Source organism: Kineococcus rugosus (genome assembly GCF_050871975.1).
GTDB lineage: Bacteria > Actinomycetota > Actinomycetes > Actinomycetales > Kineococcaceae > Kineococcus.
In genome coordinates this window covers 1-57,671 of sequence record NZ_JBJLSJ010000029.1, presented here as the reverse complement: position 1 = coordinate 57,671, position 57,671 = coordinate 1, and the positions used below count along the sequence as shown (strand labels likewise).

The window sequence follows — 57,671 nt, the reverse complement described above, 5'->3', positions numbered from 1 at the left end:
AGACGAGCGCGGAGGACTCCGCGGGGACCTCCCCGCAGACGTCGGCGGACGGGTCGGCGGACGGGTCGGACCCGCTGGCCCGCGCGCTGGCCGGGGGCGGGCTGGCCCTGGGGCTGGCCGCCCTGGCGGTCGTCCTGCGCCGCCGGCGCTGACCACCCGGCCCCCGGGCCCCGGCGGCCGAGGACCCCGCGTCCCCGGCCGCCGGGGGAGGGGGATGCGGGACGAGGTGCGCCTTTGTGTAGGCTAACCTCACCGGGAGCCGGGTCCTCGCCCGAAAACCCCCTGGAGCTGTGATGATCGTCGTGTCCCGCCGTGCCCTGGCCCCCCTCGGCGGGGTCGCCGCGCTCGCCCTCGCCGGGTGCGGGGCCTCCGAAGCCGTGGAACCGGAGAGCACCGCGACGGTCGGGGAGGGCGGCACGCAGTACCCGGTCGTCCTCGACAACGGCGGCCACGAGGTGCGGGTCGAGGCGCCGCCGCAGCGCGTCGTCTCCCTGGACCAGAACTCCACCGAGATCCTGCTGTCCCTCGGCCTGGCCGACCGGATCGTCGGCACCGCGTCCTGGACCGACCCGGTCCTGGAGTCCGTCGCGCAGGCCAACGCGTCCGTGCCGCGGCTGGCCGACAACGCCCCCAGCTACGAGGTCCTCATGGGCGCCGACCCCGACTTCGTCACCGCCTCCTTCGGCCGGCACTACGAGGAGCAGGGCGGCGTCGCCACCCGCGAGCGGCTGGCCGAGACGGGCGTCGGCACCTACCTGTCGCCCACCGACCTCGACGACGGCACCAACGTCAACGGCGGCAGCTTCCGCCGCACCACCCCCCTGACGATCGACGCCCTGCACACCGAGATCCGCGAACTGGCCCGCATCTTCGACGTCACCCAGCGCGGCGAGGACCTCATCGCCGAGCTGACCCGGCGCGCCACGGCCGCCGTCGAGGGCGTCGACCTGAGCGGGCGCACCGTGATGTTCTGGTTCGCCGCCCTCGACGCCCCCTACGTCGCCGGCGGTCGCGGCGCGGCCGCGCTGCTGGCCCGCACCGTCGGCGCCGAGAGCGCGTTCCCCGACGAGGACGAGGACTGGCCCGCCCTGACCTGGGAGGCCGTCGTGGCCGCCGACCCCGACGTCCTCGTGCTCGGCGACCTGCACCGCGACCGCTTCCCCGGCGACCGGCTCGCCGACAAGCAGGGCTTCCTGCGCACCGACCCCGTCGCCGGCACCCTCACCGCCGCCCGCGCCGAGCGGTGGATCCCGCTGCGCGGGGCGGAGATGAACCCCTCCATCCGCTACGTCGACGGCCTGGAGAAGGTGCGCGCCTGGTGGCTGGAGCACGGCCGTGACCTCTGAGGCGGCCTCTCGGCCGGCCCCCGCCACCCGGCCCGCGGCCGCGGCGGTCCCGGCCCCCCGCCGGCGCGGCGGCGTCGTCGCGTTCCACGTCCTGGCCGTCGCGGCGCTGCTGCTGTCCGTCGCGGCCGCCGCGACCCTCGGCGCCGCCGACGTGTCCCTCGTCAACGTCCGCGACGTCCTGCTGAACCACCTCGGGATCACCGACGTCCCCGTCCGCGTCTCCGAGGACGCCATCGTCTGGCAGGACCGGGTCCCGCGCTCCCTGGTCGCCGCGGCCTGCGGCGCCGGCCTGGGCCTGTGCGGGCTGGTCATGCAGTCGCTGCTGCGCAACCCGCTGGCCGACCCGTTCGTCCTGGGGATCTCCTCGGGGGCCTCCACCGGGGCGGTCGCCGTCGCCATCCTCGGCCTGGGCACCGGCCTGGGCCTGTCGGCGGGGGCGTTCGCCGGCGCCGTCGTCGCGTTCGCCTTCACCCTCGTGCTGTCCCGGCTGACGCGGTCGGGGTCCACCGGCACGCTGCTGGCCGGGGTCGCCGCCACCCACCTGTTCTCCGCCCTCACCTCCCTGGTGGTGTTCGCGTTCGCCGACGCCGACGAGACCCGCGGCGTCATGTTCTGGCTGCTGGGGTCGCTGGAGGGCATCCGCTGGCCCGACGTCGTGCTCACCGCCTCCGTCGTCGCCGTCGGCGCGGTCGTGGTCCTGGCCCACGCCCGCCGGCTGGACGCCTTCGCGTTCGGCGAGGAGGTCGCCGCCTCCCTGGGCGTCCCGGTCGCGCGGGTCCGGGCGGTCCTGCTGCTGCTGACGGCCCTGGTGACCGCGACGCTGGTCAGCGTCGCCGGGACCGTCGGGTTCGTGGGCCTGGTGCTGCCGCACGTCGCGCGGCTCGTCGTCGGGCCCGGGCACACCCGCACCGTGCCGGCCACGATCGTGCTCGGCGCCCTGTCGATGGTCTGGATCGACGCGCTGTCCCGGGTCGCGTTCGCCCCGACGCCGCTGCCCGTGGGCGTCGGGACCGCCCTGGTCGGGGTGCCCGTGTTCGTCGTCCTGCTCGTGCGCCGCCGGAGGGTCCCGTGAGCCTGCACGCCCGCGACGTCCGCTGGCGCCGCGGGTCCCGGCTCGTCCTGGACGGCGTCACCCTCGAACCCGCACCGGGGCAGACCGTCGGCCTGCTCGGCCCCAACGGGTCCGGCAAGTCCTCGCTGCTGCGGGTCCTGCACGGGGCGGCGTCCCCCTCGTCGGGGTCGGTCCTGCTCGACGGCCGCGACCTGCACCGCACCCCGCGCCGCGAGGTGGCGCGGCGGGTCGCGACCGTCACCCAGCACGCCGAGACCGACGTCGACCTCACCGTCCGCGACATCGTCCGGCTCGGCCGCACCCCGCACCGGCGGCCCTTCGGCGGGCCCGGCCCCCGCGACGAGTCCGTCGTGGAGGAGGCCATCGCGCTGGTCGACCTCGGCGCGAGGGCCGACGACTCCTGGCACACGCTGTCCGGTGGGGAACGCCAGCGCGCCCACATCGCCCGGGCGCTCGCGCAGGAACCGCGCGAGCTGCTGCTGGACGAACCCACCAACCACCTCGACGTGCGGCACCAGGTCGAGCTGCTGGCGCTGGTCGCGGCGCTGCCGGTGACCAGCGTCGTCGCGCTGCACGACCTGAACCTCGCCGCGGCGTACTGCGACGTCGTCGTGGTCCTGCGGGCCGGGTCGGTCGTCGCGGCCGGCACCCCGGAGGAGGTGCTCACGCCGGAGCTCGTCCACGACGTCTACGGCGTCCGCGCCCACGTCGCGCCCGGCCCGCACGGCAGGCTCACCGTCGTCTTCCTGCCCCCCGCGCCGCGCCCACCCGGGCCGTTCCACCCGCCGGTCGGGTGAACCCGGTACCGGTTCCCTCAACCGGCGCCCCCCACCGGTCGACCGCCTGTCCGTGGCGAGCGGACCGACGCAGAACTACGCCGAGGGCGCGACGACGTGGCGCCCCCGGCCGGTCCTGGCCGCCCTCGTGCGGGCCGGGGCCTCCGGCGGGCCCGTCCTGTTCGCCCTCGGCGCCGGGACCGCGGCCGCGCACTGGCTGCCCCCGTCCCGGGTCGGCCTGCCGCCGGCGGTGTGGCTGGTCCTCGTCGTGGCGCTGTCGTCGGTGCTGCTGCTCGTCCTCTCCCGCCGGTTGCGCCGGCTCGTGCCGCTGGCCGCGCTGCTCCGCCTCAGCCTGGTGCTGCCCGACCGGGTCCCCAGCCGGTTCGAGGTCGCCCGCCGCACCTGGTCGCCCACCGTCCTGGAGCCGGGTCACGGCACCGGCGCGGACACCGAGGGGGGCACCGGCGGGGGTACCGAGGGGGGCACCGACGGGGGGTCCGCGCAGCGGCTGCTGGCCCTGGTCGGGAACCTCGCCGCGCACGACGACCGCACCCGCGCCCACGGCGAGCGCGTCCAGGCGTACGCGGCGCTCATCGGCCGCGAGCTGGGGCTGCCCGACGAGGACGTCGACCGGCTCAGCTGGGCCGCCCTCCTGCACGACGTCGGCAAGGTCCACGTCCCCGTGGACGTCATCAACAAGAACGGCCGCCCCTCCGAGGAGGAGTGGGCCCTGCTCCAGCAGCACCCCTGCCACGGCGGCCGCCTCGTCGGGCCGCTGCGCCCCTGGCTGGGGTCCTGGCTCGACGGCGTCGAGCAGCACCACGAGCGCTGGGACGGCGGCGGCTACCCCCGCGGCCTGGCCGGCGCGGACGTCTCGCTCGCCGCGCGGATCATCGCGGTCGCCGACACCTACGACGTCATCACGTCGGCGCGCGCGTACAAGAAGCCGATGTCGGCCGAGCAGGCCCGCGCCGAGATCACCCGGTGCGCGGGGTCGCAGTTCGACCCGGACGTGGTCCGCGCCTTCCTGTCGGTCGGCATCGGCCGGTTGCGGCTCGTCGCGGGCCCGGCGACGCTGCTGGCCGCGCTGCCGGGGGTCGGGTCCGTCCCGGCGCAGGCGCTGTCGACCGTCTCGACCGCCGCGCAGACGGCCGGCGGGCAGGTGCTGGCGGCGGTGCTGTCGGCGACCGTCGGGGTCGGTGCGGGCCTGACCGCCGTGGCGGCCCCGGCGCCCGCCGCCGCGCGGGTCGCCGCCGCGGCCCCGGCGACCTCGTCCCCCGCCCCCGTCCGCACCCCGGTCGCGCCCCTCCCGGAGGCGACCGCCACCGCGACCGCCACCGCGACCCCCACCGCGACCGTGGTCGTGCCCGTCGGGCCGACGGTCGCCACGCCCGCCGCCCCGGTCACCGCCCCGGTGGTCGCTCCCGTCGCCGCCCCGACCGGTTCCCCGCGGGGGGACGGTGCCCGTGCGCCGCGCACCTCGTCGCACACCTCGTCCCGCACGACCGCGGCCGCGACCCCGACGGCGCGCTCCACCCCGAGCCCGACGCCGAGCCGGACGGCGACCCCCACGGGGACCCCCACGGGAACCCCCACCGTTGCCCCCACGGCAGCGCCCACGACAGCGCCCACGACAGCGCCCACGGCAGCGCCCACGGCAGCGCCCAGCACCACCCCGACCGCGGTCCCGTCCGGCCCGTCCTCGACGACGAGCCCCCCGACCGGCGCGCCGACGACCACCACCACCCCGACCACCCCGACCACCCCGACCATCCCGACCGCGACGGCCACCGCGACGGCCCGGCCCACCGCCTCTCCGACCGCGACGCCCACCGCGACGGTCAGGCCCACCGCGACGCCCACCGCGACGCGCACGCCCACCCCGACCCCCACGCCCACCCCCACGCGCGTCGGCAACTGCAGCGGCAACGGCCAGGGGAGCGGCAACGGGCACGGCAACGCCCCCTGCTGACCGATCAGCCGGCCAGGCCCCGCACGGCCTGGACGACGGCCTGGTGCAGGCCCGCGTCGCCCAGGGGGCGGAAGTGCCCCTCCAGGGGCAGCTCGACCTCGACCGCCCCGGCCAGCGGCGCGGCCCCGGCCTCCCGGGGCACGTGCGGGTCGTACCGGGGCCGCAGCGCGACGGTGCGGGCGTGCGACGACGTCTGCGCGGCCAGCCGCCGGATCGCGGGGTCGCGCGGGGACAGCCGCCGCACGGGGCGGGCCGGGAACCACGTGGCGTACCGGGACCCGGCGAACGGGGTGGCGACGGCGACGAGCCCGGCGACGCGGTCGGCGGCGTCCGGCAGCGCCATCGCCTGCTTGGCGATGAGCCCGCCCTTGGAGTGCCCCACGAGGACGGCACCGCGCAGGTCCAGCGCGAGCAGGCGGTCGCGCAGCACGCCGGCGGACACGTCGAGGTCGGCGGAGTTGAAGCCGAGGCCGGGCACGACGTGCACGGGGTGCCCGGCGCGGTGCAGCGCGTCGCCGAGGTCGCGCAGCACGTGCCAGGTCTCCCAGATGCCGGGGACGAGCAGCACGGGGGCCCCGGTGCCGCCGGACCAGTCGGGGCGGCCGGGCCGCAGCTGGGCGCGGACGAGCCAGGCGTAGTCGGCCAGCCGGGCGGACAGGCGCACCGGGCTCAGCGCTCCACGAGGTCGTGCCGGTGGCCGGCGACCTCCCGGGCGCGGCCGGCGCGCGGGGCCGATGCGGGGGCCGATGCGGGGGCCGACTCGGGGGCCGGCCGGGTGGGCGTCCCGGAGGGGGTGGGGCGGTGTGGCACGGGGCCATCGTCGCGCGCGACGCGACCCCGCTCGACGCGTCACGGTCGGCGACGCAGAGTAGCTGTGTACGTCCCGGTCATCACATCCGCGTGTCGTTCAAGGTTGCGGGCCAGGCGCCGATGGATAGGGAGCCGCTCGATCCGGAGCGGTCCCCACGGCGCCGGAACCCCGCGCCGGCGGCAAGGAAGGTCAGGTGCGACGTGGGCCCCATCAAGGTCCTCACGGTGGACGACTCCGTCGTCGTCCGTCGGATCGTGACCGACGTCCTCGCGTCCGATCCCGACATCGAGGTCGTCGGGACGGCGGCCAACGGCAAGATCGCCCTGGAGAAGATCGCCCAGCTCAAGCCCGACGCGGTGACCCTGGACATCGAGATGCCCGTCATGGACGGCCTCGAGACCATCAAGGAGATCCGCAAGATCGACCGGCGGCTGCCGGTCATCATGTTCTCCACGCTCACCGAGCGCGGCGCCACCGCCACCCTGGAGGCCCTGTCCTCCGGCGCCTCCGACTACGTCACGAAGCCGGCCAACGTCGGCAGCGTCAACGAGTCCATGGAGTCGGTGCGCCAGCAGCTCATCCCCAAGATCAAGGCGCTGGTCCCCGGGCTGCTCGCCGCGGCCCCCGCCCCGGTCGCCACGGCCCCCGCCCGGCCCGCGACCCCGGTGCCGACGCGCGAGCGCGCCACCGGCGCCAAGGCCCCCCGCGCCCTCGTCGTGGGGTCCTCCACCGGTGGCCCCGAGGCCCTGTCCGCCGTCCTGGCCAAGCTGCCCGCGAACCTCGGCGTCCCCGTGCTGGTCACCCAGCACATGCCGCCGGTGTTCACCCGGCTCTACGCCCAGCGCCTCGACAAGGCCAGCGCGCTGACCGTGGTCGAGGCCTCCGACGGCGACGTCGTCACGCCCGGGACCGTCTACGTGGCCCCCGGCGACTTCCACATGGAGGTCACCCGGCGCGGCCCGCAGATGGTGATCAAGTTGAACCAGGGACCTGCCGAGAACTTCTGCAGACCCGCCGTGGACGTCATGCTCCGGTCCGCGGTCGCCGCCTTCGGCGGTGAGCTCCTCGCCGTCATCCTGACCGGCATGGGGTCGGACGGGAAGCTCGGCTGCAAGGCGGTCGCGGCCGCCGGCGGTCAGGTCCTCGCCCAGGACGAGGCCACCTCGGTGGTCTGGGGCATGCCCGGCGCGGTGGCCCGCGAGGGCATCGCCGACGAGGTCCTGCCCCTGGGTTCCATCGCCGACGCGATCCAGCGCCGGCTCGGGCCGGCGGCGCGCACCGCGCTCCCCGGCCCGGCCCCCCGCACCACCCCCGCCACCACCGCGGGGACCCCCAGCACCGCGAGCAGCCGCTCCAGCACCAGCACGCCGGCCCGTCCGCCGGCGTTCCGTCCGGCCGCCCCCGCGGCCCGTCCCTCCCAAGGCAGGTGGTGACATGGCACTCACACCCACGGCCTTCGACTGGGTCTGCACCCTCGTGCGCAAGGAAAGTGCGATCGTCCTCGAGAAGGGCAAGGAGTACCTCGTCGAGTCCCGGCTCGTGCCCCTGGCACGCGCAGCGGGCGCGAGCGACGTCTCGGCCTACGTCGACGGCATCCGGTTGCGTCCCGACCGCCGTGCGCAGACCGCCATCGTCGAAGCGCTGACGACCAACGAGACCTCCTGGTTCCGTGACGGCGCACCCTTCCAGGCGTTCTCCACCTCGGTGCTGCCCGCCCTGAAGCAGGCCCGGTCCGCGACGCGCTCGCTGCGCGTCTGGTCGGCGGCGGCGTCCACCGGCCAGGAGGCCTACAGTCTCGCGATCAGCCTGCAGGACAGTCTGATCGCCGAGGGGTGGCGTGCCGAGATCATCGGCACGGACCTGTCGAACGAGGTGCTGGAGAAGGCCAAGTCGGGTCGTTACTCGCAGCTGGAGATGAACCGCGGCCTGCCGGCGCCCCTGCTGGTCCGGCACTTCACGCGGGTCGGGACCCAGTGGCAGGTGAACGACAACCTCAAGAAGATGGTGCGCTTCCAGCAGCTGAACCTCACCAGTTCGTACGCCGCGCTCGGCCAGTTCGACGTGGTGTTCCTGCGGAACGTGCTGATCTACTTCGACCTGGAGACCAAGCGGGACATCCTGTCCCGGGTCCGAAAGGTGCTCAAGCCCGGGGGGTACATGTTCCTCGGGGGTGCAGAAACGACGCTCGGCGTCGACGAGAACTGGGACCGGGAACTCATCGGACGGGTTTCGGTCCACCGTCCCAAGAACGGAGGTCAGGCATGAGGGCTCTTGTTGTCGACGACTCCCGCGCCATGCGGAAGATCATCGCCGGTGCACTGCGCAAGCTGGGGTACGAGACGGTGGAGGCGGCCGACGGCGCCGAGGCGCTGAAGGTCCTCGAGGCGGGCCCGCTGCCCGACCTCGCCACGGTCGACTGGAACATGCCCGTGATGGACGGGCTCACCTTCGTCACGCAGGTCCGGGCCAACCGCGACTACCGCGCGCTGACGCTGATGATGGTCACCACGGAGGCCGAGCACGGGCAGATCGTCCGCGCCCTCGCCGCCGGGGCCCACGAGTACCTCATCAAGCCGTTCACCGTGGAATCGCTCGAGGAGAAGCTCTCCCTCCTCGGCCTGCTCCCGGAGGGGGCCCAGGCATGACCGAACTGGTCGAGGAGTACTACGACGAACCCACCGACTACGTCGAGGACGAGGCCCTCGGGCAGATCGTCGACGCGATGTGGTCGTCCTACTTCGCCCACACCGAGTTCCTGCTCCCGTCCTTCGAGCAGCACGACATCGAGGGCGACATCCTCTGCGCGTCGGTGACGATCTCCGGCGCCAAGCCGGGCATCGTCACCGTCAGCGTCGAGCGCCCGCTCGCCGCCCCGCTGGCCGCCGCCCTCCTGCAGGAGGACGGCGAGCTGGAGGACGAGGACGTCTACGACTCCCTCGGTGAGGTCGCCAACATCGTCGGCGGCAACATCAAGGCCCTCGTCCCCGACGCCGGCTCGCTCGGGCTGCCCGTCGTGTCCACCGCCAAGCCGCTGCACGGCGCCTCCGACCGCCTCGCGGCGCGCCTGGACGCCAACTGGCAGGGGCAGTGGATGACGTTCGAGGTGTGGCTGTCCGGCGGCAACGAGACCGGGCAGGGGTGACGTCGTGAAGGCCCTCGTGGTCGACGACAGCCGCGTCATGCGGCAGATCGTCATCCGCACGCTGCGCCAGGCCGGGTACGACTGGGTCGAGGTCGTCCAGGCCGAGAACGGCAAGGAAGGCTTCGACGCCGTCCGCAAGGAGAACCCGGACATCGTCCTGTCCGACTGGAACATGCCCGAGGCCACCGGGTACGAGATGCTGCAGAACCTGCGCGGTTCGGGCCTCGACGTGCCGTTCGGGTTCGTGACGTCGGAGGGCTCGGAGGAGATGCGGGAGAAGGCCGCCGCGGCCGGCGCCCTGTTCCTCATCGCCAAGCCGTTCACGCCCGAGGCGTTCGCGGCCGCGCTCGCGCCCGTCCTCGGCGGCGACGCCGGGTCGGGTGCGACGGAGACCTCCGTCGCGCAGGGCGAGGTGAGGTTCGACGTCAACCCGTTGCCGTCCAACCTCGCCATCCGCAACCTCCTGTCCGACCTGCTCAACCGCGACGTCGAGCTCAAGGACGGCCCGGCCGTCGGCGTCGGCGGCGCCCCCGGCTCGCTCGTCGGGCTGTACGTGGACGACCACCTGAAGTCCAAGGCCGTCGTGGTCTTCGACTTCGCGCTCGCCGCGCACGCCGGCGCCGCGATCGGCCTGCTGCCCCCCGGGGCCAGCGAGGCCGCCATCGAGGACCGCGACCTGCCGGAGAACCTCGCGGTCAACGCCCGCGAGGTCCTCAACATCATGGCGTCGCTGTTCAACGTGGAGGGGGCGGCGCACCTGAAGCTGTACGCCTCCTACGTCCCGGGCGAGGTCCTGCGCCCGGACGTGGTGGACTGGGCGACCCGCACGGGCAGCCGCCTCGACCTCGCGGTCGAGGTGAGCCGCTACGGCAAGGGCGGCCTGAGCATCACCACGTTCTGACCGCCAGACCGGGAACCCCTCGTCCGACCGGACGGGGGGTTCTCGCGTCCGGTCCCCCGAACGGCGACCCGGCCCGAGCCGGAAGGCGCTCCCGCCGCCACCGCCCGCCGCGCCACCCTGACGGGGTGACCACCACCGAGGACGCCGTGCTGCTGCTGCTGGACGGCGGCCGCCGCACCCCGGCGCCCGACGTCCTGGCCGCGGCCGCCGGCGGTGCCCTGCTGCTGGAACTGCTCCACGGCGGCCACCTCCACCTCGAACCGTCCGGCGTGCTGCCCTACCGCCGCACCGTGCGGCCCACCGGCCCCGGTCCCGCCGACCCGCTGCTGCGCCGCGCCGCCGCCGTCGTGGGCGGGCCCGCCGGGACGGGGCTGCCCGCCGTCACCGCCGTCGAACGGCTCGCCGAGCAGCTCGTCCCCGCCGTCCTGGCCCGGCTCACCGCCGCCGGCGCCGTCCGGCCGCGCCGCGCCGGGTTCTGGACCGGCCGCGGCGGCTGGACCCTCACCACCGTCGGCGCCGCGCTCCGCGACAGCGCCCGCGACCGCCTCCGCGCCGCCCTCGCCGGGCCCCGCGAGGCCGCCACCGCCGCCGACGCCGTCGTCCTCGCCGTCCTCACCGAGAGCGGCCGGGGCCTGCCGCTGGCCGGGTTCGGCTGGGCGGCCCGGCGCGCCGCCGCGGCCCGGGCCCGCGAGCTCACCGCCGCCCTCACCGGCCGCGCCGCGCTGCGCTGCGCCGTCCTGGCCGCCGTCGACGGGCACGGCCCCGCCTACGCGCGGCCCGGGCACCCGGCGCCCGCGCCCGCCTCAGCGCAGCAGGATCGCGGTCGTGTCGTCCGGCCCCGCACCCCAGCGCGGGTCGGGGGTCGGCCGGCCCAGCAGGTACCCCTGGCCGCAGTCGACCCCCAGGTCGGTCAGGACGGCCAGCTCGTCCTGCCGCTCCACGCCCTCGGCGACCATCGTCGAACCCAGCTCGGAGGCGAACCCCACCAGGGCCCGGGCCACCGCGCGCCGCGCCGGGTCGGCGTCGATGCCCCGCACGAACGCGATGTCCAGCTTCACGATGTCCGGGGTCAGGTGCAGGACGTGCTGCAGGCTCGCGAAACCCGCCCCCGCGTCGTCGACGGCCACCCGCACCCCGTGCCCGCGCAGCCGCGACGTGGCCTCGGTCAGGGCGCCGTAGTCGGCGACCGGGTCGTGCTCGGTGATCTCCACGACGAGCCGGTCGGGGACGGCCGACAGCAGCAGCTCGTGCGTCCGGTCGTCCAGCAGCGCCTCCGCCGACGCGTTCACGCTGAGGTAGGCCCCCGGCGGCAGCGTCGGCAGCATCCGCAGCGCCGAGGTGATCGCCGCCTGCTCCAGCCGCACCCCGATCCCGGAGGACCGGGCGTCGCTGAACACCTGCTCGGGCCGGCGGGCGACACCGGAGGCGCTCGCGAACCGGCTCAGCGCCTCCGCCCCCACCACGCGCCCCGAGCGCAGGTCCACGATGGGCTGCACGACGGTCGTGCGGCCCGTCCCGGCGACCAGGGCGTCCAGGGAGGCCAGCCGGTCGTCCCGCTCGGCGCGCCGGCGCTCCCGGTGGTGCAGGACCCCCGCGACCAGCGCCGCGACGACGTGCAGGGCCTCCAGCTGGCGGGGGTCCAGCCGCGGCCGGTGCGGCGGGTCCCCGACCCCCACGAGCCGGCCGTCGGCCACCCCGTCGGGCCGCACCACGTCCACCGTGAGCGCCGCCGCGGCCAGGTCGGTGCCGGCCAGCAGCCGGACCGTGGAGTGCGGGTCCAGGGCGCTGCTCGTCTGCTCGACGTGGTGGGGAGTGGTCACGGTGGGGCGCGTCAACGCGGCGACGGGCGTGCCGAAGATGTCCCGGGCCAGGTCCAGGAGCTGGGCGACGGCATCGGCGTCGTCGTCGTGCGCGTGCCCCCGCACCCAGCCACCCCCCGCGCTCGTGACGTGCCGGCAGCGCGGCCGGGCCGCTGACCCACCGCGCGGGCACGCGGGAGCGCATCACGGCGCTGCTGACCCAGCGACCTTCCCAGAACTTCCCCCGGCAGGCAATCACCGGGGACCTCGCCCGGGGGGTCCCCGGCCGTCGCAGAGCCGAGCAGGTGCCGCCCACGACCGCGCGCACGACGCGCCACGACCGCGACGTCGCCCGCAGGGCGCCGTGAGCGCGAGGTCACGGTTCTCCGGCGAGGGTGGCGATCACCCGCACCACCGGCAGCAGCGAGGTCCCGAGGACCCCCGCCACGACGAGGGGGACCGAGCGGGCTGCAGCCCCCGGGGACGCGGCGCTCAGACCGAGGGCGAACGCTGCGGCACCGACGACCGGAGGCTCGAGCGGTCCCCTCCGATGAGCCCACGGGAAGCAGGCCGCGCACACCAGGGCCAGCACCGAGGCGGTGATCGAGAGCCGCGCAGCGGACGATCCGCTCAGCACCTCCTCAACCTGCCGCACGTGCTCATCCACCCGTGCAGGTAGCAGTGCCGCGTGATCGGCGCCCTGACCGCCACGGGGCCCGGAGGGCGGGACGACCGGACGGTAGTACCAGTAGTGCTACTCGGGTAGCATCGGCGCGTGAAGCTCAGCATCAGCCTCTCCGAGGCCGACGTCGCCGCCCTCGACGAGCACGTCCGCGCGGCCGGTCTGCCGTCCCGATCGGCGGCGGTCCAGCGGGCCATCCGGGCGCTGACCCACCAGCAGCTGGAACAGGACTACGCCGCCGCCTGGCAGGAGTGGGACGACTCCGGGGACCGTGAGGTGTGGGAAGGCGCCACCGCTGACGGGCTGCGCTGATGCGCCGCGGAGAAGTCCGCCTCGTCGACTTCGACCCCGTTCAGGGCGGTGGGGCGAACGAGCGCCGGCCCGCGATCGTGGTCAGCAACGACCGGGCCAACGCGGTCGCCGAACGCCTCGGACGGGGTGTGGTCACCGTGGTCCCGGTGACCAGCAACATCGCCAGGGTGTTTCCCTTCCAGGTCTTGCTCCCCGCTCAGGCCACCGGACTGCACGTCGACTCCAAGGCCCAGGCCGAGCAGGTTCGCGCCGTGTCGGTGGACCGGTTGGGGCCGGCGTTGGGGCGGTTGACGTTCGAGGCGTTGGACGCTCTCGACGATGCCTTGCGGCTGCACCTGGCCCTGTGAGGCCGGTCACGAGAGCGACCCCCATCGCGCCGTGACCGCGCGCAGCGGGACGAGCGCCATGGGCCAGCCGGCGCCCGGGGACTTCCCCTCACGACGGCGGTTCCCTGTCTCAGCGAGCCGGGAACGGTGCGATGTCGCTGTTCCACTGCTGCGCCGCCGTGAGCAGCTGGACCCGGTCGACCCGCAACGGGATGCAGTACCCGTAGATGCGGGGCCTGGAATCCGTCGTCCACCCGGGTTTGCCTGCCACCGCCTCCAGGGACAGGTGCACGCGCAGCACCGTCTGCTCACCCTCCACCGCGGCGATGCTGAAGGCCAGGTTCGGCTCGATGAACATCAGCGTGCTCGTCACCACGTCGGAGCCGGGGTCGTCGCTCGGCTCGAGGCGTCCTTCGGCCGCGGCGTGCAGCCAGTCCAGCAGCTCCTGCGCCTCCCACGTGCTCAGGTCCGGCCCCTCGAACGTCCACGACTCCCCGGCGGCGGTGCGCACCCTGCCGTGCACGATGAGCCAGTTGGCATCCGGTTCGCCGGCACTGGTGAAGTCCGGGTACTCGTAGCCGCTGGGACGTAGCTCGAACACGGCGCCGTCGGTGGAGGTGAGCTGCACCTGGTGAGTGTCCCGCGTGTGCGCTGGCGGGGTGCTCGACGCAGTGCCGGGTCCCGCTCCGATCGTGGTGCTCGAGACCGCTGGGTCTTCGACAGAATCGCGAGGTCACCGAGCGCGCGGGCGGCGCCATGACCGCGTGCAGGTGAACGACCACGTACGTCGAGCTGGGACCGGGTCCGGTCAGGAGGACCGGAGCAGGAACCACAGCGGGACGAAGCTGGAGACCGCAGCCTGAGGAACCGCCACCAGGAGCGTGCTGACCCGCACGTCGGACGCCCACCCACGGTTTGGCCGCGCGTACCTCGGGGCGCTCCGGTGACCGCCGAGTGGCCCGTAGGGTCTCGGCGTGGCGAACCTGACCAACCCCCGAGTCGGTGTCGCGGCCTCGCTGCGAGCAGCTGCGGCGGAGCCGGGCTGGGAGGAGAAATCCATCTACGCCGGCGCCGCCGACCGCGACGACGACGCCTTCACCGCGTGGGTGGATGAGCTGATCGACGACGCCCGTGACGGCTCACCGCGCCCGGACGGGTTCGTGCCCTCCACCAACCTGTGGTGGGTGCAGGGAGATCAATACCTGGGGCGGGTGCAGATCCGGCACCGTCTGACCCCGTTCCTGCGCGACTTCGGTGGGCACATCGGCTACTACGTCGTTCCACGCGCCCGCCGGCGTGGGCATGCCACCGCCATCCTCGCCGCTGCGCTGCCGGTCGCGGCAGCCCTGGGCATCGAGTGCGCGTTGGTGACCTGCGACGTGGACAACACCGCCTCGCGCAAGACGATCGAAGCCAACGGGGGCCTGTTCCAGGACCAGCGGGGACCGATGCTGCGCTACTGGGTGCCGACCGGTCCCGCCCTCGCGTAGTCGCACCTGGCGCATCGCTGCGAGGACCCCCAGGTGCCCTCAGCTGAGGCGTCCAGGCTCGCGGGATGACCGTGAGGTCCACAGCGCTTCGAACTCAGGCCAGCACCAGCACGCTGCGTTGTGCGGCGAGCTCCTCATCGTCGGGGTCGTGCCCGGCAGGGATGGCCATGGCGATCTGCGCCGGGGTGATACCCGCCGCGAAGGCAGCACGGAAGAGGGCGCCCACCTCGGCGGGGGTCTCCACCAGGTGCACCTGCACTGCGCTGCGCCGCCCCGCACTGAGCAGCTCTGCCGCCGCCCCGCCACGGAAGTTCGACCGCCACGGCGCGTCGGTGAACACCAGCCGTTGCCCGGCGACCTCGTGCACCCCGACCGGCACGTCGAAGCGCCGACCGGTGCGCCGACCGGTGACCGTCAGCACCGCCACCGGCAACCGGGAGCCGAACCGGGTCGGTGCCAGGCGCCGTACCAGGGGGTTGGCGATGTGCTGGATCAGCCAGCGGGGTGGGCGACGGTCCTGGATGTGCTGGTTCACGATCGTCCTGTCCTGCGTTGCCGCGGTGGAGGTGCCGGTGGGGGTGGGGGCTGGTTCACCTGGCGCGTCGTGAGCGCATCGCCTTCAGCTGGATCAGGGAGGCATCCCGGCTCAGGCGGGCGTACTCCTCTGAGTCCACGGGGTGGGCGGTGATGCGGCCCTGGTCGTCGTAGTGCAGGCCCCAGCCGTGGGTCTTGCCCAGCGGAGAGGCGCGTAGGCAGGCGCGCGGCTGGGTGAAGTACTCCTCGGACACCCGCTGCAGCTCCTCAGGGGGCAGGTCCTCCGAGGCGTCGACGTCTGCGCGGATCCGGAACCGAGGCGAGGAGGCCAGCAGCACGTCCTCCTGGGTGTAGTGACCCGGGCGCGCGGTGAGCATCGCGTGCTGCAGACCGGCCACGGTGGGCCCGCCGCCGCGTTCAGGTGGTGTCTCGCCGGTGCTCGCCCGGCAGTCCGCGGCCACGGAGATGAAGGTGTCGCGGTAGCCCATGCCCGTTCCTACCGCGGCGGACCGACACTTCGGTAGGGGCGGACATCGGCATGTCCCTGCGTTCGCGAGTCAGTCCTGAATCGTCTCCAACAGGCGGTGAACGGCGCGCCGGAGTTCGGGCAGGTCCTGGGTGACGGTGGCGGCGACGATGGAGTGCGTGGTGTCGAAGTAGCGGTGGGCGAGGTGGTCGCGCATGCGGGCGATCTCCGACCACGGCAGGTCCGGCTCACCGGCCAGCACCTCCTCCGGGACGGCCTTGACGGCCTCACCGATCTCGATCAGACGCACCCGGACAGCATCGAAGACCAGACCGTCGGACAGGTCGCCAAGGCGGGTGTGGGCGTCGATGGCGTCCAGGGCCGCCCGCACGTCCAGGAGGCGTTGGCGGGTGTGCCGGCTCACGTGGGCCTCGCCTCCTGCGTCCCGGTTCTCGTGGTGCTCACAACGTCACCAGGTCCGCTTCGACGTTCGCCCGCACCTCGGGCTTGAGCCCGTCCTCGGGGACCAGGTCCACGGGTGCGCCGAGGAGGTCTTCGAGTTCGCGCCGCAGGCGTCCCAGGGCGAACAGGCCGGTTCCGGGCGGGAGGTCGACGAGCAGGTCGACGTCGGAGTCGGCGCGTTCGCTGCCGCGGGCGGTGCTGCCGAAGACGCGCACGTGCTGCACGCCGTGGGTCGCGGCGATCGTCTTGACCTTGCGCCGGTGCCGGTGCAGGCGCTGTCCCAGGGGTCCGGACAGCGGAGCGGTGGGCGGGGAGTCGGCGGCGATCAACGAAGCGTCGAGCTGGTGGCCGCTGGCGTGCAGCAGGTGCAGCAGGGTGGGTAGGGAGGGCTGACGCTGCCCGGACTCGTAGGCGCTGATCACGCTTTGGGTCACTCCGGCGCGCTGTCCCAGCTGGGCCTGGGTGAGTCCGGCGCGACGGCGCGCCTCGCGCAGCAGCTCAGCAGCGGACTCGATGACGGGCACGTCCTCAAAATAGCGGATCGTCGATGCGTTGCCGCGTTGAAGAACATCCTGGGATCGACAAGAGCGCGAGATCGTCGACGTCCTGGTCAGCGGGATGACCGTGCGCCCGCGCACCGCGGGATGACCGTGCGCTTCGCGCGCAGCGCGGGATGACCGTGCGCTGCGCGCGCAGCGCGGGATGACCGTGCGCCCGCGCACCGCGGGATGACCGTGAAGTCGAGGTGTTCGAGTCAGTAGTGCGGCAGCCCCTCTTCTGGGACGTCGTCAGCGCACACCACCCGCTGTTGCTGAACGACGTAGGCCGCAGGCTCGACGTGCAGTTGCAAGCAGGTGCGGCCCCACTCTGAGCTGTTGACGAAGCTGGTGTCCTGGGAGAGCAGGTAGACGGCCAGGACGAGGGTGGCCTCCGCCGGTGGGGTCGACCCACCAGTAGTCGGGACGTCGCTGCTGAGTACCCGCCACGACTCCCTGGATCGGCCCGTCCAGTACGTGGCCGGCGGGTCCTGCAGCCAGTCTTGGATGTCGTTGACGCGGAGGGGCGTCGCTGCTGCGCCGTCCGGATCGAGCTCTCCGGGGATGCGCCCGGTCTGGACGTAGTCCTGCACGTCGTCGACGACTCGCTGCGCGACGCCCTGGGCCAGTTCGTCGGCGGCAGACGGTGGTGCCGCGGCGGGCTCGTCGCGCACCGCGAGAGCAGCGCCCACCAGGATCAAGGCCACGACCGCTGACAGGGCGAGGCGAGCACGTAGTGCGGGCCGGGTGCGCAGCGGCGAATGACCAGTGATCTGCGGCCCGTTCACGCTGCGACTGGTCATGGTCGCGGCACCTGAGTCCTGATCACCTGGCGAGTCTCCTAGGAGGGTGAGGTGCTTCCAGGTGTTTGCACGGACCATCCCCGAGACCACCACACCGTGCCGCTGGGGATGGAGGGCTTGGGCGGATGATCGCCCTGCTCTCGTCTCGCGCCCGGACATCGGCATGACCGCGACGTCCGTGACCGTGACGTCGGGGCAGCGCGGGCGGCCTGCTGACGACGCCAGTGGTGCTGCTCGCGCAGGCCGTGCCCCTCCACCGCCGCGCGCTCGTCCTGCCCGTGTCGACCGGCGCCGGGGTGAGGTGCGCGCTGCGCGGTGGACCGAGGAGCGCCCGGAGGCGGTGCCGGGGGCCGGGGAGCGTCACCACCGGGACGGCTGCGGCGTCACCGGCGTCGTGAGCCGGGACCGTCACCGACGTCCTGCGACACGGCACCGATGACTCCCGGCCCGCCCGCCGGTCACGGGGGTGTGCGCCCGGACCCGCCGGGCGGCCCGTCCCCAGGAGGTTCCCCGTGGCCCCGTCCCTGAGCCCTTACGTCTGCCTCGCCGGCACCGCCCGCGAGGCGCTCGCCTTCTACCGGTCCGTCCTCGGCGGGGAGGTGAGCATCTCCACCTTCGCGGAGTTCGGCGGCGGCGAGGGCGTCGACCCCGACGCCGTCATGCACGGCCAGCTCGACACCCCCGCCGGCTTCACGCTCATGGTCTCCGACGCCATGCCCGGGATGGCGGCGGGCTCCGACGGCAACGTCGCCCTCTGCCTGACCAGCGACGACGCCACGCAGCTGCGCGCCTGGTTCGACGGCCTCGCCGAGGGCGGGAAGGTCACCACCCCGATGGAGCGGCAGGTGTGGGGCGACGAGTACGGCGCCCTCACCGACCGGTTCGGGGTGGACTGGATGGTGAACGGCGCTCCGCCCGCCTCCTGAGCGGGGGACGTCAGCGGCGGCCGGTGGGGCCGTGGCGGCGCATGCGCACCACGGCCAGCATCGCCTCGCCGATGATCTCCTTCGACATCTTCGACGTGCCGTGGGCCCGCTCGGTGAACAGGATCGGCACCTCCCGCACCGTCGCGCCCCGCTGCAGCGCCGCCAGCGTCGTCTGGATCTGGAACGCGTACCCGGCGGCCGTCAGCCCCGAGAAGTCGATGCGGCGCAGCAGGTCGGCGCGCCACGCCTTGAAACCGCCCGTCAGGTCCGCCACCGGCGCCCGCAGCAGCACCCGCGCGTAGACGTTCGCGCCGCGCGACAGCGCCTTGCGGTACCACGGCCACGCGTCGTCCAGGGCGCCGCCGGGCACGTACCGCGCGCCCAGGACGAGGTCCGCGCCGTCCGCCAGCTCGGCCAGCATCCGCTCCAGCGCCTCCACGGGGTGCGACCCGTCGGCGTCCATCTGCACGACCACGTCGTGGTCCCCGGTGGCCAGGGCGTGCGCGAAACCGGCCCGGTAGGCGGCCCCCAGGCCGTCCTTCGTGGTCCGCGTCAGCAGCCGCACCCGCCCGGCCGGGTACCGCGCCGCGACCTGCTCCACCAGCGCGCCCGTGCCGTCGGGGGAGGAGTCGTCGACGACCAGGACGTCGGGGGCGACGGGGGAGGCCAGGACCCGGTCGAGCATCCCCGTGATGTTGTCGGCCTCGTCGTACGTGGGCAGGACGACGACGCAGCGCAGGGCTTCGGCCAACGGGAACTCGCTCGGTGATCGGGGACGAGGGGTCGCCCGACGCTACACCGACCCGGACCGGAGCGGACGCCCCCGGTCGGCGCGGGGGCGGTCGTCCCGACCGGGCGGGTCCGGACCGCCCCGGTCCGTATGCTGGTCCGGCCGGGAGGGCTGGCCGAGTGGTTGAAGGCGGCGGTCTTGAAAACCGCTAGGGAGGTACCCATTCCTTCCTCATGGGTTCGAATCCCATGCCCTCCGCTCCCGGGCCCGCGCGGTGGGCTTCAATCCACGGGTGAGCGGTGACACGGACGACGACATGGCGGTCTTCCGCGGGCTGGTCGCGCGCGACACCGCGACGTGGCGGGCCGTGCTGCGCGCCGAGTCCGACCGCGGCCGGATGAGCCTGCAGTACGAGGAGGCCGCCGCCGAGCACGAGGACTGGCACGGCCTCATGCACCTGGCCGCCATCGGCCCCGACGGCCGGGTCTGGGAGTCCCTGGCCGCCCACCGCGAGGAGGTGCTGGCGGCGCTGTTCGAGCGCCGAGCCGTCGAGGGCGACCACGTCGCCGCCGCCCGGTACGCCGACTGGGACGGCGAGGAGGGCGGCGAACCCCGGGGGTAGCCGTCCGCGGCGGGCGTCAGCGCTCGCCCTGGTCGAGGACGTGCCGGTGCAGCGGCACCGCGAACGCCCGCTGCCACCACCGCAGCACGGGATCGCGGTGGACCCGCAGCCGCCCGCGGGGACGGGGACCGCGGCGGCCGGCGTCGTGCCAGGCGTCCAGCGCGGCGGCGCTGCGCTCCAGCGCCGCGACCGCGTCGCCCGGGTCGAGCAGGTCCGCGTCCTCACCCTCCTCCCGGTCGAGGTGCTCGCGCAGCAGCCGCAGCCGCAGGTCCCGCGCGAAGCGGCGCGCCCCGTCGCCCAGCCCCGCCGGGTCGGCCGGCTCGCGCAGGTCCCGCTCGCCGTCGAGGACGGCGGCCGACAGCTCGGAGTCGTGGGTCCACGACCGGCGGTTCAGGTTGGCGCTGCGCACGCAGGCCCACACGTCGTCGACGACGGTGACCTTGGAGTGCACGTACACCGGCTCCCCGGCGTGGTTCTCCACGTCGAAGACGTGCACCCGCGCACCCCCGGCCGCGCGCAGCGCCCGCAGCGCGCGGACCTGGCCCAGCAGCAGCGACGGCCCGGCCAGCGGCCCGCCGCGCTTCGGCTCCCGCGGCAGCAGCACGACCAGGTGCAGGTCCGGGTTCTCCCGCAGCGGCGCGGCGAAGGCCTCCGCCACCTGCTCCGACCACAGGAACTGCTCCTCCACGTACACCAGCCGCCGCGCGCGGCGCAGGGCCCGGGCGTGCCCGCGGGCGGTGCTGCGCTCCCCGTGCGGCGCGAACGGGTACCGGGGGTGGCGGTGCGGGTAGGTGCGCAGCAGCTGCACCGCGCAGGAACCGGCCGGACCCGGCGCCGGGAGCTGCGGCGGCAGGCCCGGCGGGCGCCGCAGCAGGCGGCGGGCGAGGTCGGGCACGAGCTGCCACGGCAGCAGGGACAGCGGCGCGCGGTCCTCCCACCGCTCCCGGAACACCGTCTCCACGTCCCGCACCGCCGGACCGCGGACCTCCACGCTCACGTCGTGCCAGGACGGGCGGTCGCCGTACCGGCGACCGAACGCCATCGTCTGGGCGTCCCCGCGGTGCGCGGCGTCGTCGCGGCGGGAGTGGCCGAAGTCCACGCTGCCCACGAAGGCGACGTCGTCGTCGGGGCGGGAGCCGTGGCGCACCAGGAGGAACTTCTGGTGGTGGCTGCCCAGGGTGCGCACCCGCTGGTCCAGCACGACCTCCGCACCCGGGCCCTCGACGCCCTGGGCGAGGTGGCGGTTGCGCTCCGGGAGGGCCCTCAGGACGTCCCACGGCGAGCGCCACACCAGGCCCTTCACCAGCGCCCCGCGCCGGGCGGCCGCCGACAGCGCCTCGGCGATCGTCGGCCCGTCGTCGGTCAGCAGCTCGTCGGGGTCGCCCTGCCAGCCGGCGAAGAACACCGCGTCACCCTCCCCGGCGCCCTCCAGCGCGGCGGCCACGGCGCGGAAGTACGCCACGCCGTCCACGAGGGGCCGGACCAGGTCGCCGTCGCTCCAGGCGGGCAGGGCGGTGGCGTCGTTGCCGCGCTCGCCGCGGTCGAGCAACCAGGGGTGGCCGGCGTCCCCGTCGCCGGGGGCGGGGCGCCCGGTGGGTCCGGGCACTCAGCGGTCCTCCGGCCGCGGCGTCGACCCGCCCTGGCCGTGCAGCGCGGGCAGGAGCACCACGGCGACCTCCCGCAGGCGCCAGTCGAGCCGCTGCAGGTCGTCCATCGCGTCCTGCACCAGGTGGGGGAGCGGCGTCCCCGCTCCCCCCGGCACGACGTAGACCTCCCCGGTGACGAGGTGGCCGTGCTCGCGCAGGCGGACCTCGGCGTCCTGCACCCAGGCCAGGGACCGGACGTGCTGCTCCACCGTCGCGATGAGTTCCAGCGGCTCCTGGGTGCCGGGGCTGGTGGGGACGCGGTCGATGAGGTCGGCGAAGGCGGCCTTGACGTTGCGCAGGCCGTCGCGGGCGATGTCCAGGGAGATGACGATCGCGGCCACCGCGTCGGCCCACCACAACCCGGCTCCGATGCCGAGGACGCCGACGATCGCGGCCACCGCCGTGAGCCAGTCCGCGCGGTTCATCTCCGCGTCGGCGTAGAGGACCTTGTCGTGCAGCTTCGACGCCATCGGCAGCTTCATCCGGCCCAGGACGACCGCCGGCACCGCGCTCCAGACCAGGGCGGCGATCATCGGCCAGCCCAGCCACAGCTGGAACCCGAGGACCTCGACGAGCCCGATGGAGGGCCGTTCCCGGGTGACCAGCCGGTGGGCGGAGTCCGCGAAGAGCAGCACGCCCATCACCAGCAGGGCGAAGGAGGCGATGAGGTAGGCGGCGCTGACCACCCGGTGGAAGCCGTAGGGGAAGCGCTGGCTGGCTCGGCGTTCCCGGAAGCGGGAGGCCACGAGGAAGGCGATCGCCGGCAGCAGGCTGAGCAGGTCCTCCACCCAGGCGGCCTTCATGGCCTGCGACTGGCCGAGCACCAGGCCCATCAGCGCGACGGCGCTGACCAGGTAGGCCAGGGTCCACCGCTCCAGCCGCACCGCCCGCCGGTACAGCCGCTCCACCTCGGGCGGCATCTCGTGCTCGGCGTAGACCCTCACGCGCTCTCCTCGTCCAGCAGCCGTTGCACGTGGGTGGGCTCCAGGCCCAGCAGGAAGCGCTCGACCTCCACCTGCCAGCCGCTCTCCCCGGACCGCACCGCCCAGACGTGCTCGGCGGACTGCAGCTCCACCCCGGTCGCCTCCAGCTGGTGCAGGTCCAGCTCCCAGTCCTCCACGGCCACCGGACCGGTGCCCCCGCCCGCGTCGGGCACGACCTGCGGCTCGGCGCCCGCGGCGCGCAGCAGGCCCTCGACCTGCGGGTCCGCCTCCAGCCGCACGGTACGGCCCTCGACGTCCTCCGGGACGGGCTCACCCTCCGGCACGGCCACGACGGACCGGGTGGTGACGTAGGGCCGGGTGAACGTCACCTCCGTCGTCCACGGGTCCTGCGCGGTCAGGCCCCCGACGACCAGGTCCAGCGCCCCGTCGTGCAGGCCGGACACCAGCTCGGCGGTGGCGCCGGGTGCCCACGCGACCTCCGCGTCCACCCGGGCGGCGAGCTCCTCCACCAGGCGCACCTCCACGCCCCGCGGCTGCGGGCCGGTGGACGCGGCCCACGGTTCCGCCTCGACGATCCCCACGCGCAGGGTGCCGCCGCGCACCCGGTCCGCGGTCCCGTCGGCGTCCCGCGGCCACTGGCACCCCGTGACGAGGACTCCCGCCACGAGTGCTCCCGCGGCGCAGCGCAGACCCGACCACGCGGCTCTCGACCCTCGCACCATCCGGGCAGCCTCCCAGTCCTCCCCGGGGACGGCTCCCCGACGGCCCGGGACGCCCGCCACCGTCGGGGAGCCGGGCGGGAGCCGCACGTCACCGAGCGGACCGGCCGCGCGGCTCAGCCGCGGTGCTCGGGGCACAGCGTCTGGACCCAGGGCGCCGACCCGTCGGGCGCACCGGGCCGGCCGCAGACCTCGCAGACGCGGAAGGACTCGTCCTCGGCGTCGCGGACCAGCGCCGCGGCGCGCTCGTACTCCGCCCCGCCCACGGCGACGGTGAAGTCGGCGTGGTAGCGCAGGCCGCCGAACTTCTCCTTGACCGCGGCCACCGTGTAATCGGGGTCGATCGCCCGCAGGGACTCGTGCAGGCGCGTGATGAGCGGCCACCAGCCGGGGCCGGTCTCGACGACGGCGTGGGGCCCCTCGAAGGGCAGTCGCGGCTCGGTCACGACCCACCAGGTAGCAGCCCGGCGGGCCCACCGCCAGCGCCGGGCCCCGCACCCCCCGTCGCGTACCCTGACCGGGCCCCCTCCCACCGGTGGGCGACGGAACGACCAGGGAGCAGGACGATGAGCGCGGTCGTGGGCCCGGAGATGACCCCCCAGCGCCGGGCGACGGCGCTGCGGGCGTTCCACACGCTGCCCCGCGAGGACCGTCAGGACGCCGTCGCGCTGGCCCGGCAGGGCCGCCGGCACCCCGACGAGCGGGTCGCGGCCGTCGCCTGGTGGTACGCCGCGGCCGTGCTGCAACCGCGCTGGTACAACCGGCTGCCGCTGGCGGTGCCCGTCGTCGTCGTCCTCGCGCTGCTCGCGGCGTCGTTCGCGCTGAACTCCTGGCCCCTGGGGTTCCTCGCCCTCGTGGTGCTGCTCGTGACGGCCGCGCTGGTGCGGCAGCGGCTGCTCACCGCGCCGCTGCTGGGGCTGATGCGGCCGCCGTCGGCGGGTGACGTCCCGCAGGACTGACCGGCGGCCCGCCCCCGTTGTTCCGGACGGGTGACAGCGGTGGGCCGACGGGTGGAGGACCGTCCAGGACGGTCGCCGCGACGACGATCAGGATGACGTGCGAACCGGGTCGAGCGACGGACGGGCCGCGCTGAGCGCCTCGGGCCGGCTCGGCGCGGACTTCGGCGTCCTCGCGCTCGCCGTCGTCGCCCTCGCCGTCGCCCAGGCCGTCCTGGGCCGGGGGACCACGCCCGCGCTGCTGGTCGTCGGTCTCGCCGAGGCCGTCGCCGCCTTCGCGGCCGCCGTCGCGCTGGCCCGGACGGGGTGGCGGACCGTGCCGGCGGGGTGGTCGCGCCGCAGCTGCCTGCTGCTGGCGCTGGCGTGCGCCAGCTGGGGTGCCGGGCAGCTCCTCTACGTCACCCAGGACGTCCTGGACCTCGACGCCAGCGCCACCACCCTGGCCGACGGCCCGTTCTTCGCCTACTCGGTGCTGGCCGTGGTCTCGATGTCGGCGCACCTGTGGGACCGCGGCCGCTCCCACCTCGGCGTCGGCGCGCTCCTGGACGGCCTGCTGCTCGGCACGTCGCTGTTCACCGTCCTGTGGGTCGTCTCCCTCGGCCACGCCGTCCGGGTCTCCGGGTCCCCCGCCGCCGAGCTGGTCCTGCCGCTGACCTACCCCGTCCTGGACGTCGTGTACCTGACCGCCGCGATCGTGCAGCTGGCCCGCCTGGGCGTCACCGGCGTCGGGGTCCTGTGCGTCCTGGCGGCCGGCGCGATGTCCGTGGCCGACGCGACGTACTTCTACGGCGTCCTGGCCGTCGAGGGGTTCCAGACCGGCGGGGTCGCGGACTTCGGCTGGGTCGTCGCGTTCGGCGTGTTCGCCATCGGCGCCCGCTACCGCCGCGTCACCACCCGCCGGCAGCGGGCGCCGTCGCCGGGCTCGTGGGGCTGGCTGGTGCCGTACGCGGCGATGCTGCCGGCCACGGCCCTGGGCGCCGCGCGGTTGTGGGGGACCACCGACCGGCTCGTGCTGGTGGCGCTGCTGCTCATGGCCGTCCTCGTCATGGGGCGGCAGTTCCTGGCCCTCGACGACCACCGCCGGCTGCTCGCGACGGCCGAGCGCCAGCGCCGGCTGCTCGACGCCGTGGCGCACGTCGACCCCCTGACCGGTCTGGAGAACCGCCGCCGGTTCGCCGACCGGATCGCCGACGCCGTCCGCCGCGGCCTGGAGACCGGGTCGCCCGTGGTCGTCGCCTTCGTCGACCTCGACGGGTTCAAGGCCGTCAACGACACCCTGGGCCACGCCGCGGGCGACGACCTGCTGCGCGGGGTCGCCGTCCGCCTGCGCACCTGCGTGCGGGAGGTCGACTGCGCGGCCCGCTGGGGCGGCGACGAGTTCGCCGTCCTCGTCACCGACCCCGGCGCGGACGCCGACGGCGTCGCCGGCCGGTTGCGGGACGCCTTCGGCGAGCCGTTCGTCGTGGCCGGTGCCCCGCTGCGCGCCTCGGCCAGCGTCGGCGCCGTGCGGGAGGACCCGCGGCGGCTGCTGGCCGCGCTGCCCCCCGGCGGCGACCCCGTCCCCGAGGTCGTCGAGGCGCTGCTGGCCGCCGCCGACGCCCGGATGTACGCCGTCAAGCGCGCCCGCCGCGGCACCGTCGGCGCCGAGCGCTGACCCGGCCCCCGCCCGGCCGCCGGGAAAGGGCTGGACGGGGGGTGGGGGCCGGGCGCAGCCTCGCCGGTGTGGAACCGTCCGCGATCGCCGCCCGGCTCGTCGAGGTCCCCGGGGTCGTCGCCGTGACCCTCGGCGGCAGCCGCGCCCGCGGGGAGCACTCCCCGGGCTCCGACGTCGACCTGGGCCTGTACTACCGGCCGCCGCTGGACGTCGCCGCGCTGCAGGCGCTCGCCGACGAGCTGTCCGAGGTCCCGGCCGCGGTGACCGCGCCCGGCGGGTGGGGGCCGTGGGTGGACGGCGGGGCGTGGACGCGGATCGGCGGGAGGGCCGTGGACTGGATCCACCGCGACCTGGACCGGGTGCGGCGTAGCTGCGACGACGCGCGCGCGGGGCGGTTCGAGTGGCACCACCAGGCCGGGCACCCGCTGGGGTTCCCGGGCACCACCTACGCCGGGGAGCTCTTCCACGCCGTCGTGCTGGCCGACCCCACGGGCGAGCTGGGCCGGACCCGGCCGGCGGGGTTCCCGCCGGCGCTGCGGGCCGCCGTCGTGGACCGGTTGTGGGAGGCGGAGTTCCTGCTCGGCGGCGCCGCGAAGGCCGCGCCGCGCGGGGACGGCGCGTACGTCGCGGGCTGCCTGTTCCGCGCCCTGCTGCTGTGCGTGCACGCCCTGCACGCCGACGCGGGCCGCTGGGTGCTCAACGAGAAGGGCGCGGTGGCGGCGACGGCGCGGCTGCCGCGGGCCCCGGCGGGGTTCGCCGGCCGGTGCGCGGCGCTGTTCGCCGCCACCGGGTCCACCCCGCAGGAGCTGGCCGGCACCCTGGCCCGGGCGCGGGACCTGCTGGACCAGACGCGGGCCGCGCTGTCAGAGGACCGTCCGCAGGGCCAGCGGTAGGCAGCGCACCGTCAGCGACGAGCCCGCGTCGACCTGGAACACCTCCCCGTCGAGCTGCAGCGGCGTCGGGGTGTGCGTGCGGAACTCGTACGGTTCCGAGCGCGACCGGACCGGGTGCGCGCCGCGCAGGACGCGGGTGAACTCGGCCAGCAGCCGCAGCTTCCCGCGGTGCGGGATGAGCAGCGTCTCGTAGCGGCCGTCGTCGGTGGCGGAGTCCTCGGCGAGCTGGGCGTACTTCGCCATCCGGTCGATGTTGGCGAACAGCAGGCTGTCGAGGCGGATGTCGTCCCCGTCGTGGGTGATGGTCAGCGGCCGGTACCGCCAGAACGCGCGGACCACCAGCATCGACTCCTTCACCGCGTCGAGGTCGTGCTCGTTCAGCGCCGCCGCCGCGACGGGCGTGATGCCGATGCCGACGTAGGAGTGGGCGACGCGGGTGCGCCCGGCCCCGGAGACCTCCAGCAGGTCCATCGGCGTGACCCGGCCCCCGGTGGCGACGTCGCGGATCGCCTCGGCCAGCGGGCGGTCCTGCGTGGCGGTCGCGTGGTCGTTGGCGTTCCCCGACGGCAGGACGGCCGCCAGCCCGCGCCCGCCGCTGACGACGCCGTTGACGACCTCGTGGTAGCCGCCGTCGCCGCTGGCGGACACGACCAGCGTGCCGTCCTGCTCGCGGACGGCGTCGCGGGCGATCTCCTCGGCGTGCCCGGCGCGCTCGGTCTCGACGAGCTCCACGTCGACCACCCCCTGGAGCTCGTCGCGCAGCCGGCGCGCGTTCGACGGTCCGTCACCGGTGCTGTTGGGGTTGAGGACGACGACGACGCGACGGATGGTTTCGCTCACGTCGTCACCGTAGGGGTCGTGGCGTACCCGTGCTCCTCGTCGACGACGTGCAGCAGCTCCTCGCCGGCGGTGAAGCGCCGCACCTGCTCGCGCAGCAGGTCCTGCAGGCGGCGGGTGAAGCCCTCGGCGTCCCCGGCCAGGTGCGGGGAGACGATCGCGCCGGGGGTGTCCCACCAGGGGCTGTCCGCGGGCAGCGGCTCGCGGTCCCACACGTCCAGCGCGACCCCGCCCAGCCGGCCGCCGGTGAGTGCGCGCCGCAGGGCGTCCTCGTCGACGACGGGGCCGCGGCCGACGTTGACGACGATCGTGCCGGGGCGCATCGCGGCGACGACGTCCGCGCCGACCAGGCCCCGGGTCGCCGGGGACAGGGGGGCGGTGACGACGACGACGTCGTGGTCGGCGACGACCGCGGGCAGGTCCTGCGGGCCGTGCAGCGCGCCGAACGGCGGGGCCGCGGGCCGGGCGGTGCGGACGACGCCGTCGACGGGGGCGCCGAGGGCGGTGAACACCCGCGCGACCCGGGTGCCGATGGACCCGGCGCCGACGACGAGGACGCGGCGGCCGGCGAGGCTGCGGGTGACGCGGTGCTGCCAGTGGTGCCGGTCCTGGAGGCGGACGGTGGTGGGCAGGTCCTTGAGGAACGCCAGGACGCAGGCCAGGACGTACTCGGCGATGTCGCCGTCGAGGACCCCGCGGCTGCAGGTGAGGGTGCTCGGGTGGGCGCGCAGGGCGGGGAACAGCAGCCGGTCCGGTCCGGCGCTGGAGGTGTGCACCCAGCGCAGCCGGCGGGGCGCGGCGGCGGCCCAGGCGTCCGCGACGCCGTCGTGCATGCCGTCCCAGACGACGAGCCCGTCGGCGCGGGCGAGCGCGGCGGGCAGGTGCGGGTCGGTGGGGCCGACGACGTGGACGGTCGCCAGGTCGCGCAGCGGCGCGGGGTCCGGGGAGCTCCCGACGGGGACGATCAGGATCTCGGTCACGCCGTCATCCTCCCCGCCGCGGCGACCGGGGCGGGGTCAGGCGCGGTGCCGCACGGCGGCGAAGGGCTCGGCCGCGGTGAGGTCGACCACGCGCCGCAGCGGCGGCGGGGCGTCGAGGAAGAGGGCGTCGCGGTGCCCGTCGTGCGGGTGGGCCGAGTGGTGGGTGCGCACCGCCCCGGCGGCGGCCAGGACGCCGGCGGCCTCGGAGACCGCGCTGCAGGGCAGGCCCAGGGCGTCGGCGATGGTCGAGGCGGCGAGGGCGCCGCGGTGGTCGCGGTACCAGGCGCGCGCGAAGGCCAGGGTGCGCTGCTCGTCGTCGGTGAAGCGTGGCATCGGCGCTCCAGGGCTGGTGGGCGGGTGCGCACGCAGCGTAGGTGGCCGGTGTTTCAGGCACGTGACGTCCGGCCCGGGGGTGCCGCCCGGCGGGGGTTCCCCCGCCGGGCGGGACCGGGTGTCAGAGGGTGGAGGTGTCGATCACGAAGCGGTACCGCACGTCGGAGGCGAGGACCCGCTCGTAGGCCTCGTTCACCTGGTCGGCGGCGATGACCTCGACGTCGGACCCGATGCCGTGCTCGGCGCAGAAGTCGAGCATCTCCTGGGTCTCGCGGATCCCGCCGATGTTCGACCCGGCGAAGCTCTTGTTGCCCATGACGACGGAGAACATCTGCAGGGACAGCGGCTTCTCGGGCAGCCCGACGTTCACGAGGGCGCCGTGCACGTCCAGCAGCGACAGGTAGGCGTCGAAGTCCAGCATGGCGCTGACGGTGTTGATGATGAGGTCGAACCGACCGCGCAGGGCGGTGAACGTCTCCGGGTCGGAGGTCGCGTGGTAGTGGTCGGCGCCCAGGCGCAGCCCGTCCTCCTGCTTCTTCAGGGACTGCGACAGCACGGTCACCTCGGCGCCCAGCGCGTGGGCGATCTTGACGGCCATGTGGCCGAGGCCGCCGAGGCCGACGACGGCGACCTTCTTGCCGGGGCCGGCGCCCCACTGCTTCAGCGGGGAGTACGTCGTGATCCCGGCGCACAGCAGCGGCGCGGCGACGTCGAGGTCGATGCCCTCGGGGATGCCGCACACGAAGCCCTCGGTGACGACGATCTGCTGGGAGTACCCGCCGTGGGTGGGCTTGCCGTCCTTGCCGACGCTGTTGTAGGTCCCGACGTTGCCCTTCAGGCAGAACTGCTCGTCACCGGCGAGGCAGTTCTTGCACTCCCCGCAGGAGTCGACCATGCAGCCGACGCCGACGCGGTCGCCGACGGAGTACTTGGTGACCTCGGAGCCGACCTCGGCGACGATCCCGGCGATCTCGTGACCGACGACGACGGGGTAGGTGGCCGGGCCCCACTCGCTGCGGGCGGTGTGGATGTCGGAGTGGCAGATCCCGGCGAACTTGATGTCGATCTTGACGTCCTTGGGCCCGACGTCGCGGCGCTCGACCTCGAACGGGGTCAGCGGCTCGGTCGCGGACGTGGCGGCGTACGCCTTGACGGTGGTGGGCACGACGTCTCCTGGGGGGAGTTGACTGACGGGTGGGACGCTCCATCGCGCCGTCAGGAACGGTAACCCGGACCCCCGCGGCCCGCAGCACCGGTGGTTGCGCCTTCTACCAGACGCGCCCCGGACGTCGCAGCAGCACCATGGGGTGGTGTGCACGGTGACTCCCGAAGCCGGTCTGGACCTGCCCGCCGACCTCAGCGCCGGCCGGCGGGCCCGTGAGTTCGTGCGGTCGCGGATCTGCCCCGACCACGGCGGGGACGTGCTGGAGCGGGCGCTGCTGGCGGTGTCCGAGCTCATCGTGAACGCCGTCGAGCACGGCCGCCCCCCGGTGCACGCGCACGTCGCCTGCCGCTGCGGGGTGCTGCGGCTGGAGGTCAGCGACGGCAGCCCGCAGCCGCCGCGGCACAACGTCGCCGACAGCGCGGCGGAGTCGGGCCGCGGGGTCGCGCTGGTCGCGGCGGTCTGCAGCGACTGGGGGGTCCGCGCGAGCGGGCGCGGCAAGACCGTCTGGTGCGACCTCACGGCCTGAGCGGCACCGGGCTCCCGGGCGGCCGGGGGCGGTCCCCGGGCAGCACCTGCAGCACCAGCAGCGCCACGTCGTCCTCGCGCCCGTCGGCCAGCCGCTCCACCAGCGCGTCGCACAGCTCGTCGGGGGTGCGGCCGGCGAGGTCGGCGACGTGCCGGCGCAGCCGTTCCAGCCCCACGTCGAGGTCCTCGCCGCGCCGTTCGACGAGGCCGTCGGTGCACAGGACCAGGGTGTCGCCGGCCTCCAGGTCGGTGGTGTGGTCGTGGCGGTCCAGGCCGGTGCCCAGCCCCAGCAGCAGGTCGGGCTCGCGGTCCAGCAGCTCCGCGCGCCCGTCGGCGTGCAGCAGCAGCGGCGGCAGGTGCCCCGCGCTGGACCAGCGCAGCACCCGGCGCCCGGCCGCGGCGCCCGGCGGGCCCGGCTCGACCCGGGCGAGCACGGCCGTGCCCAGGGTGTCGACGGCGAGGTCGCGCATGGCCCGCTCGAGGGCGAGCAGGACGCGCGCGGGGGAGTCCCCCACGGCGTGCGCGACCCCGCGCAGGACGTTGCGAACCTGCGCCATCGCGACGGCCGCGCCGCGGTCGTGGCCGGTGACGTCGCCGACGACCAGGCAGGTGCTGCCGTCGCGCAGGACGAACCCGTCGTACCAGTCGCCGCCGATCTGGGCGCCGTCGGTGGCGGCGACGTACCGGGCGACCAGGTGCAGGTGGTCCGGTGCGGGCAGGTCGGCCAGGAGGCTGAGCTGGAGCTCCTCGGCGAGCCCGCGCTGCTCGGCGTACAGGCGCCCGTTGTCCAGGCCCAGCCCGATCTGCCGGGTCAGCTCCTCCAGCTCGGTGACGTCCTCGTCGGTGAACGGGGGCCGCAGCCTCCCGCGGACCAGGGTCAGCAGCCCGCGGGTGCGGCCACGCCCGCGCAGCGGCAGGACGAGGGTGGAGGCGGGGGCCAGCTCGGTGAGCAGGTCGCGGGCGCGGCCGGGGGCGAGCTGGCGCTCCAGGTCCGGCGGCCAGGTGTGCGTCACGCGCGTGCCGGTGCCCCCCAGCAGGGCGGCGCGGGCCGCGGAGGTCTCGGTCCAGGCGCCGGCGCGGACGGTGCGGTACTCCTCCAGCACCCCGGCGAGGGCGGGGTCGCGGTGGACGGCGCCGACGTCGCGCAGCCGGCCGCGCCAGTCCCCCTGGCCCTCGTCGAAGACGGAGGCGATGACCCAGTCCCCGTGGCGGGGGACCAGGCTGCGGGCGGCCTCGACGAGGGCGGTCTCGGCGTCGGCGGTCTCGGTGAACGCCGACGCGACCCCCGCGAGGGTCTCGGCCCGTTCCCGGTTGCGCTCGGACAGGCGCTGCGCGGCGACGCGCTCGGTGATGTCGAGCAGGTAGACGCCGAGGCCGTCGGGCAGCGGGACGACGCGGTTCTCGTACGACCCGCGCAGCGGGGCGGGGAAGTGCGTGTCGAACGCCACCTCCTCGCCGGTGCGGGCCACGTGCCGCAGCTGCCGCTCGGTCTCGGTCCCCACCAGCGGCGGGAACACCTCCCAGACGGTCCGCCCGATCAGCTCCGCGCGGGGGCGTCCCAGCACCCGCTCGGCCTGGGAGTTGACGCGGGTGTACCGGAAGGCGTGGTCGAGGGTCAGGTAGCCGACGGCCATGGCGTCGAGGACGGCGCCCAGGCGCGCCTCGCCCTCGTGCACCGCGGTGAGGTCGGTGACGGCGCCGATGAGGCGGGCGACCGAGCCGTCGGCCCCGGTCACGGGCTCGCCGCGGGAGACGACCCAGCGGGTGGAGGAGTCCGGGCGCACGACGCGGAACTCCGCCTCGAACCGCCGCCCCTCGCGCACGGACCGCCCGACGGCCTCGGCGACGCGGGCGCGGTCGTCGGGGTGGACGGCGGACAGGAAGCCGTCCACGGTCCGGCCGGAGGTGGTGGGGGCCAGGCCGAGCAGGTCCAGCACGACGTCGTCCCACAGGAGCGAGCCGTCGGTGACGTCCCAGTCCCAGGTGCCGATCCCGGCCGCGCGGGCGGCCTCCTCGAACGCCGCGGCGCGCCGCGCACCGCGGTGCTCCTCGGTCAGGGCCGCGACCTCCAGCCGCCCGGTGGCGACCTCGGCGAGCTCGGCCAGGACGTCGGTGTCGCGCGGCGTCCAGTCCCGGGCGTCGTGCTGGTGGACGCACAGCGACCCCACGACGGTGCCGTCGTCGGCGACCAGGGGGACGCCGAGGTAGGAGCCGAGGACGCCGGTGCGGACGACGGCGAGGTCGCGGACCCGCCCGTCGCGGGTGGCGTCGGGGACGGTCAGGGGGGCGCCGGCGCGCACGACGAGGTCGCACAGGGACGCGGCGCGCTCCACCGTGCTGCCGGTGCGGGCGGCGGCCTCCCCGGCGGCGACGACGGTGTGCTGCACGTCGGTGAGGAGCGCGACCTCGGCGGAGGTGGCGCGCAGCAGGCGGCCGGCGAGGTCGGCGACGACGCCGAGGGCCTCGTGGGGGGCCGAGCGCAGGAGGCGTCGCGTGGCGGTCACCCGCTCCTCCTCGCGCGTGCGGTCGATCACCCTCGCACCTCTCCACGCGGGACGGGACGCCGGTGCGTGAGCACCTCGATCCACTATGACCCACCACGCAGAGTGACGACACGGGAGCGAGCGCCCGCCCCGGCTCACGCGTCGGCGCCGGCCGCCCCCACGCGCACCGCGACGATGGCCACGTCGTCGTCGCTGCCCTCGGGCAGCATCCGCCCCAGCAGCTCGTCGCAGACCGCTTCGACGTCCTCGCCGGCCAGGGAGGCCACGACCTCGCGCAGCTCCCCGAGCCGGACGTCCATGGCGCGGTCGCGCCGCTCCACGAGACCGTCGGTGTACAGCAGCAGCGTGGCGCCCGGCTCCAGGACGCTCTCCTGCTGGTCGCGCCGCTGCCCCGAGCCCAGGCCCAGCACGATGCCGTCGCCGTCGAGCAGGCGCGCCGACCCGTCGGGTTCGGCGACCACCGGCGGCAGGTGCCCGGCGGTGCACCAGCGGATGCGGCGCGCGCCGTCTCCGGCCTCGAACTGCAGGACGATCGCGGTCGCCAGCGTGGACAGCCCCAGGCCCTCCAGCACCCCGTCGAGGCGGCGGACCACCTCGGCCGGCTGCGCGGACCGGTCGTAGGCCAGCGCGCGGACCAGGGTCCGCAGCTGCCCCATCGCGGCGGCGGCGGACACGTCGTGGCCCATGACGTCGCCGATGACGACGACGGTCGACCCGTCGGGCTGGGTGAAGGCGTCGTACCAGTCCCCGCCGACCTGCGCCGCCTCGGCGGCCGGCAGGTAGCGCGTCGCGATCGACAGGCCGGGGGACTCCGTCGGGGGGGTGAGCAGGCTGCGCTGCAACGTCTCCGAGGAGGTGCGCTGCTGGGCGTACAGGCGCGCGTTCTCCAGCGCGACGCCCGCGCGGGCGCCGAGGTCGGCGGCGGTGGCGAGGTCGTCGTCGGTGAACGGCGGCCGGTCGGGCCCGGACAGCAGCGTCAGGGAGCCGGTGACCGCGCCGCGGGCCCGCAGCGGCACCACCACGGCGCTGCCCAGGCCCAGGCGCCGCAGCAGGTCGGCGACCTCCCGGGTGGTGGTGCCCCGCTCGACGTCGTCGTCCCCGACCCGGACCAGGGTGGGGCCGAGGTCGCCGCGCAGCACCCGCATGGAGATGGAGTCCTCGCTCAGCCCGGCGCGCAGCTCCTGGAAGCGCTCGGCGTCGGCGGCCCGCTCGGGGCTGGCGTGGGTGGCGCGGACGTGCCGGGTCCGGCCCGTCGCGTCCAGCATCGTCGCGAACGCCCACTCGGCGAAGTCGGGGACCACCAGCGAGGGCAGGAGGTCCTGCGCGGCCACGGGGTCGAGGACCTCCGAGAGCCGGTCGGTCACCGAGGACAGGAACTCCAGGCGGCGCTTGGCGTCGCGGGCCACCCCCAGCGCGGCGTCGCGCTCGCGCTCGGCCTGCACGCGCAGCGTCACGTCGGACTGGACCCCCACGAAGTGCGTGACGCGGCCCTGCGCGTCGTGCACGGGGGAGATGACGACCTCGTTCCAGAACGCGGTGCCGTCCTTGCGGTAGTTCAGCAGGAGCTCGGTGACCGTCTCCCCGGCCCTGAGGGCCTCCCGGATGCGCTGCACCGCGGCGGGGTCGGTGTCCGGGCCCTGGAGGAAGCGGCAGTTGCGGCCCAGCACGCCCTTGCCGTAGCCGGTGACCTTCTGGAACGCCGGGTTGACCCACACCAGCGGGTTGTCGGGCTGGGTGGGGTCGGAGATGGTGAACGACAGGTCGCTGGCCAGGACGGCGCGCGAGTGCAGCCGCTCGGCGGAGTCCTGAGCGTCCCGGACCAGCTCCTCCTCGCGCAGCGGCAGCAGGGCCACCAGCGCGAGCCCGGACAGCTCGTCGACGGGCGCGTCGGACAGCGGCAGGCCGATGACCCACAGGGCCTCGCGGGCTCCGGACATGTCCGAGGAGCGGGCCGCGGTGACGCGCTCGCCCTGGACGGGCTCGCCGCGCGCGATGCGCGACAGCGGGGAGGAGCCGTTGGCGGGGTCGGTGATGTCGTCGCCGGACTCGCCCTCCAGGCCGGCCCGCCGCGACCACTCGTCGACCGGGCACGGCAGGGTGGTCCCGGGGGCGAGCTGCTCGGCGAGGGGGTTGGCGAACAGGACCACGCCGTCCTCGACGCGCACGAGCAGGACCGCACCGGGCTGGCCGTGCAGCACCTCGGGCAGGTCCGCCAAGGCGCCACCGGCGACCGCCGCGTTCGTCCCGTCCATCGGGAGGACTTTAATGCCGGTTCGCGGGCCCCGCGCGCGGCGGGATCCGGTCACGGCTGCAGCACGCTCGGTGACTGGTTGCGCCGGGTGCGGTGAGGTCCGGGCAGGTGGCCGTGGGCGACACCGGCGAGGTGCACACTGTTCACGTGATCGCCTCGCACGACGAGTGGCTCGACGGCCTCGACGACACCCTCCGGGCCGAAGCGCTGCACTGCCTGATGACCGGCACGTACTCGCGGTCGCTGCTGGCGTCGCTGCGCCGCGACGGCCCGGTCATCTCCCGGCGCGAGCGCGGTCTGGACGACCCCGAGAAGGTCCACCCCGGCGACCCCCTGGGCGCGAACCTGCAGACCTTCCTGCGCGAGCGCCTCGTCCTGCAGGCCCCCGAACCCGTCAGGCGGTGACGCGGCCGACCAGCGCCGCGACCTCCCCGGCCGGCACCGGCCGCGAGAACAGGTAGCCCTGCGCGCTGTCGCAGCCCAGGGACCGCAGCAGCGCCACCTGGTCGGCCCGCTCGACGCCCTCGGCCACCACCCGCAGCCCGAACGCGTGCGCGGCGTGCACCATCAGCCCGATCAGCGCCTCGTCCTGCGGCTGCGCCGACACCAGGAAGCTCCGGTCGATCTTCAGGGTGTCCAGCGGCAGCGAGCGGAACTGCTCGATGGAGGCGTAGCCGGTGCCGTAGTCGTCCAGGCTCAGGCCCACCCCCAGGGCCTTCAGCTCCCGCAGGTTCGGCAGGACCCGCCCGGTGTCCAGGACGACGGTCTCGGTGACCTCCACGACCAGGGCCCGCGGCGGCAGCCCCGCCGCGGCGAGCGCCCGCGCGACGTCGTCGACGACCCCCGGCTCCAGCAGGTGCCGGCCCGACAGGTTCACCGCGACCCGCACGTCGTCGGCGACGGTCCCCTCCGCGCGCCACCGCGCGAGCCGGCCCGCCGCCTCGCCCAGCACCCAGCGCCCGATGCGGCAGATCAGGTCGCTGCGCTCGGCGACGGGCACGAACAGGTCCGGGCGCACCGTCCCGCGGCCGGGGCGGTGCCAGCGGATCAGCGCCTCGAAGCCCGTGATCCGGCCGCTGTCGAGGTCCAGCACCGGCTGGTAGTGCAGCTCGAACTCCCCGCCGGCGAGGGCGGCGGCCAGGGCGGCCTCCAGCTCGGCCTGCTCGGTCAGCTCGGCGCGCAGCGCATCGTCGAAGAACCACGTGCGGCCCTCGCCGGCCCCCTTGGCCCGCCCGGTCGCGGTGACGGCCTCGTGCAGCAGCTCCGTCGCCGCGACCTCCCGGCCGGGGCGCTGCACGGCGATCCCGACGCAGCAGGTCAGGGTCAGCTCCGTCCCGGGCAGCGCGACGGTCAGCCGGGTCAGGCGCTCGGCCAGCCGCCCCAGGGCCGCCTCGTCCGGGACGTCCTCCACGACGACGACGAACTCGTCGCCCCCCAGGCGGCCGACCCGGTCCCCAGCGCCCACGGCGCCGACCAGCTCCCGCGCCAGCGCCCGCAGCGCCCCGTCGCCGGCGCCGTCGCCGAAGCTGTCGTTGACGCGGGTCAGGTGGTCGACGTCGACGACGAGCAGCCCCACCGCGCGGCGGGTGCGGGCGGCCCGCTCCTGGGTCTGCCGCAGCAGCTCCAGGGCCGTCGCCCGGTTCGGCAGCAGCGTCAGCGGGTCGTGCGCGGCGTGGTGCGCGGCCTCGGCGCGCAGCCGCTCGGCGGCCCGCGCGGCCCGCTCGGCGGCCAGCACCGCCCCGCGCACCCGCACCAGCCCCAGCACCACGACCACCGCCGCGGCCACCGTGGTCTCCCACAGGTGCACGCCGGTCACCCCCGCCGTCTGCAGGGCCAGGGCCACCGGGACGGTGCCCATCGCGGCGCCCAGGACCCCCAGCCGCCGCCAGCTGCCCGGCGCGGCGGTCTCCTCCGGCTCGGCCGCCCGCACCATCGACGGGTGCAGCGCGGCCGCCCCGTACAGCAGGTACGACACGAGCCAGCACGCGGTGCTGGCGCTGCCGGCCAGGCCCTCGCCCTCACCGACCAGGACGAACGCGACGTCGGCGACCGGGACGGTCAGCGCCCCCAGCCCCAGCAGCCGGGTCGCGGCGGTGGACCCGCCCGCCACGGCCGCGCACCGCGCGAGCAGGCCCAGCAGCACCAGGTCGAAGACGGGGTAGGCCAGGTCGATCGCCCGCAGCCCCCACGACCGGGCGGCGTCGTGCACGACGGGCTCGCCCAGGAAGATCCACAGCGGCAGCGCCAGCGCGGTGACGACGATCCCGACCTCGACGCGGTCGGTGGCGCTCACGGGCCGCCGCCCCGTGAGGGTGAGGATCCCCGCGCACAGCAGCGGGAACGCCGCCACGAAGAAGGCGTCGGCGACCGACGGGTACGGCTCGACGCGCCGCACCAGCTCCAGCCAGTAGTAGACGGCCTCCCCGGCGGCGCTGCACAGCTGACCGGCCGCCAGCAGCAGCCACGGCAGCCGCCGCGCGGGCCGGTGGCGCCGCAGCCCCACGAGGATCGCCGCGCCGGACCCGCCGGCGACCAGCAGGTACAGCACGGCGCGCAGGGGACCGGCGGGCAGGGCGACCGCCGCCGCGGCGACCGCGGCGCCGACGACCAGGTACCCCCGCCACCACCCGCGCACGACAGGAGTGTGGTGCACGGCCCTCACCGCGCGGGATCGGCCACGGCGGACGGCGCCGGTCCCGCGACGACGGTGCTGTCCCGGGTCAGCTTGCCCCGGTACAGGGCGCGGTCGGCGCGGGCGATCGCCTCCTCCGGCTCCTCCCCGGGCACCCACTGGCACACCCCGGCGGTGCAGGTCTGGCCGTCGGGCACGACGGACCGGATGCGGTCCACCACGTCGACGGCGTCGTCGCCCGTGCAGCCGGGCAGCATCAGCGCGAACTCCTCACCGCCCCAGCGGGCCAGGGTGTCGCCCTCGCGCAGCTGCGCACCGGCCGCGCGCGCGAACTCCCGCAGCAGCTCGTCGCCGGCGAGGTGGCCGCGGGTGTCGTTGTAGCGCTTGAAGTGGTCCAGGTCGAGCATCGCGAACGTCAGCGCGGTGCCGGTCTGGCCGGCGCGCGCGACCTCCTGCCGGGCCAGCTCGTCCCAGCGGCGCCGGTTCACCACCCCGGTCAGGGCGTCGTGGTCGGCGGCCCGGGCCAGCTGGGCCAGCAGGTCGGCGCGGGAGAACGCGTGCGCCGCCTCGGCGGCCAGGCCGGTGAGGACGGCCGCCGTGGTCGGGTCCAGCCCGCTGAGCGGTTCGTGCCAGATCACGGCCAGGACGCCCAGGACGCGGCCGTCGGCGTCCACGACGGGCTGCCACGCCCCCGACGCCGAGCCGCACCCGGCGACCAGCGCGGAACTGGCACCCGGGTGGGACGGGACGTCCGGGACGAACAGGGGCCGGCAGGACAGGTAGCTGGTCAGGGTCAGGCTCACGTCGCCGCGCACGTCGAGGTCGACCGCGAAGCCGTCCGGCAGCCCCGCGGTGGCGGTCGAGACGAGCCGGCCGGACCCGTCGGGCTGGGCCAGGAACGCGCCGTCGGCGCCGGCGATCTCCACGGCCGCCGCGCAGACGGCCCGCCGCGGGTCGTCGGCGGTCAGCACCGCGCGGGAGGCCGCGGCGAGCCGCTCGACCCGCAGCGAGTGCGCCTCCAGCTGGGCGTTGGCCCGCGCCAGCGCCTGCTCGCGGGCCTTGACGGTGGTCAGGTCGTGCATGGCGACGACGGCGCCGAGCACGGTGCCGTCGTCGTCGGTGACGGTGCGCCCGTTGCACTCCACCGGGACCGCGCGCCCGCCGGGGCCGACGACGACCATCTCGACCCCGCTGACCTCCCCCTCGGCCAGGGTCCGCGCCAGCGGCACCCCGGCGGCGGGCAGCGGGGTCACGCCGTCGGCGGCGAACAGGCGGTAGTTCGCGGGGTGACCCTCGGGGTCGAGGGCGGGGTCGGCGTCCAGGCCGTGCCAGTCGCGGGCGGTGTCGTTGAACACCACGACCCGCCCCTGCGGGTCGGCGACGACCATCCCGGCGCTGACGCTGGACAGCACGGCCTGGGTGAACCGGTCGCGGCGCTCGGCGTCGGCGCGCGCGGCCCGCAGGTGCGCGACGAGCTCGTCGCGCTCGTCGCGGCCCACGGCCAGCGCCAGGCCGAGGCAGGCGAGGAACCCGGCGTGGACCTGCACGAGCAGGACGCGCAGGGCGTCGTCGTCGACGGGCGAGAAGGGCCCGGTCCCGTGGAGGGTGCCGATGACGGCGACGGCGGCCACGACGAGGTCGACGGCCACGACGATCGTCGTGTCGAACCGCAGGGCCAGCCAGATCGTCGCGGCCAGCGGCAGGAACGCCAGCGGCATCGCCCCGTGGGTCCAGAACACGGCGCCGTAGGCCAGCAGCGAGGTCGTGACGGCGAGCAGCAGCTCGAGGGCCGCGAAGCGGCGGCGCGCCACCCGCACCGGGACGCGGGCCTCCAGGCGCAGCAGGACGGGCGCGACGAGGACGATCCCGGCGAAGTTCCGGGTGAACCAGACGGCGGTGCCGACCCAGGTGAGGGGGCCGTCGGTGGCGGCCACGACGAGGAGCCCACCGAGCGTCCCCCCGGCGCACGCGACGGCGGTGGTGGCCAGCAGCACGGCCAGCTGCCGCGACCCCGGGCTGGCCGGCTGCGGCCCGCCGCGGGGGGACCAGCGGTCCCGCACCCACGCGAACAGCAGCGCCTGCCCCACGTTGGTCAGGACGAAACCGGCCAGCAGCGCGGGCGCGGCGCCGGTGAGGGCGTTCACGACGATCGTGGCGGCGGTCAGCAGCGCGGCGTCGAGGACGCGGCGGCGGCTGCCGCACATCCAGGCGGCGGCGACCCCAGCGGCGGGCCAGACGAGGGCGACGGGGCTCCCGTCGAGCAGGGTGAGCCGGCCGAGGTACACCGCGCCGGCGAACAGCGCGGTGAACAGCAGGCTCCGGCCCAGTGCGCGGGCACTGGTCCGGGGCGCCGGTCGGTGGGTCACCGGAGAGGTATCGGCACGCCGGGGGGCCGGACGTAGCCCTCGCGCGCGGGTCGTCTCAGGTCCGGTCCGCCGCCCGGGGGCCGCGCTGGGCGAGGGTGACGACGAGCACGAGGACGAGCAGGGCGGCGGCCAGGCCGTCGAAGCCGACGCGGGCCAGGACGGGCCCGGACAGCGCGCCGCCGGCGGCCCCGGCGCAGTTCATCAGGGAGTCGGACACGCCCTGCAGGCGGGGCCGCTGCGCGGGCGCGACCGCGGTGCTGACGAGGGTGGAGCCGGCCACGACCGAGGCCGACCACCCCAGGCCGAGCAGGACCAGGCTGACCGTCACCAGCGTCGTGTCCGCCGCGCCGACCAGGGCCGTCAGCAGCGCGGCGAGGTACAGGGCCTGCCCGGCCAGGACGACGGTGCGGGCGCCGAACCGGTCGCTGAGGGCGCCGAAGAGGGGGGACAGGGCGTACATCCCGGCCACGTGGAGGCTGATGGTCAGGCCCACGACGCTCAGGGAGGCGCCGTGCCCGGTGAGGTGCACGGGGGTCATCGCCATCAGCGCGACCATGGTCGCGTGGCTGGCCGCGACGGTCAGCACGGCGCGGCGCGCTGCGGCGGAGGTGCGCAGCAGGGCCGTCCCGCCGGCCGGGCGCGCGGCGGAGGGGCCGTCCGGGGTCTCGGCCGCCGCGGCCGCGGTGGCGGTCAGCAGCGGGTCCGGCCGCAGCCCGGTGAGGAAGACGACGGCGCCCAGCGCCTGCGCCGCGGCGGAGATGACGAACCCTCCGGTGAGCGGGGGCAGGCCCAGGGCCCGGCCGACGTGCTCGCCGGGCTCGAACAGGTTCGGCCCGGTCACCGCCCCGAGGGTCGTGGACCAGACGACCAGCGACAGGTCCCGCCCGCGGGTGCTGGCGGTGGCGAGGTCGGTGGCGGCGAAGCGCGCCTGCAGGTTCAGGGCCTGGCCCGAGCCCATGAGCAGCAGGCCCACCAGCAGCATCGGGAAGCTCCCCAGCGCCGCCGCGGCGACGACGGTCCCGCCGCCGAGCACGGCGAGCAGCGCCCCGGTGCTCAGCGAGGTCCGCCGTCCCCGGGCCTGGGCGAGCCGGGCCAGCGGCACGGCCAGCGCGGCCGCCCCGAGGGTCGACGCGGTGGCGGCCATCCCCGACCACGCCGGGGATCCGGAGACGTCGGTGATGAGCAGCGCACCCAGGCTGAGGGTGGCGCCGGTCCCCAGGCCGCCCAGGACCTGGCCCGCGGCCAGGACGCGCACGACCCGTCGTTGCAGGTCGCGGTGGTCGGGCCGCTGGACGGGGGTGCTCGCCGACAAGGGGTGCCTCCGGTCGTGTCGTGGTGGGGCCGGGCGGCGTGCCGGGGCCGCGTCCGTCGGGGGTGAGGGTCCCACCGCCGGCGGGTGCGGCGCCGCTGGTTTGATCCGTCGTCGTGCGCGACGGGGTCGACGCCGTCCCGCCCGGCCGTGCCCCCGCACGGAGCGCAGGCAGCGCCCTACGCCGCGCCGGACGCCATCAGCGGCTCCGGCACCGGGTGCACCCGGGCCAGCTCCTCCGCCAGCCGTTCGCGCGGCACGGCCGCGGAGTACAGCCACCCCTGGCCCAGCGGCGCGGAGATGAACCGGCACAGCGCGGCCTGCTGCTCGGTCTCGACGCCCTCGACGACGACGGTCAGGCCCAGGCGGTTGGCGAGGTCCACGACGCACGTCACGATCGACTGGCCGGTCACGTCGTCGGTCAGCGACTGCGTCAGGGACCGGTCGATCTTCAGGACGTGCACGGGCAGCCGGCCGAGGTAGCCGAACGCGGAGTACCCGGTGCCGAAGTCGTCGATGGCGATCCGGCAGCCGAGCCCGGCGAGCTCGGTGACGACCCGCTCGGCGGGGGAGTCCTCGTCGAGGAACACCGACTCGGTGACCTCCAGCGTCAGCAGGTCCGGCGAGATGCCGCTGCGCTGCAGCAGGTCCACGACGACGTCGGTGAACCCGGGGGACTGCAGCTGCACCACGGACACGTTCACGGCGAGCCCGACGCCGCGGGCGAACACCCCCGCCTCGTGCGCCGAGTCCACCGCCCGCCGCAGGACGTGCTCGCCGAGCGCGACGACGAGGTTCGACTCCTCGGCGACGGCGATGAACTCCACCGGGGAGATCCGCCCCAGCACCGGGTCCGTCCAGCGGGCCAGGGCCTCGAGCTTCTCGACCCGGCCCGTCGTGAACGACACCACCGGCTGGAAGTGGACGTCGACGGAGCCGTCGGCGATCGCGGCGGCGAGGCGGTCGCGCAGCAGGCTGCGCCGGGCGTGCTCGGCGGCCACGGTCCCGGAGTACGCCGACACCGAGCCCGGGCCCCTGCGGTGGGCGTCGCGCAGCGCGATGTCGGCCTGCGCGTAGGGCTGCATGACGTCGACGGCGTCGACGGCGTCGACGGCGCCGTCGGCGCCGTCGGTGCCGCAGGTGCCGCCGAAGGGGACCGCCGCGATCCCGGCGACGGCCGTCACCGGGAAGCGGGCCGCGCCCTCGACCTGCCGGGGTGCGCCGGCGACGGCCGCGAGGAGCGCCTCGGCCGCCCGCAGGCACTGCGCGGGGTCGCCGGGCAGGACCACGGCGAGCTCGTCGCCGCTGGTGCGGAACGCGGACCCGCCGCGGGCGGCGGCGACGTCGGCGACCGCGCCGGCGGCGGCGGCGATGACGGCGTCACCGGCGCTGACGCCCAGGACGTCGTTGACGTCGTCGAGGCCGCCGAGCTCGACGAGGACGAGGCAGGTGGCGCGGTCGGGCTCGGTGAGGGCCCGTCGCAGCAGCGCGCGGTTGCCCAGGCCCGTCAGGTCGTCGTGCAGGGCCTGGAACGTGAGGTGCGCGGTGGTGCGGTCGATGGACCGGGCCGTCGCGGCGTGCCGGACCGTGAACGTCACCAGGACGGTGATGTACAGCCCGTACAGCACGGAGTCGGCGCGCGGGTCGACGACGAGGAACGCCAGGTCCACCAGCAGGATCGGGCCGGGCACCAGCGAGGCGGTCTCCAGCCGCCGGGCGGCCCGCTCGGCGGCCTGCCCGCCGTGCCGGACGACGCCGTCGCGGGGCAGCGCGAGCAGCCCGACGGCCCCGCCGAGCGCCGCGACGGCCACCGCGACGGCCGTGACGGCGGGCCGCTCGCCCAGGAGCAGCGCGGTCAGCGCGGTGCCGACCGCGTTGAGGGTCAGCCCGGCCGCGGCCACCCGCAGCCGGGGCTGCTCGACGGCCAGGGCGATCGCGCAGCACGCCACGACGGACGTCACGACGATCACGGTGAGCGTGGCCGCCGTCCAGCCCGGCGGGCCGTGGTGACCGGTGCGGGCCAGCGCGTCCCACCCGGCGGTCGCCAGGGCGCTGCCCAGCATGAGGGCGTCCACCACCAGGGGCGGGTCGTCGCTGCCGGCGCGGGCCCGCACGAGCAGCCGCAGCAGCACCGCGAGCGCCCCCAGTTCCGCGCCCGCGAGCAGCAGCGGGGCGAGGGGGAACGGGCCGGCCTGCGCGTCGGGGAACAGGCCCGCGGTGAGGACACCGGTGGCCCACGCGGTGGACGCCACGAGGTACTGGCCGCTGTTGCGGCCGTGGTGCAGCGTCACGAGCGCGGTCGCGATCACCAGCAGGCCGACGATCCCGACGACCACGACGGGCCCGTCCACCGCCCCCGGGACGTGCCCGGCCAGGGCGGTGAGCCCCGCCGCGAGGGCCAGCAGCCCCGCGCCGCCGGCGACGCGGCCCGCGGTGGGGCGCGTCGGGGTGAGGGCGGGCAGCACGGACGTGGTGTCGACCGATCCCGTCGCGGACTTGACCCGCCCCCGGGTGACGCAGGGGCGCCGGTGGCCCCGCGGTGGGGGAGGATGGGGGTCGCTCGTTCTCGATCAGCTGGAAGTGGTGGGTGCAGTGGCCAAGGGCAAGGTCCGTTCGTACGACGAGGAACGCGGTTTCGGTTTCATCCGGAGCCCCGAGGCGTCCGACGACGTCTTCTTCCACTTCAAGGACGTCGTCGGCGGCGAGGACGGCGACTTCGACGGCGCGACCGTCGAGTTCACCCTCACCGAGGGTGAGCGCGGCCCCAAGGCGTCGAACGTGAAGATCGAGGCCCGCCGCTCCGGCGGCGCCCCCGCCGCCGAGCGCCGCCCCGCGCAGTCGTCGTCGAACCGCCCCGTGTCGCTGCGCGAGTTCCGCCGCGAGGTCACCGAGATCCTGCTCAGCGTCGACGGCATCCAGTCCTCGCAGATCCGCACCGTCCGCGACTACCTGTCCGACTACGGCCTGGACCGCGGGTTCGTCGTGGAGGACACCCGCCGCTGAGGTGGGACGACCGGGGCGCCCCCGATATTCGGAGGTGCCCCGGCCCCGGCGCCGCCACCATGACGGCGTGACCGCCCTGACCGCCTGCCACACCGCCGACCTCACCGGTCCCGACCTGGCCGCCGTCCGCGCGCTGCTGGACGCCGCCTTCCCCGGCGACTTCGACGACGACGACTTCGAGCACGGCCTCGGCGGCTGGCACGCCCTCGTCCACGACGGCGACCGGCTCGTGGCGCACGGGTCGGTGGTGCGGCGGCAGTTCCTCGTCGGGGGGCGGGCGCTGCCCGTCGGGTACGTCGAGAACGTCGCCGTCGCCGCCGGTCACCGCCGCCGCGGTCTCGGCGGGCTGGTCATGGCCGAGCTGGAACGGGTCGTCGTCGCCGGTCACGGCGTCGGTTTCCTCGGCGCCTCCGACGACGGCGCCGCCCTCTACGCCGCGCGCGGGTGGCCGGTGTGGCGGGGGCCGCTGTCGGTGCTCACGACGGCCGGGGTGCGGCGGACCCCCGACGAGGACGGCGGGGTGCGGGTGTTCGACCCGGCCGGGACGCTGAACCTGGACGCGGAGCTGGTGTGCGAGTGGCGGGCGGGGGACGTGTGGTGACCCGGCGCCGGAGCCTCAGCGCACCGCCTCCGGCGCCACCGGGTACTCCCGCCCCAGCTCACCGGCGATGCGGTCGGCGGTGACGGCCGCGGAGTACAGCCAGCCCTGACCCAGTTCCGCCTGCATGGACCGGCAGATCTCGGCTTCCTCGTGGGTCTCCACGCCCTCCACGACGACGGTGAGCCCGAGCCGGTTGGCGAGGTCCACGACGGCCCGCACGACCGACCGGCCGTTGCCCTCGCCGGTCAGGGACTGCGTCAGGGAGCGGTCGATCTTCAGGACGTGCACGGGCAGCCGGTCCAGGTACCCGAACGCGGAGTACCCGGTGCCGAAGTCGTCGATGGCGATCTGGCAGCCCAGCCCGGCGAGCTCGGTGACGACCCGCTCGGCGGGGGAGTCGGAGTCCAGGAACACCGACTCGGTCAGTTCCAGCGTCAGCAGGTGCGGCGGGATCGCGTACGTCGCGAGGATCTCCCGGACGACGCCGGCGAACCCGGGGGACTGCAGCTGCACCACGGACACGTTGACCGCCAGCCGCACCCCGGCCGCGAACACCCCCGCCGCGTGCGCGGACCCCACCGCGCGCCGCAGGACGTGCTCGCCGAGCGCGACGACGAGGTTCGACTCCTCCGCGACGGTCACGAACTCCGCGGGCGAGACCCGCCCCAGTTCCCGGTCGTCCCAGCGGGCCAGCGCCTCGAACTTCACGACCCGGCCGGTGGTGAAGTCCACGATCGGCTGGAAGTGGACGTCGACGTCGCCCTCGGCGATGGCCAGCGCGAGGCGCTCGCGGACGAGGAGGCGGCGGGCGTGCTGGGCGGCGACCTCGCCGGAGTACACCGAGTAGCCGGTCCCGTCGGGCCGGTTGCGGGCGTCGCGCAGCGCCAGGTCGGCGTGGACGAGGGGGAGCGTGGCGTCGCCGGCGGCGCGGGCGCCCGCGGCGACCCGGGCGACGCCCGCGACGGCCCGCACGGGGAACTGCCCGGCGCCGTGGACGTGCGCGGGGGCGGAGCCGATCGCGTCGAGGACGTGGGGCAGGTGCCGGGCGGCGTGCTCGGGGGGCCCGGGCAGCAGGACGGCGAACTCGTCGTGCCGCACCCGGTAGGCGGTGCCGCCGATCGCGGTGACGACGTCGCGCAGGTCGAGCGCCGCGGCCCGCAGGACCTTCTCGCCGACGGCGACGCCCAGGACGTCGGTGACGTCGTCGAGGCCGCCGACCTCCAGGATGACCAGCGACTGCGTGCGGTCCGGTGCGGTGAGCGCGTTCGTGAGCCCGGTGCGGTTCTGCAGGCCGGTCAGCGGGTCGTGCAGCGCCTGGAACGTGAGGGTGTCGCGGGTGCGGTCGATGGCCCGCGCCGTGGCGACCTGCCGCAGGGCCGCGGCGACGACGACGGCGGCGAAGAACACGAACATCGTCCCGTCGGCGCGGGGGGACACGATGAACAGGACGACGTCGGCGAGCAGCAGCGCCGCGGGCAGGACGACGGCGACCCGCAGGCGGCGGACGGCCTGCGCGGCGGCGGCGCCCCCGTGGCGGACGATCCCGCCGCGCGGCTGGAACGCGAAGAGCGCGCACCCGCCCAGCAGGGCGAGCACGATGGCGACCGCGCTGGTCACCGGCTGGTGGCCGGCGGTGATCGCGCTGACCTGCGTGCCGGCGGCGCCGACGGCCAGGCCGATGCTGGCCAGCCGCAGCCGCGGGTGCTCCACGGCCAGCACGATCGTGCTCGCCGCCACCAGCGCCCCCGCCACGATCACGAGAGAGGCGCTCGCGTCCCACCAGCCGTCCCCGGAGTAGCCGGCGCGCGCGAACCCGTCCCACGCGGCGGCGGCCATGACGGTCCCGAACAGCCCCGCCTCGACGAACAGCGGCTGGTCGTCCCCGGCGACGCGGGTGTCGCGCAGCTGCTGCACGGCGATGACGGCGAGCCCCGACAGCGACAGGGCGTGCGCGAGGTGGGGGAACTCGACGGGGCCGACCGTAGCGGTGGGGTGCGCCCCGGCCAGGACGGTGCCCACGCCCCAGACCGCCGCGGCGACGGTGTACTTCACGACCCCCGCCCGGGTCCCCTTGAGGGTGCAGGCGGGGATGGCGGCGGTCGCCACGAGCCAGACGAGCCCCACGACGACCTTCACGTGGTCCGCGTGCGGCCAGTGCGCGAGCGCGGTGACGAGGACCGGCACGAGCACGGCGAGCACGCAGGCCGTGAGGGCCGCGCGCCAGGTGTGCCGGGGGAACGTCATGCCTGAGGGTTCGGCGGGGGCAGAGGGCGGCTGGATGGGCTGAGTGCGTGACGTGATGCGCCCTCGGAGCCGTCGAGAGGTCCCACCGGTCACTCTGTCCCCGGTGGCCTCGGGCGTCGGCGATGGCGCCGGGAGGTGGTAATCCGGGGGATCCTCGGCGTGATCGCAGCCGTCACAGTCCGCGACGACGGCCCGGACGGATCAACGGGAGGTGGTCCGGCCGGGCTCACCCACATGAGTCACAGAGGGTCGTAGTCCGTGCGCGGGTGGTGACTCCACCCGTTGTGACTACTCCGGATGGGGTACCTGAGGCCGTCGGGACGGGTGAGGCTGCCCGTTACAAAACTGTTACCTGATGCTTCCCGGAGCAAAACCGCAGGTCACGCCGCGTGTGCGCCAGGCGACACGCCGTAGATCCAGATGATCTTCCGTTACTCCCCGTGTTGCTGGTGTGACTCTCGTGTACGTTCAGATCTGTCACCGGGCCACTCCGCTGAGTAGCGGAGCGGCAGGTGTCGCAGGCTCGAAATCGGGCCGGCCCCTCACGGGGGGGAACATCACTTCACACTGCCTTGGAGGCAATCGTGACCGCAGCAACCTCCCGGTTGCGCCGGCGTGGTATCGGGGCCGGCGTCGCGGCTCTTGTTGGTCTGACCGGCCTCGGCCTTGCCGCGGTCCCGGCCCAGGCTGCCACTGGCTTCGATCCTTCTGCTGCTTCTTCTCGTCTCGCCGGTGTCGACCGCTACGACACCGCTGCCAAGGCCGCGCTGGCCGGCTGGACCTCCGCGTCCACCGTCATCGTCGCCAACGGTGAGGTCACCGGTATCGACGCCCTCGCCGCGTCGTACCTCGCGGGTGTCAAGGACGCTCCGATCCTGCTCACGCAGAAGGACTCGGTCCCGTCCCAGACCGCCGCCGCCATCACCTCGCTGAACCCGACCACCGTCATCGTCCTCGGTGACGAGAACGCCGTGTCGGCCAGCACCTACTCCTCGCTCGTCGGCACCAAGACCGGTCAGCGCATCGACGGTGAGAACCGCTTCGCCACGGCCGTCGCGGTCGTCGAGGAGGCCGGCGTCGCCGCCCCGAAGACCGTCTTCCTGGCCCGCGGTGACCAGTACGGCGCCGGCCAGGTCGCCGCCGACGCGCTCGCCGCCGGCCCGGCCGCGTTCAAGAACAAGATCCCGGTCCTGCTGACCAACCAGAACTCGCTGCCCGCGGACACCCTTGAGGCGCTGACCAGCGCCGGCGTGACCAAGGTCTACGTCCTGGGCAACGCGAACGCAGTCTCCGACGCGGTCTACACCCAGGTCGACGGCATCTCCACCGTCACCGACATCGAGCGCATCCAGGGCTCGGACCGCACCGCCACCGCGGCCGCCATCGCCAACGAGGCCGACTTCGGCTTCAACCGCACCGGCGCCGCTCTTGCCAACGGCTTCCGCATCGACGCCCTGGCCGCCGGCCCGGTCGCCGGCCGTGCCGGGTCCCCGATCCTGCTGACCGAGGGCACCGTCGGTCTCGGTGTCGGCACCGACGCCTACCTCAAGGCGAACGCCGGCACGCTGACCAAGGCGTGGGTCTTCGGTGACGCGAACAGCGTGACGCCGACGATCGCCGACGCGGCAAAGGTGGCCGCCAACGGTGGTTCCGCCCCCGCGCTGCAGAACATCGCGGTGGCGCCGACGGTTGCTGCTGCTTTCGTCGTCGCCGATGAGTCCTCCACCGACGCGGCTGTCCGCGACGCGGACAACCGCACCTACACGGTTTCCGGTCTCACCGCGGGCACGACGTACCGCATCACGTTGGTCAACGCGGACTCCATCCGTACCGCCGCCGATGGGTCCGTCACCTTCCTCAGCAACGCCGATGTGGCTTCCGCCAGCGGGTTCTCCGTCGACCCCGGTGCGGACATCGCCGACATCACCTCGGTGAACAACGCGACGCCGGCCTACTCGGGTACGGGTGAGCCGGGCCTGAACCGCTCGACCACTGTGCAGCCGGTCAACGGCAGCATCACGTTTACCGTTGACGGTACCGCTCCCGGCTCGGTCGTCCCGGTCGTCTACATCAACGGTGGAACCGGCCAGGCTGCCAGCAACGGTGGCCCGAGCACGCGTCTTGAGACCAGTGCGACGGTGGCCGGCGCCTACGCTGCGGCGACTGAGAACTACGGCCTCGGTGGGGCGGCGGCCTACTCGGCGACCCGTGGGGCGAACGGCCTCATCGGCGCTGACGTCACCAGCCCTAGCACCATCACCACCGCCGCGAACGTGCTGTCCGTGGACAAGACGGCGAACACCTTCACCGCGGACGTCGACACGACCGCTGGTGGCGGCGCTGCTACGGTCGCCGCCCGCTCTTTCGCCTTCGACGCGAACGACACGTTCTCCGTGGGCGGTGTGTCGGTCGGTCTTGACGCTTTCAAGGCCGCCCTCAGCTCCGGCGACACGGTGCAGGGTTCCTACGCCACCGACCCCGGTGGTGTGAGCGTCTTCGCCCTCACCGACAGCAACCCGGCTGCTCCGACCACGGTGGCCTCCGTCCGCGGTGGCACCAACGCGACGAGCAACGACATCACCGTCACCGTCACCCCCGCCGCCGGGGACTACGACTCTGTGGTCATCCAGCGCGCGTCGGTGACGGGTGGTACGGCCGGAGCGAGCGACGGCACGGTGGGCACGTTCGCCACCATCGCCTCCCCGACCACCGACGCCGACCTGGTGGCTACCGGCTTCCAGTACGTCGACAACGACGTTCCTGCCGGCACCTACCGGTACCGTGCCGCCGTCGTCAACGACGGTGACCAGGGCGACTACACCTCGGCAACCAACGTCGTGTCGGTCGCTCCCAGCACTGACACCACCGGCCCGCTGGCTCTCGACACCCGTGTCGGCGCCAATGGTGCAGGTAGTGCCCTCACCCTGAACCAGGGTGCGACGTTCACCGTGGCCTTCAACGAGGTCGTGGCTGCTCCCGCCACGGGTGCCACGCTGCGTCTGACGGACGCGGACGGCACGGTCGTCGACCACGTGGTCGGTACCAACCTCTCGGCTGTCCGCAACAACGCTGCAGTGACCATCGGTGGCACCAGCTACCCCGTCAACACCGTGGTGACCTTCACCGCGACTGCTGCGGGCACTGTGATCACCCCCGGCACGGGGGCCGGGCTGAGCCTGCCGGCCACCATCGCCGCGCAGTCCGGTGTCGCGGACGCCAACGGCAACGCCTGGAACATCGCCGGTAGCGCCGACGCGACGATCGACAACGAGTGATCTGACCCTCTAGAGAAGGGGGGCCCAGTCGAGTTCGCTCGGCTGGGCCCTTCTTCGTTCCAACCCTGGTCGCTGACCCGAGTCGGGCCTAAGCGCCACTTCAGCTCTTGAGTGAGGACTGCGATGAACAAGCGAGTCAGAACGCGGCGACGGATCGCCGGTGTCGGTGCAGGTGTGGCTTTGCTGGTCGGTCTCGGCGGCGTCGTCGGCGCCCCCGCGCAGGCGGCGACGGGCTTCAACCCCGGCGCGGCGGACGCGCGACTGGGTGGTGCTGATCGCTACGCCACTGCCGCGATCATCGCTCAGAAGTATTGGACGTCAGCGCGGACGGTCATCGTGGCCAACGGGGAGACCAACGGCATCGACGCGCTGTCGGCCTCGTACCTGGCTGGGGTGAAGAACGCACCGATCCTGCTGACGACCGCCACCGGTGTCCCCGCAGCGACTGCGGAAGCCATCCGGACGCTCAACCCGTCGGAAGTCATCGTCATCGGTGGTGAGCCGTCCGTCTCGGCGCAGGCGTTCAGCGAGCTCACCAACGGCCGTGCGACGAGCAAGCGCATCGCCGGGACCGACCGGTTCGACACGGCCGCCAAGATCATCGCTGAGGCGCGAGCAGGATTGCCCGCGAACGCCCCGGCGCCTTCCGTTCTGCTGGCTCGTGGTGACGTCTACGGCAGCACCATCGCCGCCGATGCCCTCGCTGCCTCCCCGCTGGGGTACCGCGGCGTGCCCATCGTGCTGACTGCTCAGAACTTCCTGCCGAACACTTCCGCGACCGTACTGGGCGACCTCGACCCCGCCTCCGTCACGGCGCTCGGTTCGGTCCAGTCCGTCAGTGCCGCAGTCGCAGGGCAGGCTGCTGCCGCGGCAGGTGTCCCCAGTACTGCGCGCCTTGAAGGTGCCGACCGGAGTGGGACCGCCGCTGCCATCGCTGGGTCGCCTCTGGCGACCGCTGTGGGCATCGGCAAGACCGCGGTGGGCTTGGCCAACGGCTTCCGTGTCGACGCCCTCGCGGCGGGTCCGGCCGCGGGCAAGGCGGGCTACCCGCTCCTCCTCACCGAGTCGGCGTCGTCGCTCGGCAGTGCGACGGAGGCCTACCTGCGAGCGAACGCCGGCAACCTCATCAGTGCGCAGGTCTTCGGTGATGCGACCGCTGTTTCCCTCGCCGTGACCGAGGCGGCCAAGGTCACCGGTGGCGGACTGCCCCCCGCGCAGTCCGCAACGAACGCCGTCCTGAACCCGGTCGCTCAGGCGCCGGCCAACTTGGACAACCAGAGCGACCTGCCGGACGTGCGGGTGACTTTCGACCTCGAGAACGTGAACCCGGCTCAGCTCAGTGTTCAGCGCATCGCGAGCAACAACCTGCTCAACCTGACCTCGGTCGACATCACGGGTCAGGACCTCTCGACGGGGTCCTTCATCGACTACGACGTCCCCGCAGGCTCGTGGATCTACCGCATCACGACGACCAACGGGCAGCAGACGGCGGCAGCCACGACCCAGTCTCCCGCCGTCTCGGTCGCCGCCCCCGCTCTCTCCGGCCAGCCCACGGGCTTGACGGTGGGTTCCACCAGTGTCCGCATCAACTTCGACCAGCCGGTCTCCGGACTGGTCGCCAACGAAGTGACCTCCAACAGCCTGACCGTGACCTTCGGAACTCCTATCCCGGTCACCCCTGTCTCGGGTCGCTCCGCCGCCTGGGACGTCCCCATCACCTCCGGGGCCCTCGCCGCGGGCAACACCGTGACCGTCGTCGCAGGATCCGTGGCGAACGCCACGGGAAGCACGGGACCGGCGGCCGGGTTCACGAGCCTGCCCATCGCTCCTACGCCGGTGGTCGTCGGGCAGCCCTCCGGGCTGAGGGTTGGATCGTCGAGCATCCAGGTCACCTTCAACCAGCCTGTCGGTGGTTTGGGTGTCAGCGATGTAACGAGCAGTAACAACGCGCTCGCCTTTACCCCGACCCCGAATAGTCCTGACGCGAACGGCCTGTCAGCGACTTGGACGATTGGAATCACCGGCGGGCCTCTTGCGCCGGGCGACACCATCACGGTGAGCGGTGGAGCGGTAAGCAACCTTCAGGGCACCACTTCCAACGCCTTCACCTCCACCGCGGTCGCCGCAGTTCCGGCGGTATCGAATCGTACGGGTATGACTGTCGGCTCGACCACCGTGCGCTTCACCTTTACTCAGGCTGTTTCGGGTTTGGCAGCGGGTGACCTCTCCAGCAACGACTCCAACCTCGTCTTCGCACCTGTCGCTGTGAGTCCTGACCCCAACGGACGCTCGGCCGCGTGGGACGTGAACATCACCGGTGGTCCGCTTTCCGCGAACGACACGGTCGTCCTTGCTGCCGGTTCTGTTGAGAACGAGCAGGGCACGACAGGTCCGGCTGCTCAGTCCTCGGAGGCGGTGGTGGTGCCGCTTACCGTGAGCGCCACCATCAACAGCACGCCAGCCAGTAACAACCTCACCGCAATCGGAGATACCATCGTCCTGCAGTACTCGGCTCCCTTGGATACGACGACGTTGGGCGGGGTGTTGGCTGGGCTCACCGCAGGAGGGCCAAACATCACCGGCGTATCAGTGTTCGATGCCTTGACCGACGCGATCGACACCAACTCCTACAGCGGTTCGGGAGGGACTGGAGACGTGAGCTTGTCGGGAGACGCAACGACGCTGACCATCACCGTCACGGCTCCTGGTAGTGCCGACAATACGGCGATGACGAGCATCTCGCCTGACAATCGACTGCGGGGAACTGCGGGAGAGGCTCCTAGTAGCACGGGGAGCACTTTCACGGGTTACTTCTGATGACTCCGAGCCCTATCGAGAAATCGAAGTGGCTCGCAGAAGTTGACGTGACTGCTCAGTGAGGTCGCATCACGTCGAGGACCTGCTGATCATGAGTTTGTGATTGGCGGGTCCTCGTCGTGAGCGCATCCGTTCGGCACCTCCTGCCGCTTATGTTTCTTGTTGCTGTAATCGCAGCTTTACTTTGATTGCTGTGGTCGTATAGCAATACTGGTCACGCTTCAGAACTGAAGGTCTGTAAATTAAGGACTACTGTCGACCTCAGGTAGCGCAACCACCCGGTAGGTTTGTCGCACCATGCGCCGCGCCACCCCACTCCTCGTCACCCTCCTCACCTTCCTCTGGTTCTCCTGGCTCGGCCTGGCCCGCTGGAACGTCGGCCGTTCCGGCGCCTACGACCTGGGCGTCTTCGCCCAATCCGCCCAGTCCTGGGCCTCGGGCAACCTCCCGTTCTCCGCGATCCGCGGCCTGCCCCTGCTCGGTGAGCACTTCAGCCCGGTCACGGTCCTGTGGGGTGCGGCGTGGTGGCTGTGGCCGGACCCGCGGGCGCTGATCGTCGTCCAGGCGGTCCCGCTGGCGATCACCGCGGGCGTCGTCTTCTCCTTCGCCCGCAGGCACCTGGACGCGAGGACCGCCACCGTCGTCGCGGTGCTTTACGCGGCGTCGTACGGGGTGGTGAACGTGGCGCGGCTCGACGTCCACGAGGTGGCGTTCGCCACGCCGTTCCTCGCGCTGTCGTGCGCGGCGCTGGTGGAGCGGCGGCTGGGGGCGGCCTGCTGGTGGGCATTGCCGTTGCTACTGGTCAAGGAGGATCAGGGGCCGACGATCGTCGCGGTCGCGTTCCTGGTGTTCTGCTTCGCCCGGGGCCGCAGGCGGCTGCTGGGGGTGGCGACGGCGCTGGCCGCGGCGCTGGGGACGGTGGGGGCGTTCGCAGTCATCTGGTGGCGGAACCCGCAGCACGAGATCCCGTTGTTCGCGATCCGCTTCGCGAACGAGGCCGCCGCGGCGCCGCCGTTCGCGTGGGGCACGGACGGGTGGCCGCGGCTGGAACTGGTGCTCCTGCTGCTCGTCACCGGGGGGCTGGTGTGGGTGCGGTCGTCGATCGCGCTGGTCGCCCTGCCGACGCTGGCGTGGCGGCTGCTGTCGCCGTACGACAGCTACTGGTCGCCTCGCTTCCACTACGACGGGGTGCTGATGCCGGTCGTGTTTATCGCGCTCGTCGACGCGCTGCGCCGGTGGCGCCGGCCGTTCCTGGTGCCCGTCGTGGCCGTGCTGAGCCTGGCCGCGAGCACCGTCACGTACCTGACGGCGAACTACGTGGCGAACCCGTTCAGCGCGGACACCTGGCGGCCGTCCGCGGCGACGCGGGACCTGCTGGCGGTGTCGGCGGCGTTGCCGGCGGACGCCGTGGTGGCCGCCGACAACGGGGCGGGACCCTACTTCGTGGCCCGGCAGACGGTGAAGGTGTTCAGCAACGTCGGCGCCGAGCAGGCCGAGTGGGTCGTGGTGGACCTGCGCATCGACGGGGCGAGCGCGACGCGGGCGGCGAAGGAGGCGCTCGTGGACCGGTTGTCCCGCGATCCGTCGGTGGAGGTGCTGCGCCGGGGCGCGGTGGTGGCGCTGCGGATGCCGTGCGCGGGGACGGTCTGGCTGCCCGAACCAGCGGGGAACCCGCCCCTTCCGGCGCCGGTGTGGGAGACGGGCTGCGTCAGCGGCTGACGGGGCGCACGACGCTCAGCCGGTCGAAGCGTTCGACGGTCCCGCCGCACCGACGCAGCCACTGGTCGAGGTCGGCGTCGGGGATCCGGTCGGCGATGGTGGGGTCGACGACGAGGGCGGCGGAGCAGTCCACGGCGCCGGGGCCGACGACCCGGACCTGCGGTGCAGCGCGCTGCAGGGTTCCCGTGTCGGCCCACGACACCACGGTCGACCCGGCGGGCAGGCCACGCAGCTGCGGGGCCAGCAGGGCGTAGTCCGCGGTGCGGGTCGCGGCGACGGTCGCGAGCTGACCGGCGCCCGCCACGACGAGCGGGACCGCGAGGAGCGCGGCCACGGGCCAGGCGCGGGAGGCGAGCAGGCGCGTCAGCCCAACCGCGGCGAGCGCGACGAGCGGGGGAGCGAGGACGTCGTGGTACTGCGGCAGTTTCAGCGGTGAGGCCACGACCGCGACGGTGAACCCGGCGACGGCCGTCGCGACGACGGCGGTGGACGCGCGCCGGACCAGCGCGGCCCCGGCCAGCGCGCTCACCCACAGCGCCGCGAGCGCCGCCCAGCCCAGGTAGCGGGACTGGAACCACCACGCCGACCACCACGGCGGGAACAGGTGGTTCTGCCCGGCGACGTGCTGTACGGCGCCGCGGCCCGCGTGGTCGAGCTGCCACTGCACGACGGTCTGCACGGCGTGCGGGGCCTCGGCGCCGAACGGCAGGTACGTGGCGAGGAACACCACGACGGCCGTCACCCCGGCCAGCAGGACCCCGCCGACCCTGCGGGGGTGCGCGGCCCACGCGGCGAGGACCACGACCGCCACGCTCGCCCCGGTGAGCTTCGTCGCGGTCGCCGCGCCGACGGCCGCCCCGAACACCGCCCACCGCCACCACGCGGTGTGGGCGGCGACGGCTTGCGCCGCCCACACCGCGCACGCGGTGAAGAACAGCAGCGGCATCTCCAGGGTCGCCTGCCGGCCGACGTGGGCCTCCACGACCCCCGGGTGCAGGGGCAGGACGTACCAGAGCAGCATCGCCGCCAGACCCGCCCACGGGCCCGCGATGCGCCGGGCGACGCAGAACAGCACCCCGCCGGTGGCCAGGCCCATCAGCGCCGACGGCAACCGGTCCGCGGTGAGGGACCCGCCGAACGCGACGTGCCCGAGGCCGATGAGGAACTTCGCCAGCGGCGGGTGCTCCAGGTTCGCCCGGAAGTCGCCGTGGACGTAGGCGACGCCCGCGTCGCGGTACACCAGCTCGTCACCGGTGGACGACTCCACGCCGAGGCGCCAGCAGAACACGAAGGCCCCGGCGAGGACGACGAGGAGGGTGAGCAGGCGTCGGGTGCGCGTCATGACCCGGCCACCGTACCGGCGGGTGACGGTGCGACCGCTCAACGCCGCGACGGGTGACGTCCGGTCGGGGCGGCGCCCTCGTCAGCCGGTCGGGGGCCCACCCGGTGAACCACCGGGGTGGGCCCCCGTGCGCGCGTCAGGACCGCGTGACGCGCCCGCTCGCGCGGTCCCACGCCAGCGTGCCCCGCTCGAAGCGCTGGATCACGCCGGTGGCCGTGGGGATCTCCTCCGTCGTGGGTAGACCCAGGCCGCGCTCGAAACCGCCCGCGGCGTAGGTGGCGCGGAAGGCGCCCCGCACCGAGTGCGCGCCGGTGGCCGCCGACCAGTACAGCTCGCCGCCCTGGTACTGCTGCACCACCGCACCACCGGCCAGCGGGATCTCGCCCGAGCGGGGGAACCCCAGGGCGCCGTTCTCCCAGCCCTGACCGGCGAAGAGGTCGCGGAACGCCCCCCACACCGGCTGCGCGCCCGTCGCCGGGCTCCAGTAGACCGAACCACCCTGGAAGTGGCTGGCCGCGCCGCCCCTGACCCCGAACTCCGAGGTCACCGGCAGGCCGAGGCGGGAGCCTTCCCAGCCCAGGGTCGCGTAACGGCCCTCGATGGCTCCCTTGACCACGTGCCCCTGGCCGGCGCTGGCGTAGACCAGCCCACCGGCGAAGCGCTGGACCGTACCGGGCGTGCCGGAGGAGCTCTTCACCGCGAAGGCCTCGCCGGTGGGGAAGCCGACACCGCGCTCCCACCCGGCCTTCGCCCAGGCGTCCCGGGTCGCGCCGGCCACGACGTGCGCGCCGCCCGCGGGGCTCCAGTACACCGAGCCGTTCTCGAAGTGCGTGAACGCGCCGCCGGGGATCGCCACCTCGCCGGTGACGGGCAGCCCCAGCGTGCCGCCCGAGGAACCCTGCGCCTCGTAGCGCGCGAGGATGTCCCCGCGCAGGACGACCTTCTGGCCGCCCGGGTTGGTCCACGTGGTCGTGCCGTCCGGGTTCTTCACGGGGTTGCCGCGCACCGGGGCCGGGGCCGGGGTCTGCGGTTTCTGCGGAGTGACCACCGGCGGGGTGACCGGCGCGACCGGGGGCGCGACCGGGGGCGCGACCGGGGGCGCGACCGGCGGCGCGACCGGGGGCGCAACCGGAGGAATGACCGGGGTCGGGGTGGGCGTGGGGGTGTCGGGCCCGACGTGCGCATCGGCCGCGGGCTGCGGATCTACCAGAACGTCACCCTCGGCAACGGCTCCACGCCGGGGCAGCC

At 74.7% G+C, this 57,671-nt stretch carries 51 protein-coding genes, 1 tRNA gene and 2 pseudogenes (1 of these 54 running past the window's edge); 27 read left to right on the top strand and 27 right to left on the bottom strand.

The window, feature by feature from the left end; genetic code table 11:
• The 5 genes from ACRYM6_RS16550 to ACRYM6_RS16530 form a co-directional block, all read left to right on the top strand.
• Positions 1-152 carry the 3' portion of a YcnI family protein gene (locus ACRYM6_RS16550; protein WP_432543983.1) on the top strand. It extends 604 nt beyond the left edge of the window, so 152 of the gene's 756 nt are visible here — the last part of the coding sequence; its start codon lies beyond the left edge, outside the window; its stop codon occupies positions 150-152.
• A 141-nt stretch (positions 153-293) separates the two neighbouring features.
• Positions 294-1,346 (top strand): ABC transporter substrate-binding protein, encoded by a 1,053-nt coding sequence (locus tag ACRYM6_RS16545; protein ID WP_432543982.1) that lies wholly within the window; start codon positions 294-296, stop codon positions 1,344-1,346.
• Entirely contained in the window at positions 1,336-2,418 is a 1,083-nt protein-coding gene (locus ACRYM6_RS16540; RefSeq protein WP_432543981.1) for a FecCD family ABC transporter permease, read from the top strand. Before ACRYM6_RS16545 ends, ACRYM6_RS16540 begins: the two co-directional genes overlap by 11 nt.
• Positions 2,415-3,215, top strand: coding sequence for an ABC transporter ATP-binding protein (locus ACRYM6_RS16535; protein WP_432543980.1), 801 nt, complete (start codon positions 2,415-2,417; stop codon positions 3,213-3,215). Before ACRYM6_RS16540 ends, ACRYM6_RS16535 begins: the two co-directional genes overlap by 4 nt.
• Positions 3,216-3,267: 52 nt before the next feature.
• Entirely contained in the window at positions 3,268-5,166 is a 1,899-nt protein-coding gene (locus ACRYM6_RS16530) for an HD-GYP domain-containing protein (protein ID WP_432543979.1), read from the top strand.
• A gap of 4 nt (positions 5,167-5,170) precedes the next feature.
• Here ACRYM6_RS16530 and ACRYM6_RS16525 read toward each other — a convergent pair whose 3' ends face one another.
• Positions 5,171-5,830, bottom strand: a complete 660-nt coding sequence (locus tag ACRYM6_RS16525; protein WP_432543978.1) for an esterase/lipase family protein — start codon at positions 5,828-5,830, stop codon at positions 5,171-5,173.
• 347 nt (positions 5,831-6,177) lie between these two features.
• Here ACRYM6_RS16525 and ACRYM6_RS16520 point away from each other — a divergent pair, with 347 nt between their 5' ends.
• From ACRYM6_RS16520 to ACRYM6_RS16495, 6 genes and pseudogenes are all read left to right on the top strand, one after another.
• Entirely contained in the window at positions 6,178-7,410 is a 1,233-nt protein-coding gene (locus tag ACRYM6_RS16520; RefSeq protein WP_432543977.1) for a protein-glutamate methylesterase/protein-glutamine glutaminase, read from the top strand.
• A gap of 1 nt (position 7,411) precedes the next feature.
• Complete coding sequence (locus tag ACRYM6_RS16515) at positions 7,412-8,242, top strand: CheR family methyltransferase (RefSeq protein ID WP_432543976.1); 831 nt, start codon at positions 7,412-7,414, stop codon at positions 8,240-8,242.
• The gene (locus ACRYM6_RS16510; RefSeq protein WP_432510825.1) at positions 8,239-8,622 is read left to right on the top strand and encodes a response regulator; all 384 of its coding nucleotides are present in this window, start codon (positions 8,239-8,241) and stop codon (positions 8,620-8,622) included. The genes ACRYM6_RS16515 and ACRYM6_RS16510 overlap by 4 nt, the downstream gene beginning before the upstream one ends.
• Positions 8,619-9,119 carry a chemotaxis protein CheX gene (locus tag ACRYM6_RS16505; RefSeq protein WP_432543975.1) on the top strand — a complete coding sequence of 167 codons (501 nt, stop codon included), beginning with the start codon at positions 8,619-8,621 and terminating at the stop codon, positions 9,117-9,119. Before ACRYM6_RS16510 ends, ACRYM6_RS16505 begins: the two co-directional genes overlap by 4 nt.
• 4 nt (positions 9,120-9,123) lie before the next feature.
• Positions 9,124-9,480: pseudogene (locus ACRYM6_RS16500) on the top strand (response regulator); the annotation flags it as partial.
• Positions 9,481-10,145: 665 nt separating this feature from the next.
• A pseudogene (locus ACRYM6_RS16495) lies at positions 10,146-10,697 on the top strand (GPP34 family phosphoprotein); the annotation flags it as partial.
• Between the two features lie 126 nt (positions 10,698-10,823).
• Here ACRYM6_RS16495 and ACRYM6_RS16490 read toward each other — a convergent pair.
• Together ACRYM6_RS16490 and ACRYM6_RS16485 are read right to left on the bottom strand one after the other, a co-directional pair.
• Positions 10,824-11,945 (bottom strand): EAL domain-containing protein, encoded by a 1,122-nt coding sequence (locus ACRYM6_RS16490; protein WP_432543974.1) that lies wholly within the window; start codon positions 11,943-11,945, stop codon positions 10,824-10,826.
• A gap of 250 nt (positions 11,946-12,195) precedes the next feature.
• Positions 12,196-12,474, bottom strand: a complete 279-nt coding sequence (locus ACRYM6_RS16485) for a hypothetical protein (protein WP_432543973.1) — start codon at positions 12,472-12,474, stop codon at positions 12,196-12,198.
• 120 nt (positions 12,475-12,594) lie between these two features.
• Here ACRYM6_RS16485 and ACRYM6_RS16480 point away from each other — a divergent pair, with 120 nt between their 5' ends.
• Positions 12,595-12,813 carry a ribbon-helix-helix domain-containing protein gene (locus tag ACRYM6_RS16480; protein WP_432543972.1) on the top strand — a complete coding sequence of 73 codons (219 nt, stop codon included), beginning with the start codon at positions 12,595-12,597 and terminating at the stop codon, positions 12,811-12,813.
• Positions 12,813-13,160, top strand: a complete 348-nt coding sequence (locus ACRYM6_RS16475; RefSeq protein WP_432543971.1) for a type II toxin-antitoxin system PemK/MazF family toxin — start codon at positions 12,813-12,815, stop codon at positions 13,158-13,160. The genes ACRYM6_RS16480 and ACRYM6_RS16475 overlap by 1 nt, the downstream gene beginning before the upstream one ends.
• Positions 13,161-13,269: 109 nt before the next feature.
• Here ACRYM6_RS16475 and ACRYM6_RS16470 read toward each other — a convergent pair whose 3' ends face one another.
• Positions 13,270-13,767 (bottom strand): WapI family immunity protein, encoded by a 498-nt coding sequence (locus tag ACRYM6_RS16470; protein ID WP_432543970.1) that lies wholly within the window; start codon positions 13,765-13,767, stop codon positions 13,270-13,272.
• Positions 13,768-14,113: 346 nt separating this feature from the next.
• Here ACRYM6_RS16470 and ACRYM6_RS16465 point away from each other — a divergent pair, with 346 nt between their 5' ends.
• A complete protein-coding gene (locus tag ACRYM6_RS16465; RefSeq protein ID WP_432543969.1) occupies positions 14,114-14,629 on the top strand; it encodes a GNAT family N-acetyltransferase in 516 nt (171 codons plus the stop codon).
• Positions 14,630-14,723: 94 nt separating this feature from the next.
• On the opposite strand, the gene ACRYM6_RS16460 is transcribed toward ACRYM6_RS16465, so the two are convergent.
• The 5 genes from ACRYM6_RS16460 to ACRYM6_RS16440 all read right to left on the bottom strand — a co-directional run bounded on the left by ACRYM6_RS16460 (position 14,724) and on the right by ACRYM6_RS16440 (position 17,430).
• Entirely contained in the window at positions 14,724-15,164 is a 441-nt protein-coding gene (locus ACRYM6_RS16460; protein ID WP_432543968.1) for a grhN, read from the bottom strand.
• Positions 15,165-15,219: 55 nt separating this feature from the next.
• Positions 15,220-15,651, bottom strand: coding sequence for a DUF6157 family protein (locus ACRYM6_RS16455; RefSeq protein WP_432543967.1), 432 nt, complete (start codon positions 15,649-15,651; stop codon positions 15,220-15,222).
• Between the two features lie 69 nt (positions 15,652-15,720).
• Positions 15,721-16,053 (bottom strand): HepT-like ribonuclease domain-containing protein, encoded by a 333-nt coding sequence (locus ACRYM6_RS16450; RefSeq protein ID WP_432543966.1) that lies wholly within the window; start codon positions 16,051-16,053, stop codon positions 15,721-15,723.
• Between the two features lie 37 nt (positions 16,054-16,090).
• Positions 16,091-16,615, bottom strand: coding sequence for a nucleotidyltransferase domain-containing protein (locus ACRYM6_RS16445; RefSeq protein ID WP_432543965.1), 525 nt, complete (start codon positions 16,613-16,615; stop codon positions 16,091-16,093).
• Between the two features lie 230 nt (positions 16,616-16,845).
• Positions 16,846-17,430 carry a hypothetical protein gene (locus tag ACRYM6_RS16440; protein ID WP_432543964.1) on the bottom strand — a complete coding sequence of 195 codons (585 nt, stop codon included), beginning with the start codon at positions 17,428-17,430 and terminating at the stop codon, positions 16,846-16,848.
• A 512-nt stretch (positions 17,431-17,942) separates the two neighbouring features.
• Between ACRYM6_RS16440 and ACRYM6_RS16435 the strand changes: the two genes are divergently transcribed.
• Positions 17,943-18,356 (top strand): VOC family protein, encoded by a 414-nt coding sequence (locus tag ACRYM6_RS16435; RefSeq protein WP_432543963.1) that lies wholly within the window; start codon positions 17,943-17,945, stop codon positions 18,354-18,356.
• A gap of 10 nt (positions 18,357-18,366) precedes the next feature.
• Here the strand turns inward: ACRYM6_RS16435 and ACRYM6_RS16430 are convergent, their stop codons facing one another.
• Positions 18,367-19,107 carry a polyprenol monophosphomannose synthase gene (locus ACRYM6_RS16430; protein WP_432543962.1) on the bottom strand — a complete coding sequence of 247 codons (741 nt, stop codon included), beginning with the start codon at positions 19,105-19,107 and terminating at the stop codon, positions 18,367-18,369.
• Positions 19,108-19,251: 144 nt separating this feature from the next.
• Between ACRYM6_RS16430 and ACRYM6_RS16425 the strand changes: the two genes are divergently transcribed.
• Positions 19,252-19,344, top strand: a tRNA-Ser gene (locus ACRYM6_RS16425).
• Positions 19,345-19,378: 34 nt separating this feature from the next.
• Positions 19,379-19,708 carry a hypothetical protein gene (locus ACRYM6_RS16420; RefSeq protein WP_432543961.1) on the top strand — a complete coding sequence of 110 codons (330 nt, stop codon included), beginning with the start codon at positions 19,379-19,381 and terminating at the stop codon, positions 19,706-19,708.
• A 16-nt stretch (positions 19,709-19,724) separates the two neighbouring features.
• Here the strand turns inward: ACRYM6_RS16420 and ACRYM6_RS16415 are convergent, their stop codons facing one another.
• From ACRYM6_RS16415 to ACRYM6_RS16400, 4 genes are all read right to left on the bottom strand, one after another.
• Positions 19,725-21,314: a phospholipase D family protein gene (locus ACRYM6_RS16415; RefSeq protein ID WP_432543960.1), complete on the bottom strand. Its 1,590-nt coding sequence runs from the start codon at positions 21,312-21,314 to the stop codon at positions 19,725-19,727.
• Positions 21,315-22,298: a cation diffusion facilitator family transporter gene (locus ACRYM6_RS16410; RefSeq protein ID WP_432543959.1), complete on the bottom strand. Its 984-nt coding sequence runs from the start codon at positions 22,296-22,298 to the stop codon at positions 21,315-21,317.
• Positions 22,295-22,963 carry a transporter substrate-binding domain-containing protein gene (locus ACRYM6_RS16405; RefSeq protein WP_432543958.1) on the bottom strand — a complete coding sequence of 223 codons (669 nt, stop codon included), beginning with the start codon at positions 22,961-22,963 and terminating at the stop codon, positions 22,295-22,297. The genes ACRYM6_RS16410 and ACRYM6_RS16405 overlap by 4 nt, the downstream gene beginning before the upstream one ends.
• 170 nt (positions 22,964-23,133) lie before the next feature.
• Positions 23,134-23,463, bottom strand: a complete 330-nt coding sequence (locus ACRYM6_RS16400) for a TraR/DksA family transcriptional regulator (RefSeq protein ID WP_432543957.1) — start codon at positions 23,461-23,463, stop codon at positions 23,134-23,136.
• 120 nt (positions 23,464-23,583) lie between these two features.
• On the opposite strand from ACRYM6_RS16400, the gene ACRYM6_RS16395 reads away from it, so the two are divergent.
• From ACRYM6_RS16395 to ACRYM6_RS16385, 3 genes are all read left to right on the top strand, one after another.
• The gene (locus ACRYM6_RS16395) at positions 23,584-23,976 is read left to right on the top strand and encodes a hypothetical protein (RefSeq protein WP_432543956.1); all 393 of its coding nucleotides are present in this window, start codon (positions 23,584-23,586) and stop codon (positions 23,974-23,976) included.
• 97 nt (positions 23,977-24,073) lie between these two features.
• A complete protein-coding gene (locus ACRYM6_RS16390) occupies positions 24,074-25,627 on the top strand; it encodes a diguanylate cyclase domain-containing protein (protein WP_432543955.1) in 1,554 nt (517 codons plus the stop codon).
• A 68-nt stretch (positions 25,628-25,695) separates the two neighbouring features.
• A complete protein-coding gene (locus tag ACRYM6_RS16385) occupies positions 25,696-26,520 on the top strand; it encodes a nucleotidyltransferase family protein (protein WP_432543954.1) in 825 nt (274 codons plus the stop codon).
• Here the strand turns inward: ACRYM6_RS16385 and ACRYM6_RS16380 are convergent.
• From ACRYM6_RS16380 to ACRYM6_RS16365, 4 genes are all read right to left on the bottom strand, one after another.
• Positions 26,491-27,360: a diacylglycerol/lipid kinase family protein gene (locus tag ACRYM6_RS16380; protein WP_432543953.1), complete on the bottom strand. Its 870-nt coding sequence runs from the start codon at positions 27,358-27,360 to the stop codon at positions 26,491-26,493. The genes ACRYM6_RS16385 and ACRYM6_RS16380 overlap by 30 nt on opposite strands.
• Positions 27,357-28,337 (bottom strand): D-2-hydroxyacid dehydrogenase, encoded by a 981-nt coding sequence (locus ACRYM6_RS16375; protein ID WP_432543952.1) that lies wholly within the window; start codon positions 28,335-28,337, stop codon positions 27,357-27,359. The genes ACRYM6_RS16380 and ACRYM6_RS16375 overlap by 4 nt, the downstream gene beginning before the upstream one ends.
• Before the next feature lie 36 nt (positions 28,338-28,373).
• Entirely contained in the window at positions 28,374-28,670 is a 297-nt protein-coding gene (locus ACRYM6_RS16370) for a hypothetical protein (RefSeq protein WP_432543951.1), read from the bottom strand.
• 121 nt (positions 28,671-28,791) lie between these two features.
• Positions 28,792-29,835 (bottom strand): NAD(P)-dependent alcohol dehydrogenase, encoded by a 1,044-nt coding sequence (locus tag ACRYM6_RS16365; RefSeq protein WP_432543950.1) that lies wholly within the window; start codon positions 29,833-29,835, stop codon positions 28,792-28,794.
• A gap of 154 nt (positions 29,836-29,989) precedes the next feature.
• Between ACRYM6_RS16365 and ACRYM6_RS16360 the strand changes: the two genes are divergently transcribed.
• Positions 29,990-30,361, top strand: a complete 372-nt coding sequence (locus tag ACRYM6_RS16360) for an ATP-binding protein (RefSeq protein WP_432543949.1) — start codon at positions 29,990-29,992, stop codon at positions 30,359-30,361.
• Here the strand turns inward: ACRYM6_RS16360 and ACRYM6_RS16355 are convergent.
• Both ACRYM6_RS16355 and ACRYM6_RS16350 read right to left on the bottom strand, forming a co-directional pair.
• Positions 30,351-32,894, bottom strand: coding sequence for a SpoIIE family protein phosphatase (locus tag ACRYM6_RS16355; RefSeq protein WP_432543948.1), 2,544 nt, complete (start codon positions 32,892-32,894; stop codon positions 30,351-30,353). The genes ACRYM6_RS16360 and ACRYM6_RS16355 overlap by 11 nt on opposite strands.
• 104 nt (positions 32,895-32,998) lie before the next feature.
• The gene (locus tag ACRYM6_RS16350) at positions 32,999-35,116 is read right to left on the bottom strand and encodes a SpoIIE family protein phosphatase (RefSeq protein ID WP_432543947.1); all 2,118 of its coding nucleotides are present in this window, start codon (positions 35,114-35,116) and stop codon (positions 32,999-33,001) included.
• A 146-nt stretch (positions 35,117-35,262) separates the two neighbouring features.
• Between ACRYM6_RS16350 and ACRYM6_RS16345 the strand changes: the two genes are divergently transcribed.
• Positions 35,263-35,520 (top strand): hypothetical protein, encoded by a 258-nt coding sequence (locus ACRYM6_RS16345; protein ID WP_432543946.1) that lies wholly within the window; start codon positions 35,263-35,265, stop codon positions 35,518-35,520.
• Here the strand turns inward: ACRYM6_RS16345 and ACRYM6_RS16340 are convergent.
• The 4 genes from ACRYM6_RS16340 to ACRYM6_RS16325 form a co-directional block, all read right to left on the bottom strand.
• Positions 35,510-37,768 (bottom strand): putative bifunctional diguanylate cyclase/phosphodiesterase, encoded by a 2,259-nt coding sequence (locus ACRYM6_RS16340; RefSeq protein ID WP_432543945.1) that lies wholly within the window; start codon positions 37,766-37,768, stop codon positions 35,510-35,512. The two genes, ACRYM6_RS16345 and ACRYM6_RS16340, sit on opposite strands and share 11 nt — an antisense overlap.
• A gap of 5 nt (positions 37,769-37,773) precedes the next feature.
• A complete protein-coding gene (locus ACRYM6_RS16335) occupies positions 37,774-40,113 on the bottom strand; it encodes a diguanylate cyclase domain-containing protein (protein ID WP_432543944.1) in 2,340 nt (779 codons plus the stop codon).
• A gap of 55 nt (positions 40,114-40,168) precedes the next feature.
• The gene (locus ACRYM6_RS16330; RefSeq protein ID WP_432543943.1) at positions 40,169-41,425 is read right to left on the bottom strand and encodes an MFS transporter; all 1,257 of its coding nucleotides are present in this window, start codon (positions 41,423-41,425) and stop codon (positions 40,169-40,171) included.
• A gap of 176 nt (positions 41,426-41,601) precedes the next feature.
• The gene (locus ACRYM6_RS16325; RefSeq protein WP_432543942.1) at positions 41,602-43,887 is read right to left on the bottom strand and encodes a putative bifunctional diguanylate cyclase/phosphodiesterase; all 2,286 of its coding nucleotides are present in this window, start codon (positions 43,885-43,887) and stop codon (positions 41,602-41,604) included.
• A 127-nt stretch (positions 43,888-44,014) separates the two neighbouring features.
• On the opposite strand from ACRYM6_RS16325, the gene ACRYM6_RS16320 reads away from it, so the two are divergent.
• Positions 44,015-44,425: a cold-shock protein gene (locus ACRYM6_RS16320; protein WP_432543941.1), complete on the top strand. Its 411-nt coding sequence runs from the start codon at positions 44,015-44,017 to the stop codon at positions 44,423-44,425.
• Between the two features lie 67 nt (positions 44,426-44,492).
• Positions 44,493-45,026 carry a GNAT family N-acetyltransferase gene (locus ACRYM6_RS16315; protein WP_432543940.1) on the top strand — a complete coding sequence of 178 codons (534 nt, stop codon included), beginning with the start codon at positions 44,493-44,495 and terminating at the stop codon, positions 45,024-45,026.
• Positions 45,027-45,041: 15 nt separating this feature from the next.
• Here the strand turns inward: ACRYM6_RS16315 and ACRYM6_RS16310 are convergent, their stop codons facing one another.
• Entirely contained in the window at positions 45,042-47,270 is a 2,229-nt protein-coding gene (locus ACRYM6_RS16310) for a putative bifunctional diguanylate cyclase/phosphodiesterase (protein ID WP_432543939.1), read from the bottom strand.
• A 584-nt stretch (positions 47,271-47,854) separates the two neighbouring features.
• On the opposite strand from ACRYM6_RS16310, the gene ACRYM6_RS16305 reads away from it, so the two are divergent.
• The 3 genes from ACRYM6_RS16305 to ACRYM6_RS16295 all read left to right on the top strand — a co-directional run bounded on the left by ACRYM6_RS16305 (position 47,855) and on the right by ACRYM6_RS16295 (position 55,081).
• Positions 47,855-50,545 carry a beta strand repeat-containing protein gene (locus tag ACRYM6_RS16305; protein WP_432543938.1) on the top strand — a complete coding sequence of 897 codons (2,691 nt, stop codon included), beginning with the start codon at positions 47,855-47,857 and terminating at the stop codon, positions 50,543-50,545.
• A gap of 123 nt (positions 50,546-50,668) precedes the next feature.
• On the top strand, positions 50,669-53,362 hold the full coding sequence (locus tag ACRYM6_RS16300; RefSeq protein WP_432543937.1) for a cell wall-binding repeat-containing protein: 2,694 nt from the start codon (positions 50,669-50,671) through the stop codon (positions 53,360-53,362).
• Positions 53,363-53,659: 297 nt separating this feature from the next.
• Positions 53,660-55,081 carry a DUF2079 domain-containing protein gene (locus ACRYM6_RS16295; protein WP_432543936.1) on the top strand — a complete coding sequence of 474 codons (1,422 nt, stop codon included), beginning with the start codon at positions 53,660-53,662 and terminating at the stop codon, positions 55,079-55,081.
• Here the strand turns inward: ACRYM6_RS16295 and ACRYM6_RS16290 are convergent.
• Positions 55,071-56,423, bottom strand: a complete 1,353-nt coding sequence (locus ACRYM6_RS16290; RefSeq protein ID WP_432543935.1) for a glycosyltransferase family 39 protein — start codon at positions 56,421-56,423, stop codon at positions 55,071-55,073. The genes ACRYM6_RS16295 and ACRYM6_RS16290 overlap by 11 nt on opposite strands.
• A 136-nt stretch (positions 56,424-56,559) precedes the next feature.
• Positions 56,560-57,471: an LGFP repeat-containing protein gene (locus ACRYM6_RS16285; protein ID WP_432543934.1), complete on the bottom strand. Its 912-nt coding sequence runs from the start codon at positions 57,469-57,471 to the stop codon at positions 56,560-56,562.
• Between the last annotated feature and the right edge of the window lie 200 nt (positions 57,472-57,671).

What these genes read in the sequence shown, in the direction of transcription:
- ACRYM6_RS16545 (WP_432543982.1), top strand. Translation starts at nt 294, where the DNA reads ATGATCGTCGTGTCCCGCCGTGCCCTGGCCCCCCTCGGCGGGGTCGCC.
- ACRYM6_RS16515 (WP_432543976.1), top strand. Translation starts at nt 7,412, where the DNA reads ATGGCACTCACACCCACGGCCTTCGACTGGGTCTGCACCCTCGTGCGC.
- ACRYM6_RS16510 (WP_432510825.1), top strand. Translation starts at nt 8,239, where the DNA reads ATGAGGGCTCTTGTTGTCGACGACTCCCGCGCCATGCGGAAGATCATC.
- ACRYM6_RS16505 (WP_432543975.1), top strand. Translation starts at nt 8,619, where the DNA reads ATGACCGAACTGGTCGAGGAGTACTACGACGAACCCACCGACTACGTC.
- ACRYM6_RS16475 (WP_432543971.1), top strand. Translation starts at nt 12,813, where the DNA reads ATGCGCCGCGGAGAAGTCCGCCTCGTCGACTTCGACCCCGTTCAGGGC.
- ACRYM6_RS16455 (WP_432543967.1), bottom strand. Translation starts at nt 15,651, where the DNA reads ATGGGCTACCGCGACACCTTCATCTCCGTGGCCGCGGACTGCCGGGCG.
- ACRYM6_RS16440 (WP_432543964.1), bottom strand. Translation starts at nt 17,430, where the DNA reads ATGACCAGTCGCAGCGTGAACGGGCCGCAGATCACTGGTCATTCGCCG.
- ACRYM6_RS16395 (WP_432543956.1), top strand. Translation starts at nt 23,584, where the DNA reads ATGAGCGCGGTCGTGGGCCCGGAGATGACCCCCCAGCGCCGGGCGACG.
- ACRYM6_RS16370 (WP_432543951.1), bottom strand. Translation starts at nt 28,670, where the DNA reads ATGCCACGCTTCACCGACGACGAGCAGCGCACCCTGGCCTTCGCGCGC.
- ACRYM6_RS16350 (WP_432543947.1), bottom strand. Translation starts at nt 35,116, where the DNA reads ATGGACGGGACGAACGCGGCGGTCGCCGGTGGCGCCTTGGCGGACCTG.
- ACRYM6_RS16310 (WP_432543939.1), bottom strand. Translation starts at nt 47,270, where the DNA reads ATGACGTTCCCCCGGCACACCTGGCGCGCGGCCCTCACGGCCTGCGTG.
- ACRYM6_RS16300 (WP_432543937.1), top strand. Translation starts at nt 50,669, where the DNA reads ATGAACAAGCGAGTCAGAACGCGGCGACGGATCGCCGGTGTCGGTGCA.
- ACRYM6_RS16295 (WP_432543936.1), top strand. Translation starts at nt 53,660, where the DNA reads ATGCGCCGCGCCACCCCACTCCTCGTCACCCTCCTCACCTTCCTCTGG.
- ACRYM6_RS16290 (WP_432543935.1), bottom strand. Translation starts at nt 56,423, where the DNA reads ATGACGCGCACCCGACGCCTGCTCACCCTCCTCGTCGTCCTCGCCGGG.